The sequence below is a fragment of the Kitasatospora sp. NPDC018058 genome, assembly GCF_044327205.1.
In the GTDB taxonomy this organism is placed as follows: Bacteria; Actinomycetota; Actinomycetes; order Streptomycetales; family Streptomycetaceae; genus Kitasatospora.
Genome location: NZ_JBIRFA010000011.1, coordinates 56,103 through 113,773 on the forward strand (window position 1 = coordinate 56,103; position 57,671 = coordinate 113,773).

At 72.5% G+C, this 57,671-nt stretch carries 45 protein-coding genes (2 of these 45 cut by a window edge); 16 read left to right on the plus strand and 29 right to left on the minus strand.

Going from position 1 to position 57,671, the window contains the following annotated elements; all coding sequences use genetic code 11:
• The 3 genes from ACH4E7_RS17490 to ACH4E7_RS17500 all read right to left on the minus strand — a co-directional run.
• Positions 1-326, minus strand: the 5' portion of a protein-coding gene (locus tag ACH4E7_RS17490; RefSeq protein WP_396249931.1) for an ATP-binding protein. It extends 40 nt beyond the left edge of the window; only the first 326 of its 366 coding nucleotides appear in the window; it begins with the start codon at positions 324-326; its stop codon lies off the left edge, out of view.
• A 216-nt stretch (positions 327-542) separates the two neighbouring features.
• Positions 543-1,700 carry an adenosine deaminase gene (locus ACH4E7_RS17495; RefSeq protein ID WP_396249932.1) on the minus strand — a complete coding sequence of 386 codons (1,158 nt, stop codon included), beginning with the start codon at positions 1,698-1,700 and terminating at the stop codon, positions 543-545.
• Between the two features lie 125 nt (positions 1,701-1,825).
• A complete protein-coding gene (locus ACH4E7_RS17500; RefSeq protein WP_396249933.1) occupies positions 1,826-2,794 on the minus strand; it encodes a LysR family transcriptional regulator in 969 nt (322 codons plus the stop codon).
• A 92-nt stretch (positions 2,795-2,886) separates the two neighbouring features.
• Here ACH4E7_RS17500 and ACH4E7_RS17505 point away from each other — a divergent pair, with 92 nt between their 5' ends.
• Positions 2,887-4,164, plus strand: coding sequence for an MFS transporter (locus ACH4E7_RS17505; protein WP_396249934.1), 1,278 nt, complete (start codon positions 2,887-2,889; stop codon positions 4,162-4,164).
• Between the two features lie 105 nt (positions 4,165-4,269).
• On the opposite strand, the gene ACH4E7_RS17510 is transcribed toward ACH4E7_RS17505, so the two are convergent.
• The 8 genes from ACH4E7_RS17510 to ACH4E7_RS17545 all read right to left on the minus strand — a co-directional run bounded on the left by ACH4E7_RS17510 (position 4,270) and on the right by ACH4E7_RS17545 (position 14,792).
• Positions 4,270-5,547, minus strand: a complete 1,278-nt coding sequence (locus ACH4E7_RS17510; RefSeq protein WP_396249935.1) for a thymidine phosphorylase — start codon at positions 5,545-5,547, stop codon at positions 4,270-4,272.
• A gap of 106 nt (positions 5,548-5,653) precedes the next feature.
• Positions 5,654-6,046, minus strand: a complete 393-nt coding sequence (locus tag ACH4E7_RS17515) for a cytidine deaminase (RefSeq protein WP_355669734.1) — start codon at positions 6,044-6,046, stop codon at positions 5,654-5,656.
• Positions 6,043-7,308, minus strand: coding sequence for an ABC transporter permease (locus tag ACH4E7_RS17520; RefSeq protein ID WP_396249936.1), 1,266 nt, complete (start codon positions 7,306-7,308; stop codon positions 6,043-6,045). Before ACH4E7_RS17520 ends, ACH4E7_RS17515 begins: the two co-directional genes overlap by 4 nt.
• A complete protein-coding gene (locus ACH4E7_RS17525) occupies positions 7,305-8,459 on the minus strand; it encodes an ABC transporter permease (RefSeq protein ID WP_396249937.1) in 1,155 nt (384 codons plus the stop codon). Before ACH4E7_RS17525 ends, ACH4E7_RS17520 begins: the two co-directional genes overlap by 4 nt.
• Positions 8,460-8,462: 3 nt before the next feature.
• Positions 8,463-9,989 carry an ABC transporter ATP-binding protein gene (locus tag ACH4E7_RS17530; RefSeq protein WP_396250062.1) on the minus strand — a complete coding sequence of 509 codons (1,527 nt, stop codon included), beginning with the start codon at positions 9,987-9,989 and terminating at the stop codon, positions 8,463-8,465.
• Between the two features lie 349 nt (positions 9,990-10,338).
• Positions 10,339-11,394 (minus strand): BMP family protein, encoded by a 1,056-nt coding sequence (locus ACH4E7_RS17535; RefSeq protein ID WP_396249938.1) that lies wholly within the window; start codon positions 11,392-11,394, stop codon positions 10,339-10,341.
• Between the two features lie 254 nt (positions 11,395-11,648).
• Entirely contained in the window at positions 11,649-12,935 is a 1,287-nt protein-coding gene (locus tag ACH4E7_RS17540) for an amidohydrolase (RefSeq protein WP_396249939.1), read from the minus strand.
• A 267-nt stretch (positions 12,936-13,202) separates the two neighbouring features.
• Complete coding sequence (locus tag ACH4E7_RS17545) at positions 13,203-14,792, minus strand: methylmalonyl-CoA mutase (RefSeq protein WP_396249940.1); 1,590 nt, start codon at positions 14,790-14,792, stop codon at positions 13,203-13,205.
• A gap of 127 nt (positions 14,793-14,919) precedes the next feature.
• On the opposite strand from ACH4E7_RS17545, the gene ACH4E7_RS17550 reads away from it, so the two are divergent.
• The 7 genes from ACH4E7_RS17550 (at position 14,920) to ACH4E7_RS17580 (ending at position 22,304) form a co-directional block, all read left to right on the plus strand.
• On the plus strand, positions 14,920-15,675 hold the full coding sequence (locus ACH4E7_RS17550) for an SDR family oxidoreductase (RefSeq protein WP_396249941.1): 756 nt from the start codon (positions 14,920-14,922) through the stop codon (positions 15,673-15,675).
• A 70-nt stretch (positions 15,676-15,745) separates the two neighbouring features.
• Entirely contained in the window at positions 15,746-17,404 is a 1,659-nt protein-coding gene (locus ACH4E7_RS17555) for an alpha/beta hydrolase (protein WP_396249942.1), read from the plus strand.
• Between the two features lie 298 nt (positions 17,405-17,702).
• Positions 17,703-18,188 (plus strand): 2-oxo-4-hydroxy-4-carboxy-5-ureidoimidazoline decarboxylase, encoded by a 486-nt coding sequence (locus tag ACH4E7_RS17560; protein WP_396249943.1) that lies wholly within the window; start codon positions 17,703-17,705, stop codon positions 18,186-18,188.
• Positions 18,189-18,859: 671 nt separating this feature from the next.
• Positions 18,860-19,240: a succinate dehydrogenase, cytochrome b556 subunit gene (sdhC, locus tag ACH4E7_RS17565; protein ID WP_396249944.1), complete on the plus strand. Its 381-nt coding sequence runs from the start codon at positions 18,860-18,862 to the stop codon at positions 19,238-19,240.
• Positions 19,241-19,248: 8 nt separating this feature from the next.
• Positions 19,249-19,740 carry a succinate dehydrogenase, hydrophobic membrane anchor protein gene (sdhD, locus tag ACH4E7_RS17570; protein WP_396249945.1) on the plus strand — a complete coding sequence of 164 codons (492 nt, stop codon included), beginning with the start codon at positions 19,249-19,251 and terminating at the stop codon, positions 19,738-19,740.
• 51 nt (positions 19,741-19,791) lie between these two features.
• Positions 19,792-21,534, plus strand: a complete 1,743-nt coding sequence (gene sdhA / locus ACH4E7_RS17575) for a succinate dehydrogenase flavoprotein subunit (protein ID WP_396249946.1) — start codon at positions 19,792-19,794, stop codon at positions 21,532-21,534.
• Complete coding sequence (locus ACH4E7_RS17580; RefSeq protein ID WP_396249947.1) at positions 21,534-22,304, plus strand: succinate dehydrogenase iron-sulfur subunit; 771 nt, start codon at positions 21,534-21,536, stop codon at positions 22,302-22,304. The genes sdhA and ACH4E7_RS17580 overlap by 1 nt, the downstream gene beginning before the upstream one ends.
• 64 nt (positions 22,305-22,368) lie before the next feature.
• Here the strand turns inward: ACH4E7_RS17580 and ACH4E7_RS17585 are convergent, their stop codons facing one another.
• Positions 22,369-23,988 (minus strand): hypothetical protein, encoded by a 1,620-nt coding sequence (locus ACH4E7_RS17585; protein ID WP_396249948.1) that lies wholly within the window; start codon positions 23,986-23,988, stop codon positions 22,369-22,371.
• Between the two features lie 94 nt (positions 23,989-24,082).
• Entirely contained in the window at positions 24,083-24,340 is a 258-nt protein-coding gene (locus ACH4E7_RS17590; RefSeq protein ID WP_396249949.1) for an SCO4848 family membrane protein, read from the minus strand.
• Between the two features lie 145 nt (positions 24,341-24,485).
• Here ACH4E7_RS17590 and ACH4E7_RS17595 point away from each other — a divergent pair, with 145 nt between their 5' ends.
• Positions 24,486-25,706 carry a D-alanyl-D-alanine carboxypeptidase family protein gene (locus tag ACH4E7_RS17595; protein WP_396249950.1) on the plus strand — a complete coding sequence of 407 codons (1,221 nt, stop codon included), beginning with the start codon at positions 24,486-24,488 and terminating at the stop codon, positions 25,704-25,706.
• A 39-nt stretch (positions 25,707-25,745) separates the two neighbouring features.
• On the opposite strand, the gene ACH4E7_RS17600 is transcribed toward ACH4E7_RS17595, so the two are convergent.
• Positions 25,746-26,669 (minus strand): YihY/virulence factor BrkB family protein, encoded by a 924-nt coding sequence (locus ACH4E7_RS17600; protein WP_396249951.1) that lies wholly within the window; start codon positions 26,667-26,669, stop codon positions 25,746-25,748.
• Positions 26,670-26,717: 48 nt separating this feature from the next.
• Entirely contained in the window at positions 26,718-27,716 is a 999-nt protein-coding gene (locus ACH4E7_RS17605; RefSeq protein ID WP_396249952.1) for a glycosyltransferase family 2 protein, read from the minus strand.
• Between the two features lie 135 nt (positions 27,717-27,851).
• Here ACH4E7_RS17605 and ACH4E7_RS17610 point away from each other — a divergent pair, with 135 nt between their 5' ends.
• Both ACH4E7_RS17610 and ACH4E7_RS17615 read left to right on the plus strand, forming a co-directional pair.
• Entirely contained in the window at positions 27,852-31,424 is a 3,573-nt protein-coding gene (locus tag ACH4E7_RS17610) for a CDP-glycerol glycerophosphotransferase family protein (RefSeq protein ID WP_396249953.1), read from the plus strand.
• 280 nt (positions 31,425-31,704) lie between these two features.
• Complete coding sequence (locus ACH4E7_RS17615) at positions 31,705-34,215, plus strand: CDP-glycerol glycerophosphotransferase family protein (protein WP_396249954.1); 2,511 nt, start codon at positions 31,705-31,707, stop codon at positions 34,213-34,215.
• Positions 34,216-34,266: 51 nt separating this feature from the next.
• On the opposite strand, the gene ACH4E7_RS17620 is transcribed toward ACH4E7_RS17615, so the two are convergent.
• The 6 genes from ACH4E7_RS17620 to ACH4E7_RS17645 form a co-directional block, all read right to left on the minus strand.
• Positions 34,267-34,821 (minus strand): 2'-5' RNA ligase family protein, encoded by a 555-nt coding sequence (locus tag ACH4E7_RS17620; protein WP_396249955.1) that lies wholly within the window; start codon positions 34,819-34,821, stop codon positions 34,267-34,269.
• On the minus strand, positions 34,818-35,858 hold the full coding sequence (gene trpS, locus ACH4E7_RS17625) for a tryptophan--tRNA ligase (RefSeq protein ID WP_396249956.1): 1,041 nt from the start codon (positions 35,856-35,858) through the stop codon (positions 34,818-34,820). Before trpS ends, ACH4E7_RS17620 begins: the two co-directional genes overlap by 4 nt.
• Positions 35,859-35,888: 30 nt before the next feature.
• Positions 35,889-37,214, minus strand: coding sequence for a hemolysin family protein (locus ACH4E7_RS17630; protein ID WP_396249957.1), 1,326 nt, complete (start codon positions 37,212-37,214; stop codon positions 35,889-35,891).
• A gap of 112 nt (positions 37,215-37,326) precedes the next feature.
• Positions 37,327-38,319: a malate dehydrogenase gene (locus ACH4E7_RS17635; RefSeq protein WP_355669711.1), complete on the minus strand. Its 993-nt coding sequence runs from the start codon at positions 38,317-38,319 to the stop codon at positions 37,327-37,329.
• A 200-nt stretch (positions 38,320-38,519) separates the two neighbouring features.
• Positions 38,520-38,945, minus strand: a complete 426-nt coding sequence (locus ACH4E7_RS17640) for a DUF3017 domain-containing protein (protein WP_355669710.1) — start codon at positions 38,943-38,945, stop codon at positions 38,520-38,522.
• A gap of 19 nt (positions 38,946-38,964) precedes the next feature.
• The gene (locus ACH4E7_RS17645; RefSeq protein ID WP_396249958.1) at positions 38,965-39,819 is read right to left on the minus strand and encodes a bifunctional methylenetetrahydrofolate dehydrogenase/methenyltetrahydrofolate cyclohydrolase; all 855 of its coding nucleotides are present in this window, start codon (positions 39,817-39,819) and stop codon (positions 38,965-38,967) included.
• Positions 39,820-40,297: 478 nt separating this feature from the next.
• On the opposite strand from ACH4E7_RS17645, the gene ACH4E7_RS17650 reads away from it, so the two are divergent.
• Complete coding sequence (locus ACH4E7_RS17650; protein WP_396249959.1) at positions 40,298-40,906, plus strand: hypothetical protein; 609 nt, start codon at positions 40,298-40,300, stop codon at positions 40,904-40,906.
• 89 nt (positions 40,907-40,995) lie between these two features.
• On the opposite strand, the gene purH is transcribed toward ACH4E7_RS17650, so the two are convergent.
• Positions 40,996-42,573, minus strand: a complete 1,578-nt coding sequence (purH, locus tag ACH4E7_RS17655) for a bifunctional phosphoribosylaminoimidazolecarboxamide formyltransferase/IMP cyclohydrolase (RefSeq protein WP_396249960.1) — start codon at positions 42,571-42,573, stop codon at positions 40,996-40,998.
• Positions 42,570-43,229, minus strand: coding sequence for a phosphoribosylglycinamide formyltransferase (gene purN, locus ACH4E7_RS17660; RefSeq protein WP_396249961.1), 660 nt, complete (start codon positions 43,227-43,229; stop codon positions 42,570-42,572). The genes purH and purN overlap by 4 nt, the downstream gene beginning before the upstream one ends.
• A 379-nt stretch (positions 43,230-43,608) precedes the next feature.
• Here purN and ACH4E7_RS17665 point away from each other — a divergent pair, with 379 nt between their 5' ends.
• Positions 43,609-44,244: a hypothetical protein gene (locus tag ACH4E7_RS17665; protein WP_396249962.1), complete on the plus strand. Its 636-nt coding sequence runs from the start codon at positions 43,609-43,611 to the stop codon at positions 44,242-44,244.
• 9 nt (positions 44,245-44,253) lie between these two features.
• On the opposite strand, the gene ACH4E7_RS17670 is transcribed toward ACH4E7_RS17665, so the two are convergent.
• Positions 44,254-45,624: a DUF6350 family protein gene (locus ACH4E7_RS17670; protein WP_396249963.1), complete on the minus strand. Its 1,371-nt coding sequence runs from the start codon at positions 45,622-45,624 to the stop codon at positions 44,254-44,256.
• Positions 45,625-45,756: 132 nt separating this feature from the next.
• On the opposite strand from ACH4E7_RS17670, the gene ACH4E7_RS17675 reads away from it, so the two are divergent.
• A complete protein-coding gene (locus ACH4E7_RS17675; RefSeq protein WP_396249964.1) occupies positions 45,757-47,922 on the plus strand; it encodes a hypothetical protein in 2,166 nt (721 codons plus the stop codon).
• 72 nt (positions 47,923-47,994) lie between these two features.
• On the opposite strand, the gene sucD is transcribed toward ACH4E7_RS17675, so the two are convergent.
• The 5 genes from sucD to ACH4E7_RS17700 all read right to left on the minus strand — a co-directional run bounded on the left by sucD (position 47,995) and on the right by ACH4E7_RS17700 (position 54,935).
• Positions 47,995-48,885 (minus strand): succinate--CoA ligase subunit alpha, encoded by an 891-nt coding sequence (sucD, locus tag ACH4E7_RS17680; protein ID WP_396249965.1) that lies wholly within the window; start codon positions 48,883-48,885, stop codon positions 47,995-47,997.
• Positions 48,886-48,904: 19 nt separating this feature from the next.
• Positions 48,905-50,077, minus strand: a complete 1,173-nt coding sequence (gene sucC, locus ACH4E7_RS17685) for an ADP-forming succinate--CoA ligase subunit beta (RefSeq protein ID WP_355669701.1) — start codon at positions 50,075-50,077, stop codon at positions 48,905-48,907.
• A gap of 290 nt (positions 50,078-50,367) precedes the next feature.
• Positions 50,368-51,546, minus strand: a complete 1,179-nt coding sequence (locus ACH4E7_RS17690) for a VWA domain-containing protein (RefSeq protein WP_396249966.1) — start codon at positions 51,544-51,546, stop codon at positions 50,368-50,370.
• An 18-nt stretch (positions 51,547-51,564) separates the two neighbouring features.
• Positions 51,565-53,856, minus strand: coding sequence for a DUF5682 family protein (locus tag ACH4E7_RS17695; protein ID WP_396249967.1), 2,292 nt, complete (start codon positions 53,854-53,856; stop codon positions 51,565-51,567).
• Positions 53,853-54,935, minus strand: a complete 1,083-nt coding sequence (locus ACH4E7_RS17700; protein ID WP_396249968.1) for an AAA family ATPase — start codon at positions 54,933-54,935, stop codon at positions 53,853-53,855. The genes ACH4E7_RS17695 and ACH4E7_RS17700 overlap by 4 nt, the downstream gene beginning before the upstream one ends.
• Positions 54,936-55,124: 189 nt before the next feature.
• Here ACH4E7_RS17700 and ACH4E7_RS17705 point away from each other — a divergent pair, with 189 nt between their 5' ends.
• The gene (locus ACH4E7_RS17705) at positions 55,125-56,417 is read left to right on the plus strand and encodes an SWIM zinc finger family protein (RefSeq protein WP_396249969.1); all 1,293 of its coding nucleotides are present in this window, start codon (positions 55,125-55,127) and stop codon (positions 56,415-56,417) included.
• 67 nt (positions 56,418-56,484) lie between these two features.
• A protein-coding gene (locus tag ACH4E7_RS17710; RefSeq protein WP_396249970.1) for a DUF5691 domain-containing protein crosses the window boundary here: on the plus strand, positions 56,485-57,671 show its 5' portion. It continues 427 nt past the right edge of the window; the window shows 1,187 of its 1,614 coding nt (coding positions 1-1,187); it begins with the start codon at positions 56,485-56,487; its stop codon lies beyond the right edge, outside the window.

Sequence of the window (57,671 nt, forward strand, 5' to 3'; positions counted from 1 at the left end):
CCGACGGGGGTCTTGTCCAGGCCGGGGACGGCCGGGAGGGCGCCGCGCTGCTGGGTGACACCGGCGATCGGGCCGGCGTCGGCGGGCACGGCCTGACCGACGGTCGGGGCCAGGGTGCCCAGCGTGCCGGCGACCTTGTCGCCGCCGGGCAGCTTGGCGGCGGTGTCGGTGACCGCGCCGGTCACCGCGGGGTTCGACACCGCGCCGGTGGGCAGCCCGAGGCCGCCGGTCGCCTGGCCGGCGGCCGCGGAGGCCGTGCCGGCGCCGACCGCCGCGATCGCGATGCCGAGCGCCGCGGTGCCGGCGGCCTTGAGAGCCTGCTTCATGGTTCGTCCCCTTGGGTCGTCGTCGGTGGCCGACATCGCGCGGGGCCGCCGGACGGGCGACCGACGCCATGGCCTGTCGGCAATGACTGGCACACCGTAGTGACAGGGTCGCGCGAGAACCAAAGGGTGTTCACTCACCCGAGTGACTAGTCGGATGAACGCCAACTTCCTTGCCGGGAAGCCGCGTTCATCCGACCGCAGGGACGGGGCGCCGGCTCAGTTGCCGCCGGTACCCGCACTGAACAGCCACTCCGCCTTGAGCTCGGCGTAGCCCGGCTTGATCACGTCGTTGATCATCGCCAGCCGCTCGTCGAAGGGCAGGAACGCGGACTTCATCGCGTTCACCGTGAACCACTCCATGTCGCCCAGGGTGTAGCCGAAGGCGTCCACCAGGTGACCGAACTCCTGGCTCATGCTGGTGCCGCTCATCAGCCGGTTGTCGGTGTTCACGGTGACCCGGAACTTCAGTCGGCTGAGCAGCCCGATCGGGTGCTCGGCGTACGAACTGGCCGCCGCCGTCTGGAGGTTGGAGGTCGGGCACATCTCCAGCGGGATGCGCTTGTCACGCACGTACGCGGCCAGCCGGCCGAGCTCGACGCTGCCGTCCTCGTTCACCGTGATGTCGTCGACGATCCGCACGCCGTGGCCGAGCCGGTCGGCGCCGCAGCACTGCAGGGCCTCCCAGATCGACGGCAGGCCGAAGGCCTCGCCCGCGTGGATGGTGAAGTGGTTGTTCTCGCCCTTGAGGTAGTCGAAGGCGGCCTGGTGGCGGGTGGGGGGGTAGCCGGCCTCGGCGCCCGCGATGTCGAAGCCGACGACGCCCTGCTCCCGGTGGCGGTTGGCCAGTTCGGCGATCTCCTGCGAGCGGGCGGCGTGCCGCATCGCGGTGATCAGGGTGCCGATGCGGATGCGGTGGCCGGCCGCGCGGGCGTTGGCCTCGCCCAGACGGAAGCCCTCCTGGACGGCCTCGACGACCTCGTCCAGGGTCAGGCCGCCCTCCAGGTGCTGCTCGGGGGCGTAGCGGACCTCGGCGTACACGACGCCGTCGGCGGCCAGGTCCTCGGCGCAGTCGGCGGCGACCTTGATCAGGGCGTCACGGGTCTGCATGACGGCGCAGGTGTGCGCGAAGGTCTCCAGGTAGCGGACCAGCGAGCCGGAGTCGGCGGCCTCGCGGAACCACTCGCCGAGCTCCTTGACGTCGGTGGTCGGGAGGCCCTCGTAGCCGGTCGCGGCGGCCAGCTCGACGACGGTCTCCGGACGCAGCCCGCCGTCCAGGTGGTCGTGCAGCAGGACCTTCGGCGCGCGGCGGATCTGGTCGGCGGTGGGGATACGCGGGCCGGTGCCCGCGGTGGTGACGGGGATCTGCTTCTCCATTGCGGAAATATAGCCCCTACGCGCGTAGACCTACCACCGCGAACAGCACCGAATGGTCCAAACCCAGCCCGAAATTCCACCGGCCGGTCCAGCGGATCCGCCAAATCGGTCACGGTTGCGCCAGCTCAGTCGTGGTGCAGCAGCCGCCCGCGCCGGGACAGCACGAAGTCCCGGAACGCCGCCACCGGAGGGGTCAACGGCCGCCCCACCGCCCAGGCCAGGCCGATCGCCCGCCTGGTCCGCGGCGCGGTCACCTCCAGCTCCACCACCCCGGGCCGCGGCACCAGCGCCGGCGGCAGCAGCGCCACCCCCAGCCCGGCCGCCACCAGCCCGCGCAGCGTCTCGGTCTCCTCCCCCTCGAAGGCCAGCCGGGGCGTGAACCCGGCCTCGGCGCAGAAGCCGTCCGTGATCACGCGCAGCCCGTACCCCTGCTCCAGCCCGACGAAGGGCTCATCGGCCACCTCCGCCAGCCGGATCCGGCGGCGGCCGGCCAGCCGGTGGTCGGCCGGGACGACCAGGTGCAGCCGCTGCTCGTCCAGCGAGCGGGCGGTGAACGCCGGGTCGTCCGGCAGCGGCGCGACCAGGCACAGGTCCAACTCCCCCGCCCGCAGCCGCTCCAGCATCGCCATGCCGTAGTCCTGCACCAGCTGGAACCGCACCTGCGGGTGCGCCGCCCGGAAGCCGCGCAGCAGCGCCGGGACGGCATCCGGCCCCATCGTGTGCAGGAAGCCGAAGGCCACCCGCCCCACCGCCGGATCCGCCTCCGCCCGGGCCGCCTCCGCGCCGCGCTCGACCTCCGCCAGCGCCCGCTCCACCGAGGCCAGCAGCAGCCGGCCCGCCCTGGTCAGCCGGACCGTCCGGCCCTGACGGGCCAGCAGGTCCACCCCCAGCTCCTCCTCCAGCCGGGCCACCGCGCGCGACAGCGTCGGCTGCGGCACCCCGAGCAGCGCCGCCGCCTGGGTCACGTGCTCCAGCCGGGCCACCGCGGCGAACTGGGCCAGCCGGGGCGCCAGCAGGACGGCCGGCTCGTCCGGCCCCAACTCGGCTGCCCGGTACCGCTGCTCCGTGCCGTCCGACACATCCGGCACCGCCATCCCGCCACCACCTCGACTCATACGCCAATGCATCGATCATCCACTCTTCATGCATTGGACGCATCAACCGGGCCGGGCCTACGGTCGACGCCATGCAGCCCTCACATACCAGGGCATCCGCGCCCGCCCCGGATGCCACCGCCGCCACCGTCCCCACCGTGGACGACCGCCACCGCCCCGGCCAGCGCGACTTCCGCCGCGCCAACCTCGCCCTGTTCGCCGCCGGGATCGCGACCTTCGTCCTGCTCTACTCCACCCAGGGCCTGCTGCCGATCCTCTCGGCCGACCTCGACCTCACCCCCGGCAAGGCCAGTTGGACCGCCTCCGCCGCCACTCTCGGCCTCGCCCTCGGGCTGCTCCCGGCCAGTGCGCTGTCCGACCGGTTCGGCCGCACCGCGGTGATGACCGCCTCCACCCTCGCCGCCTCCGCCCTCGCCGTCGCCCTGCCCTTCGCGCCCGGCCTCACCACCCTGGTCGCCCTGCGCGTCCTGCAGGGCGCCGCCCTCGCCGGACTGCCCGCCACCGCGATGGCCTACCTCGCCGAGGAAGTCCACCCCAGCGCGCTGGCCTCCGCGATGGGCCTGTACGTGGCCGGCAACAGCATCGGCGGCATGGGCGGGCGACTGCTCTCCGGCTGGACCGCCGCCGCCCTCGGCTGGCGCTGGGGCCTGGCCGCCTCCGCCGTCCTCGCGCTGCTCGCCGCGCTCGCCTTCCGGCTGCTGATCCCCGCCGCCCGGCACTTCGCCCCGGCCCCGGTGGACGCCCGCGCGCTCGCCCGTACGGTCGGCCGCCACCTGCGCAACCCGCTGCTGGTGCGGCTGTACGCGCTCGGGATGCTGTTCATGGCCGTGTTCGGCGCGGTCTACAACACCGTCGGCTACCGGCTGATCTCCGCACCGTTCCACCTGCCGGAGTCGGTCGCCGCCTCGATCTTCGTGGTCTACCTGGTCGGCACCGGCACCTCCGCCGCGGCCGGCCGCCTCTCCCGCCGCCTGGGCCGTCGCGGCGCGCTCTACGTCTCCATCGGCGTCACCGCCGCCGGCCTGCTGCTCTCCCTCGCCGACTCACTGGCCTGCGCGCTGCTCGGGCTGGTCCTGATCACCGCGGGCTTCTTCGCCGGCCACGCCACCGCCTCCTCCGCCGTCGGCCGCACCGCCACCGAGGGCCGCGCCCAGGCCTCCGCCCTCTACCTGATCGCCTACTACCTCGGCAACAGCCTCGGCGGCACCCTCGGCGCCGACGCCTACCACGCCACCGGCTGGCCCGGCGCCGCCACCGTCGGCCTCACCGCCATGGCCCTCGCCGCCGCCGTCACCCTCTACGCCAGCCGTCAGGCCCAGCTGATGAGGCGAGCGGTCGCGGACGCTTGACGGCCACCGTCGCCACACGAGATCACCGTCGGGCCCTGGACCCTCGGCACCGGCGGTCTGCTCACGTACGCCTGACGTCGCGTACGTGAGCAGACCTCAAGCCCGTCAGGCGATGCGGTCGAGCACGATCGGGTTCGGGGTGAACGCCGTACCGGCCGGGGAGACCTCGATGCCGCCCTCCAGGGCCGCGATGGCGTAGTCGTACCGCTCGGGGGTGTCGGTGTGGAGGGTCAGCAGGGGCTGGCCGGCCACCACGGTGTCACCGGGCTTGGCGTGCATCTCGACGCCGGCGCCGGCCTGCACCGGGTCCTCCTTGCGGGCGCGGCCGGCGCCCAGGCGCCAGGCACACACGCCGACGGCGTACGCGTCGAGCGCGGTGAGCACGCCGGAGGCGGGAGCCGGGATGACGTGCTGCTCGCGGGCGACCGGGAGCGGGGCGTCGACGTCGCCGCCCTGGGCGGCGATCATGCGGCGCCAGTGGTCCATCGCGGAGCCGTCGCGCAGCGCGTCGGCCGGGTCCTTGCCGTGCACGCCGGCCGCGGCGAGCATCTCGCGGGCGAGCGCGAGGGTCAGCTCCACGACGTCGGCCGGGCCGCCGCCCGCCAGCACCTCGACGGACTCACGGACCTCCAGCGCGTTGCCCGCGGTGAGGCCGAGCGGGGTGGACATGTCGGTGAGCAGGGCGACGGTGTTGACCCCCGCGGTGGTGCCCAGGCCGACCATGGTGCGGGCGAGTTCGCGGGCGTCGTCCAGGTTCTTCATGAAGGCCCCGGAGCCGACCTTGACGTCCAGCACCAGCGCGCCGGTGCCCTCGGCGATCTTCTTGGACATGATCGAGGAGGCGATCAGCGGGATGGCCTCGACGGTGCCGGTGACGTCGCGCAGCGCGTACAGCTTCTTGTCGGCGGGCGCGAGGCCGTCGCCGGCCGCGCAGATGACCGCGCCCGCGTCGCGCAGCACGTCCATCATCTCGTCGTTGGAGAGCAGGGCGCGCCAGCCGGGGATGGACTCCAGCTTGTCCAGGGTGCCGCCGGTGTGGCCGAGGCCGCGGCCGGACAGCTGCGGGACGGCCGCGCCGCAGGCGGCGACCAGCGGGGCGAGCGGGAGGGTGATCTTGTCGCCGACGCCGCCGGTGGAGTGCTTGTCACTGGTGGGCAGCGGCAGCGAGGAGAAGTCCATCCGGACGCCGGAGCGGATCATGGCGTCGGTCCAGCGGCTGATCTCGCGCGGCTGCATGCCGTTCAGCAGGATGGCCATGGCCAGCGCGGACATCTGCTCGTCGGCGACCTCACCACGGGTGTAGGCGTCGATGACCCAGTCGATCTGAGCGTCGCTCAGCTCTCCGCGGTCGCGCTTGGTCCTGATGACGGAGATGGCGTCCATGCGTGCTCCCAGTGGGGTTTCTAAAAGCCTGAAAAGCGAAGAGTGCCGCGAGATGACCGGGTTCCGGCCCACTCGCGACACTCTACGCGCGTAACAAATGCAGATGCTAGAGCCGCTCCGGCCCGAACGCGTCGGGCAGGACCTCGCTCATCGGCTTCACGCCCGAGGCCAGGTCGACCAGCAGCTCGGGACCTCCGTGCTCGTACAGCAGCTGGCGGCAGCGCCCGCACGGCATCAGCAGCTCACCGGCGCCGTCGACGCAGGTGAAGGCGACCAGCCGGCCGCCGCCGGAGGCGTGCAGCGCGGACACCAGACCGCACTCGGCGCACAGCCCGAGCCCGTACGAGGCGTTCTCCACGTTGCAGCCGCTGACCACCCGGCCGTCGTCGACCAACGCCGCCGCGCCGACCGGGAACTTGCTGTACGGGGCGTACGCGCGGCCCATCGCCACGCGCGCCGCCTCGCGCAGCCGCTCCCAGTCGATCACGGGGGCGGTCACTTGCCCTGGCCCTTGCGGTAGATCTGACCGTCCGCCTTGGGCATCCGCAGTCGCTGCGAGGCCAGCGAGAGCACCACCAGGGTGATCAGGTACGGCGTGGCGACGATCAGCGGACGCTGGACCTCATCGGTCAGCGCGTACCAGGCACCCATGCCGCCGGCCACCACGAAGGAGATCACCGTCGCGACGTACTTGCGGCGGTACAGCTGCCACAGGGCGAGCAGCGCCATCGCGATCGAGACGATCAGGATCAGCACGTGCACCGACTCCGGGTCGCGCAGCTGGAGGCTGTCGGTGAAGCCGAACAGGCCGGCGCCCATGGCGAGACCGCCGGGCATCCAGTTGCCGAAGATCATCGCCGCGAGGCCGATGAAGCCTCGGCCGAGGGTCTGGCCGTCCTTGTAGAAGTGCGCGGCGACCAGCGAGAGGTACGCACCGCCGAGGCCCGCGAAGGCGCCGGAGGCGATGACCGCCAGGTACTTGTACTTGTAGACGTTGACGCCCAGCGACTCGGCCGCGGTCGGGTTCTCACCGCAGGAGCGCAGCCGCAGGCCGAACACCGTGCGCCAGAGCGCGAAGTAGCTGACCACGACCAGCGCGGCGGCCAGGACCACGACCACCGAGATGTTGGTGACCAGACCGCCGAGCACGCCGGCGATGTCCGAGACGAGGAACCAGTGGTGGTTCTCGATGGTCTTCAGGCCCGAGGACAGCCCCGGAACGGTGATGTACGGCAGCGGATCCGCCGGCGGGGACTGGTTCGCACCGGCACCGGCCGAGATGTAGTCCTTGTAGTAGATCCGGTTGACGTACGCGCAGATGCCGGGGATCAGCAGGTTGATACCGACACCGGAGACGATGTGGTCGACGCCGAAGGTGACGGTGATGACCGCGTGCAGCAGACCGCCGAGCGCGCCGCCGAGCATGCCGGCCAGCAGGCCGACCCACGGGTTGACCAGGTAACCGGCCCAGGCGCCGCAGAAGGTGCCGGCGACCATCATGCCTTCGAGGCCGATGTTGACCACGCCGGCCCGCTCGGACCAGAGACCGCCCAGACCGGCCATGCCGATCGGCACGGCGGCACCGAGCGCCGCGGTGATCTGACCGGAGGAGGTCAGCGAGTGGTTGCCGGTGGCCATGCCCACGGCGGAGAACAGGACCAGGGCGCCCGCGATCAGCAGCAGGACCACCGGCCAGGACAGCTTGCGGTTCTTCGCGGGCGCGCCCGACGCCTTCGGACGGGCAGCAGTCGCCGTGCTCACGCGGACACCTCCTTCTTCTCAGTGGCCGCGAGCTGGGCGGCGAGCTGGGCGCCGACCTTCTGCTGCTGGCGCTTCAGGCCGTAGCGGCGCACCAGCTCGTACGCGACGACGACGCAGATGACGATGGTGCCCTGCATGACCGCGACGATCTCGAACGGGAACCCGCCCTGCAGCGGCAGCTGCGAGCCGGTGGAGTCCAGGAACGCGAAGAGCAGCGCGGCGAAGGCCATGCCGATCGGGCTGTTGCGGCCGAGCAGGGCGATCGCGATGCCGAGGAAGCCGAGGCCGCTCTGGAAGCTCTGCCCGTAGTAGTACGAGTTCTGCAGCAGCTCGGGCAGGCCGATCAGACCGGCGATCGCGCCGGAGACCGCCATCGAGATGATCACCATGCGCTTGACGTTCACACCGGACGCGGTCGCGGCGGACTCCGAGCGGCCGGTGGCGCGCAGGTCGAAGCCGAAGCGGGTGCGGGTCAGGGTGAACTGGAACAGCACACCGACCAGGGCGGCGACGAAGATGAAGCCCCAGAGGTCTCCACCGGCGGTGGGGATGCTGAAGAAGTGGCTGGAGTCCGAGACCGGGTCGGTCTGGATCGAGTTGCTGGTGCCGCTCGCCTTCGGGGCGAAGATGCCGGGGACGAGCAGCAGGCCGACGATGGCGACCGAGATCGAGTTCAGCATGATGGTCGAGATGACCTCGCTGACACCGCGGTAGACCTTCAGCAGACCGGCGACGCTCGCGTACAGGCCGCCGACCAGCATGGCGACGACCAGCAGCAGCGGGATCTGGATGATCGCCGGCAGGTCGATCTGGGAGCCGACGAAGGCCGCGAACAGCGCCGCGATCCGGTACTGGCCCTCGACGCCGATGTTGAACAGGTTCATCCGGAACCCGAAGGCGGCGGCCGCGGCGGCCAGGTAGTAGGTGGTGGCCCGGTTGAGGATCAGCACCTGGCCGTCCGACTTGGTGGCGTACGTGATCATCACGTTCCACGCGTCGAACGGGTTCTTGCCCGAGGTCGCCAGCAGGACGGAGCAGATCGCGACGGACAGCACGACCGCGAGCACCGGCGCCGCCAGTGCGAGCACGATCCGCTCACCGCTGATCCGCTGCGCCAGGCTGCGCTTGGCGGCGGGGTTGGGACTGGTCATGGGTTACTCCCCCGCCTGCTGGTCGTCGGCGGTGTCGGTGTGCGGGTGCTCGGCCGCGGCCTCGGTACCCTCGGCCGCGATGGCCTGCGCCTCGGCGACGGCCTCCGGCTCGGACTCGATGTGGCCGGCGGCGGCACCCGTCATCGCGGTGCCGAGGTCCTCGGCGGTGACGGTGGCCGGGTCGGCGTCGGCGACCAGGCGGCCGCGGTAGATGACCCGGATGGTGTCGGAGAGGCCGATCAGCTCGTCCAGGTCGGCGGAGATCAGCAGGACCGCCAGACCCTCCCGCTGCGCGGACCGGATGTGCTCCCAGATCTGCGCCTGCGCGCCGACGTCCACACCGCGGGTCGGGTGGGCGGCGATCAGCAGCTTGGGCTGGTGGCTCATCTCACGGCCGATGATCAGCTTCTGCTGGTTGCCACCGGAGAGCGAGGCCGCAGTGACCTCGATGCCGGGGGTGCGGACGTCGTACTGCTCGACGATCCGCCAGGTGTCCTCGCGGGCGGCGGTCGGCTTGAGCAGGAGTCCGCTGGAGTTGGGCTCCTCGGTGACGTGGCCGAGGATGCGGTTCTCCCAGAGCGGGGCCTCCAGCAGCAGGCCGTGCTTGTGGCGGTCCTCGGGGATGTAGCCGATGCCGGCCTCGCGGCGGGCCCGGGTGAGGGTGCCGGAGAGGTCCTTGCCGTCCAGGGTGACGGTGCCACCGTCCAGCGGCAGCATGCCCATGATGGCCTCGACCAGTTCGGCCTGGCCGTTGCCCTCGACACCGGCGATGCCGAGGATCTCGCCCTTGTGGATGCGCAGCGAGATGTCGTCCAGGACGACGCGCTCGATGCCCTCGGCGTCGGTCTTGGCGATCCGCAGGCTCTGGACGTCGAGCATCTCGGTCGTGGTGACGGTCGACTCGCGGCTCTCCGGGGAGGGCAGCTCGGCGCCGACCATCATCTCGGCGAGCTGACGGGCCGTGACGGCCTTCGGGTCGGCGTCGCCGACCGTGGTGCCGCGCCGGATGACGCTGATCGCGTCGGCCACCGCGAGCACCTCGTGCAGCTTGTGCGAGATGAAGATGACGGTGACGCCCTCGGACTTGAGCTCGCGCAGGTTGTCGAACAGCGCGTCGACCTCCTGCGGGACCAGCACGGCCGTGGGCTCGTCGAGGATCAGGATCTTGGCGCCGCGGTACAGCACCTTGAGGATCTCGACGCGCTGGCGGTCGGCGACGCCGAGGTCCTCGACCAGGGCGTCCGGGCGCACGCCCAGGCCGTACTGGTCGGAGATCTCCTTGATCTTCGCCTTCGCCTTGGCGCCGATGCCGTGGAACTGCTCGCCGCCGAGGACGACGTTCTCCAGCACCGTGAGGTTGTCGGCGAGCATGAAGTGCTGGTGCACCATGCCGATGCCGCGGGCGATGGCGTCGCCCGGGGTGTGGAACTCGCACAGCTCGCCGTTGATCGCGATGGTGCCCTCGTCCGGCTTCTGCATGCCGTAGAGGATCTTCATCAGCGTCGACTTGCCGGCGCCGTTCTCGCCCATCAGGGCGTGCACAGTGCCGGTGTGGACGGTGAGGTTGATGTCGTGGTTGGCCACGACGCCGGGGAAGCGCTTGGTGATGCCGCGCAGTTCGACGGCCGGTGCCGCCGTCCCCGCGCTGGGGGTGCCGTCCTTGCGCAGGGGGACGGGGTCGGATGCGGTGATGGCGATCTCCTGGTGGTCTGGAGGCGCGTCATTGCGCGGGGAGGGCCAAAAGGGGGGAAACGTGAAGACGGAACGGGGCCCGGGGGTACGCGTTGAGCGCACCCTGCCGGGCCCCTCCCGTGAATGTGTCGATCATCGCGCCACCGGGCAGGCGGCAGGCGCATGACGCGTCCGAGACGCGCGGGCCTTACTGGGCCGGCGTGGTCGGGATGGTGGTGGCGCCGCTCGTGATGGCGTCCGAGGCGGCCTTCAGCTTGTCCTGGATGTCGTCGATCTTGCCACCGGTGGTGGCGAGCGAGACACCGTTGGCCTTCAGGTCGAACAGCTTGACGCCGGTGAAGGGCGAGCCCTTCTTGACCGAGTCGATGTACGAGTAGACCGCGGTGTCGACGTTCTTGACCATCGAGGTCATGATGCTGTTCTTGAACTTCGACAGGGCCGGCTGGCTGGCCTGGTCGGAGTCGACACCGATGGCGAGCTTGCCCGCGTTGGCGACGGCCTCGATGGCACCGTTACCGGAGGAACCGGCGGCGGAGTAGATGACGTCCGCGCCCTTGTCGAGCTGGCCCTGCGCGGCCTCCTTGCCCTTGTCGGGCGAGTTGAAGCCGGAGAAGTCCGGGGGGGTGGTCAGGTAGGTGGTCTCGATCTGGATGTTCGGGTCGACGGACTTGGCACCCGCCTTGTAGCCGGCCTCGAACTTCTTGATCAGCTCGGACTGCACACCACCGATGAAACCGATGTGGTGGCCCTTCGACTTGTTCGCGGCGGCGACGCCGGCGAGGTACGAACCCTCCTGCTCGGCGAAGACCAGCGAGGTGACGTTGGACGGCTGGTCCTTGTCGTTCGAGTCGATGATCGCGAACTTGACGTTCGGGTTGTCCTTGGCGACCTTGTCGACCGCCTGCTGGTAGACGAAACCGACGGCGATGATGGTCTTGTAGCCACCGTCGATCAGGTTCTTGAGGCGGGTCTCCTTGTCGGCCTCGGCCTCACCGGTCTTGGCCTCGGCCTCGGTGACGGAGACGCCCAGGTCCGCCTTGGCCTTGTCCAGACCGCGGGCGGCGGAGTCGTTGAAGGACTGGTCGCCACGGCCGCCGATGTCGTAGGCCATACCGACCTTGAGACCGTCGGACGAACCGGAGGAGGCGTTGGTGTCAGTGCTCTTTGCGCCGCAAGCGGCGAGCGAGGCCATGCCCAGGGAACCCGAGAGCACAACCGCGGCGAGCTTCATTGAACGGCGCAAGGGAGTATCTCCTTCTCACACGCACCCGTTTAGCGTGGTCGGACGCCACCGTAACGCGCGTAGAACACGGTTGTATTACGGGGTGCCGGAGCATTCGGGTTGTTATCAAACCGTGGTCTGAAGGCCTTCCGAAGGCTCCTTTCCCGTGCACGGACGGCGATCCGGGATTGGTCCGACCCAGTTTACGGAACCCAATCGGAACTCCGAGTCTCGACAACGCGATCACGCGCCGACCACGACTCGCCGGTGAACGGTCAGTCCCGGTCCTCCTCCAGGGCCAGCGCCGCGAACAGCTCCACACCGACGCCGATCGCCCGCTCGTCCACGTCGAAGCGGCCCTGGTGCAGGTCGCGGACCGTGGTGTCGCCGGGGGCGCGGACGCCGAGCCGGGCCAGCGCGCCCGGGGCGTGCTCCAGGTACCAGGAGAAGTCCTCGCCGCCGAGGCTCTGTTCGGTGCTCTCCACCACCTGGGCGCCGCTCAGTCCGTCGACGGGCCCGTGACCCTCGCCCCCGTGACCGAAGCGGGCGGTCATCGCGGCGTCCAGCCGGGCGACCGAGACCGCCTCGTTGACCACCGGCGGCACCCCGCGGTGGTAGTCCAGCGTCCACTTGGCCCGGTAGGTCTCGGCCAGCTTGGCGATCAGCTCGTGCAGCAGGTCCGGCGCCTCGCGCCAGCCGTCCAGCTCCAGGCAGCGGACGGTGCCCTCCAGTTCGGCGTGCTGCGGGATGACGTTGGGCGCGGAGCCGGAGGCGATCCGGCCCCAGACCAGGCTGACGCCCCAGCGCGGGTCCATCCGGCGGGCCAGCGCGGCCGGGAGCTCGGCGGCCATCCTGGCGACCGCGGTCACCAGGTCGGTGGTCAGGTGCGGGCGCGCGGTGTGACCGCCGGGCCCGTCCAGGTGCAGCACCAGGCGGTCGCAGGCCGAGGTGATCGCCCCGGTGCGCAGGGCGATCCGGCCGACCTCCACCTTCGGGTCGCAGTGCACCGCGAAGATCCGGCCGACGCCGTCCATCCCGCCGGCGCTGATGACGTCCAGCGCACCGCCGGGCATCACCTCCTCGGCGGGCTGGAACACCAGTCGGACCGGGCGGCGCAGCTCACCGGTGCGGGCGGCCTCGGCCAGCACCAGGCCGGTGCCGAGCACCACCGAGGTGTGCACGTCGTGGCCGCAGGCGTGGGCCCGGCCGGGGACGGTCGAGCGGTAGGGGACGTCGGTCTTGGCGTCGTCGATCGGCAGCGCGTCGATGTCCGCGCGGAAGGCCAGGAACTCGGTGCCCGGGACGGTGCCGGCCGGGACGATGTCCACCAGCAGGCCGGTGCCGCCGGGCAGCACCCGCGGGTCCAGGCCCGCCCGCACCAGCCGGTCGCGCAGCAGGTCGGTGGTGCGGAACTCCTGGCGGCCCAGCTCCGGGTGCCGGTGCAGATCCCGGCGGAAGGCGACCAGCTCGGGCTCCAGCCTCCTGACCCGGCCGCGCAGTTCGGCGGCGGGGCGTGCGGCGGCGAGGGTAGCGCCCGACTGAGCGGGCTCAGGACGGTTCATCTCCCCAAGAGTAGGCCCGTTGGGGGGATTTGGCCCGACTTCCGGAAAATTAGTCCCCGGATGGGCGCATACCGGCCGGACAGGTGGGTATGACATCTCGTTTCAGCCGCCTTCCCCGGGTTGCTTGCCCTGTGCAACGATCACCCGAGCCGGTGGTCACGGCCACCACCGGCTTGACGGACTCCGTGCATTGACGACGGCTCAGCGTGCCGGTCCGGACCCACCGATCAGACGCACCGGAGACGCACCGGTCAGACGCACCGGATGTCAGAAGCGCTCCACCGGAGCGTAGGTGCCCCACACCCCGCGCAGCGCGTCGCAGACCTCGCCGACGGTGGCCCGGGCGGCCAGCGCCTCCTTCATCGGGTAGAGCACGTTGTCCGACCCCTCGGCGGTGCGGCGCAGCGCGTCCAGCGCCCGGGTGACGGCGGTCGAGGACCGGTCGGCCCGGAGCCGGGCCAGCCGCTCGGCCTGCTGCCGCTCGATCGCCGGGTCCACCCGCAGCGGCTGGTACGGCTCCTCCTCGTCCAGCCGGAAGCGGTTGACGCCGACCACGGTCCGCTCGCCGGAGTCGGTCTCCTGCTGGAGGCGGTAGGCGGTGCGCTCGATCTCGCCCTTCTGGAAGCCCTGTTCGATCGCGGCCACCGCGCCGCCCCGCTCCTCGACCCGGGCCATCAGGGCCAGCGCGGCGGCTTCCACGCCGTCGGTCAGCGACTCGACGGCGTAGGAGCCGGCGAAGGGGTCGACGGTGGCCGTCACATCGGTCTCGTGGGCGAGCACCTGCTGGGTGCGCAGGGCGAGCCGGGCGGCCTTCTCGGTGGGCAGCGCGATCGCCTCGTCGAAACTGTTGGTGTGCAGCGACTGGGTGCCGCCGAGCACCGCGGCCAGCGCCTGCACCGAGACCCGGACCAGGTTCACCTCGGGCTGCTGGGCGGTGAGCTGCACCCCGGCGGTCTGGGTGTGGAAGCGCAGCATCTGCGAGCGCGGGTTCCTCGCGCCGAACTCCTCGCGCATGATCCTGGCCCAGATCCGGCGCGCGGCCCGGAACTTGGCCACCTCCTCCAGCAGCGTGGTGCGGGCCACGAAGAAGAAGGAGAGCCGGGGCGCGAAGTCGTCCACGGCCATCCCGGCGGCGAGCGCGGTCCGGACGTAGGCGATGCCGTTGGCCAGGGTGAAGGCGATCTCCTGCGCCGGGTCGGCCCCGGCCTCGGCCATGTGGTAGCCGGAGATGGAGATGGTGTTCCAGCGCGGGATCTCGGCCCGGCAGTACCGGAACACGTCCGCGATCAGCCGCAGCGAGGGCTGCGGCGGGAAGATGTAGGTGCCGCGGGCGATGTACTCCTTCAGCACGTCGTTCTGGACCGTTCCGGTGAGCGCGGACGGCGCCACCCCCTGGGCCTCGCCGACCAGCTGGTAGAGCAGGAGGAGCAGGGCGGCGGGCGCGTTGATGGTCATCGAGGTGGACACCCCGCCGAGCGGGATGCCGTCGAAGAGCACCGCCATGTCGTCGACGCCGTCCACCGCCACGCCCACCTTGCCGACCTCCCCGGCGGCGAGCGGCGCGTCCGAGTCGTAGCCCATCTGGGTGGGCAGGTCGAAGGCCACCGAGAGGCCGGTGCCGCCGCCCGCGATCAGCTGCCGGTAGCGGGCGTTGGACTCGACGGCGGTGCCGAAGCCCGCGTACTGGCGCATCGTCCACGGCCGGCCGGTGTACATCGTCGGGTGGACGCCCCGGGTGTAGGGGTACTCCCCCGGTCGGCCCAACCGGGTGTCCGGGTCCCAGCCGGCCAGCGCGTCGGGGCCGTACAGGGGTTTGATCGGGAGGCCGGACTCGGTACGGCGCGGCTCGGCTGCCATGGGTCCCTCCACGGGTTCGGCGGGGGCACAGGTCGGTCCTCGAAATGTAGAGCGCGACCGGGCGGCGGGGCCGCAGACGCGGTTGAGATGATCGGGAGAACGACCGATGAGCCCCCAGGGAGTGGCAATGACCGAGCAGAAGGTGGCCGTGGTCACCGGTGCCAGCAGCGGAATCGGCGCGGCGACCGCCCGCCGGCTGGCCGCCGAGGGCTTCGACGTGGTGCTGACCGCCCGCCGGACGGAGCGGATCGAGGCGCTGGCCAAGGAGATCGGCGGCCGGGGCGGTTCAGCCAGGGCGGTCACCCTGGACGTCACCGACCGGGCCGCCGTGGACGCCTTCGCGGCCGAGGTCGGCCGGGTGGACGTCCTGGTGAACAACGCCGGCGGCGCGATCGGCGCCGAGACGGTCGAGCACGGCGACCCGGCCGACTGGCGGGCCATGTACGAGGTGAACGTGCTCGGCGTGCTGCACATGACGCAGGCGCTGCTGCCCGCGCTGCGCGCCACCGGCGACGGCACGGTGCTGGTGCTCTCCTCGACCGCCGCGCTGGCCGCGTACGAGGGCGGCGGCGGCTACGTCGCGGCCAAGCACGCGGCGCACACCATCGCGGCGACGCTGCGGCTGGAGCTGTGCGGGGAGCCGATCCGGGTGATCGAGATCGCGCCCGGCATGGTGAAGTCCGAGGGCTTCGCGGTCACCCGTTTCCGCGGCGACGAGGAGAAGGCCGCCGCCGTGTACGCGGGCGTGGCCGAGCCGCTGACCTCCGAGGACATCGCGGACACCGTGGCGTGGACGGTCACCCGGCCCTCGCACGTGAACGTCGACCTGCTGGTGGTCCGCCCCCGGGCGCAGGCCGCCAACCACAAGGTCCACCGCGGCTGACCGACGGCGGGCGGGCGGACCGGCAGGGGTCAAGATCGAATACGTCACCCCAGGGTGGTACACACGTGCGATGAAGACCTTCCGGGCCGCCCGCCCACGTGTCCTGCTGACCGCGCTGGCGGCAGGCACCCTGCTGCTCACCTCCGCCTGCGACGACACCGCACGGCCGTCCCGGGACCAGGCCGCCGGCACCACCGGCGCCACCGCGAGCCGGTCGGCCTCCCCGGCGTCCAAGCCCAGCGGCGAGGCGGACCCGACACTGAAGCCCTTCTACGGTCAGAAGATCAGCTGGTCCGACTGCCCGGCACTCCCCAAGGATGAGGAGGGGGCCAAGGCCGCGGAGGCCAAGGCCGACGTCTCCGGGATGAAGTGCGGCAAGCTGCACGTCCCGCTCGACTACACCAACCCCGGCGCCGACGCGATCGACCTCGCGCTGGTCAAGTACCCCGCCGGCAACCAGGACCAGCGGATCGGCTCGCTGATGGTCAACCCGGGCGGCCCCGGCGGGTCCGGCGTCGAGATGGTCAAGTACGGCGCCAAGGACTTCGCCGGCGCCCTGCACGACCGCTTCGACGTGATCGGCTTCGACCCGCGCGGCACCGGCGACAGCTCGCCCGTCCTCTGCCTGGACGACAAGCAGCGCGACGCCCAGAACCAGGTGGACTCCCCGCTGGACCCGGCCGCCCGCCGGACCGCCGAGGAGAAGCAGAACACCGAGTACATCGCCGCCTGCAAGGCCAAGTCCGGCAAGCTGCTGCCCTTCGTCGGGACCCGCAACACCGCCCGCGACCTGGACGTGCTGCGCGCGGCGGTCGGCGACAAGAAGCTCGACTACCTCGGCGTCTCCTACGGCACCTACCTGGGCTCGCTCTACGCCGAGGAGTTCCCGCAGAACACCGGCCGGCTGGTGCTGGACGGCGCGGTCGACCCGGCCGCCGACGACCTGGACTCCGCGATCAAGCAGCGGATCGGCTTCGAGACCTCCTTCGAGCACTTCGCCGCCGACTGCGTCGAGAACCACGCCGACGAGTGCCCGCTCGGCACCGACAAGGGCCAGGCCGCCAAGAAGGCCGCCGACTTCCTGGACGGCCTGATCGACAACCCGCTGCCCACCAAGGACGGCCGCAAGGTCGGCCGCGACCTGGCCTGGAACGGCGTCACCGCGGCCCTCTACGGCGACCAGAACGAGGACTGGAAGTACCTGCGGGTCGGCCTCGGCATGGCGATGACCATGAAGCGCGGCGACATCCTGCTCGCCTTCTCGGACAGCTACCTGGAGCGGGACGAGAACGGCCACTACTCCCCGATGGAGTCCGCCCACACCGCGATCAGCTGCGCCGACGGCTCCGCCCCGGCACCCTCGCCCGAGCGGGCCCAGGCCGCGGTCAAGGAGCTCCAGGAGAAGGCCCCGCTGCTGACCAAGGGCGTCACCGCCGAGGACTTCACGGACGCGGCCTGCGCGGGCTGGCCGTACCAGTCCCCCGAGAAGCCGCACACCATCCGGGCCGAGGGCGCCGCGCCGATCCTGGTGATCGGCACCACCAGCGACCCGGCCACCCCGTACGCCGCGGCCGAGTCGCTGGCCAAGGGCTTCGCCAAGGCCACCCTGCTCACCCGGGTGGGCGAGGGCCACGGCGCCTTCGGCAAGGGGAACACCTGCATCGACCGGGCCCTGGAGGCTTACCTGACCGAGGGGACCATGCCGACCGAAGGGACCCGCTGCTCCTGAGCCCACGGCGGTGAACCGGCAGGCGACGGCGGGGAGGACGATGACGCGAAGGTGTCAACGTCACAACTTGATAGCTCGTCCGGATGAATTCCGCGCGCGCCCTCCCCAACTGATGACGGCTCAACTACCTTTGAGTCGCTGCCTGACCGGCGCCGCGCGCCCCCCCGCAGCCTCCATACTTCACCTGCTTCACCACCCCACTCCACCGGCACCTTCCCGCCCTCACGAGGAGGACCCGCTGGCCAGCGACATCCCGCCACAGCGGCTCGACGCCAGCACCGAGCCGACCCTCCTCGGGTTGCACCGCTTCAACGAGGCCGACGCCGGCGCCGCCGAGGAGGCGCTGCTGGCCTGCTGCGGCAGCCACCGCTGGGCGCTCAGGCTCACCGCACACCGGCCCTACCCCGACATAGAGTCACTGCTGGCCGCCGCCAGCGAGGCCTCCTACGACCTGCGTCCGGCCGACCTGGCCGAGGCACTGGCCGACGAGAGCTGGATGCCGCAGCCGCTGCTCGGCATGCGGGCCCCCGGCAGCCAGGCCGCGCACACCGCGCTGCGGGCGGCGCACGCCGCGTACGAGGCCCGGTTCGGCCACGTGTTCGTGGTCTGCCTGGACGGCGTCGACCCGGAGGAGATGCTCGACACCGTGCTCTCCTCGATCCGCACCCGGCTGGCCAACGACCGGGACGAGGAACGGCTGATCTCGGCGGACGAGCTCCGGCGGATCGCCCTCACCCGACTGGAGCACCTGGTCGCCACCCATTCGGAGGCCGGGGCGCGGTAGGGCCTGCCGGCCCGACCCGGGCGAGCACCGCACGCCGAGCCGACACGGCCGTACCCGATTCATTCGTGAGGGTGAATCCGATCACCGGGTCCGCTCCCTCGGGCGTGGGCGTGTCCTCCCGGTTCGACCGGCGCCCGGTGCGGATCGGCACCTGCCCCCACCGCCCGGCCCGGTAGCCGAGCGGCCCGCGGCACACCCCGCCCTTGGGGGCGGCGGCCCGAGCCGCGGTCAGGTCGGCCCCCGCGTACGGGTGGCCGGGCGTCGGAGAGGCCGCGGCCCGGCCCGGTGTCGCCGCGACCGGGCGTCATCAGGGTCACCGCGCAACCGGGCCCGAGGTCCGCGTCGGCCACCACGGCCGCCCGCGGCGGGCAGCGGCAGACCGGCCAGGGCGGCGGCGGACGGGCGGCGCGAAGTGGCACGGACGTCTCGGCAGGATGTCGGCGGGCGGGGGTTCGTCACCGTAGTGCAGCCACACAGTAACCCAGCGTCACCAAAGTGGGGTTGGTTCCCGCGCCACTAGGCCAGAAGTGCCTGATTGATCACACATGGGGGCCCCGGAGGCGGTTCCCGACAAGGCGTCGATAGGATGCTGGCGGCCGGTGGACCGACCCGGCCGGGCTGACCGACACCGAAGCCGGCCGAGCCCCCAATCGCTTCCGGAGGGTTTTTCCGTGCCGGCTGGAACGCTGTACCGCGGCCGGGAAGGCATGTGGAGCTGGGTGGCTCATCGAGTCACCGGCGTCCTCATCTTCTTCTTCCTGTTCGCCCATGTCCTGGACACCGCCCTGGTGCGAGTGTCACCCGAGGCGTACGACACCGTCATTCAGACGTACAAGACTCCTCTTGTGAACCTGATGGAGTACGGCCTGGTGGCCGCCATCCTGTTCCACGCCCTCAACGGCCTGCGCGTCGTCGCCGTGGACTTCTGGGCCAAGGGCCCGAAGTACCAGAAGCAGATGCTCTGGACCGTGGTCGGAGTCTGGGTCGTCCTGATGGCCTGCTCGTTCTACGGGATCCTGCAGCACACGCTGATCTCCTGGTTCGGGAAGTGATCTGAGACATGTCCACGGAAATCTCCGACGCCGTCGTCGTCCCCTCGAAGCAGGCGCACACCGGCAAGGGCCTCGGCACCGGCAACCCGGCCGAAGCCTTCGTCATCGAGCCGCCCCGCAAGCGGACCGCGAAGACTCCGCGCCGCACCCGCACCAACTTCGAGATGCTGGCCTGGCTCTTCATGCGCCTGTCCGGTGTCGTCCTGGTCGCCCTGATCCTCGGCCACCTGATCATCATGCTGCTGCTCGACGGCGGCGTCTCCAAGATCGGGTTCGCCTTCGTCGCCGGCCGCTGGGCCTCGCCGTTCTGGCAGGGCTGGGACCTCCTGATGCTCTGGCTCGCCATGCTGCACGGCGCCAACGGCATGCGTCAGGTCATCAACGACTACGCCGAGAAGGACTCGACCCGGCTCTGGCTCAAGGGGCTCATGGGTACCGCCACGGTCTTCACCGTGCTGCTCGGCACCCTGGTGATCTTCACCTTCGACCCCAACATCTGAGCCGCGAGCACCATCGACCATCGGCAGAGGCCAGAGGCGAGTTAACCCCCCATGCAGATTCACCAGTACGACACCGTCATCGTCGGCGCCGGCGGCGCCGGCATGCGCGCGGCCATCGAGTCGACGCAGCGCAGCCGCACCGCCGTCCTGACCAAGCTCTACCCGACCCGGTCCCACACCGGCGCGGCCCAGGGCGGCATGTGCGCCGCCCTCGCCAACGTCGAGGAGGACAACTGGGAGTGGCACACCTTCGACACGGTCAAGGGTGGTGACTACCTGGTCGACCAGGACGCCGCCGAGATCATGTGCAAGGAGGCCATCGACGCCGTCCTCGACCTGGAGAAGATGGGTCTGCCCTTCTCCCGCACCGAGCAGGGCCGGATCGACCAGCGCCGCTTCGGCGGTCACTCCCGCAACCACGGCGAGGCCCCGGTCCGCCGCTCGTGCTACGCGGCCGACCGCACCGGCCACATGATCCTCCAGACGCTGTTCCAGAACTGCGTCAAGCACGGTGTCGAGTTCTTCAACGAGTACTACGTCCTCGACCTGCTGATCAACGAGGGCAAGACGGCCGGTGTCGTCGCCTACGAGCTGGCCACCGGCGAGATCCACGTCTTCCAGGCCAAGTCGGTCGTGTTCGCCTCCGGCGGCACCGGCAAGATGTTCAAGGTCTCCTCGAACGCCCACACCCTCACCGGTGACGGCCAGGCGGTGGCCTACCGCCGCGGCCTGCCGCTGGAGGACATGGAGTTCTTCCAGTTCCACCCGACCGGCATCTGGCGCATGGGCATCCTGCTCACCGAGGGCGCCCGCGGTGAGGGCGGCATCCTGCGCAACAAGGACGGCGAGCGCTTCATGGAGCGCTACGCCCCGGTCATGAAGGACCTCGCGTCCCGTGACGTCTGCTCCCGCGCGATCTACACCGAGATCCGCGAAGGCCGCGGCTGCGGTCCGGACGGCGACCACGTCTACCTGGACCTGACCCACCTGCCGCCGGAGCAGCTGGACGCCAAGCTCCCGGACATCACCGAGTTCGCGCGCACCTACCTCGGCATCGAGCCCTACACGGACCCGATCCCGATCCAGCCCACCGCGCACTACGCCATGGGCGGCATCCCGACCAACGTCGAGGGTGAGGTCCTGCGCAACAACACGGACGTCGTTCCGGGCCTGTACGCGGCCGGCGAGGTCGCCTGCGTGTCCGTCCACGGCGCCAACCGCCTGGGCACCAACTCGCTGCTGGACATCAACGTGTTCGGCCGTCGCGCGGGCATCGCCGCCGCCGACTACGCCAACGCGAACGAGTTCGTCCCGCTGCCGGAGAACCCGGAAGAGCTGGTCCAGGGCATGGTCGACAAGCTGCGCGAGTCGACCGGCACCGAGTCCGTGGGGCAGATCCGCACGGCTCTGCAGGAGACCATGGACGCCAACGCGATGGTGTACCGCACCGGCGCCACCCTGAAGCAGGCGGTCGAGGACATCGCCGCGCTGAAGGAGCGCTACAAGCACATCTCCATCCAGGACAAGGGCTTCCGTTACAACACGGACCTGCTGGAGGCCATCGAGCTGGGCAACCTGCTCGACCTGGCCGAGGTGCTGGCCGTCTCCGCGCTGGCCCGCGAGGAGTCCCGCGGCGGTCACTACCGCGAGGACTTCCCGACCCGTGACGACGTGAAGTTCATGCAGCACACCATGGCGTACCAGGAGGTCGCCGCCGACGGCAGCACCTCCATCCGCCTCGACTACAAGCCGGTCGTCCAGACCCGCTACCAGCCGATGGAGCGTAAGTACTGATGAGCACTCCGACTGTGGAGCACTCGGCCGCTCTGGACGCGGTCGAGGCCGGTGGCACCCAGCTGATCACCGTCACCTTCCGGATCCGCCGGTTCAACCCGGAGGAGCACCCGGACCCGGTGTGGGTCGACTACCAGCTGACGATGGACCCGAAGGAGCGCGTCCTGGACGCGCTCAACAAGATCAAGTGGGAGCAGGACGGCACCCTCACCTACCGCCGTTCCTGCGCGCACGGCATCTGCGGCTCCGACGCCATGCGGATCAACGGCCGCAACCGGCTGGCGTGCAAGACCCTGATCAAGGACGTCAACCCGGAGAAGCCGATCACGATCGAGGCCATCAAGGGCCTGACGGTCCTCAAGGACCTGGTCGTGGACATGGACCCGTTCTTCCAGGCGTACAAGGACGTCATGCCGTTCCTCATCACCAAGGGGAACGAGCCGACCCGCGAGCGCCTGCAGTCCGCCGAGGAGCGCGAGCGCTTCGACGACACCACCAAGTGCATCCTGTGCGCCGCGTGCACGTCGTCCTGCCCGGTGTTCTGGAACGACGGCCAGTACTTCGGCCCGGCCGCCATCGTCAACGCGCACCGCTTCATCTTCGACTCGCGCGACGAGGGTGCCGAGCAGCGCCTGGAGATCCTCAACGACCGTGAGGGCGTGTGGCGTTGCCGCACCACCTTCAACTGCTCCGAGGCCTGCCCGCGTGGCATCGAGGTCACCAAGGCGATCCAGGAAGTGAAGCGGGCGCTGGTCACCCGCCGCTTCTGATCCCCGCCTGACGCACCGAGGCCCCCGTCCGATCCTCCGATCGGACGGGGGCCTTCGTCGTTGTCTAGCGCAGCGCGCCGAGGTCGTTGGGGTCGCCCCAGCCGCTGTACATCACCAGGTGCCGGTCGGCCGAGACGGCCCACAGGTCCGGCTTGCCGTCGCCGTCCGCGTCGCCCGAGCTGCCGAGCGTCGGGAAGGCGGCGGTGGTGAAACCGGGGGCGACGACGTTCGCCTTCGGGTCCGCGAGGGCGGAGAAGTCGAAGGTGCCGTCGGCCTTCTTCGGGATCGGGTACGCGTGCAGCTCACCGGTGGCCCGGTCTCGCCCCCACAGGACCAGGTTGCCGGCGGCGTCCGGGCCCGGGGCGATCAGGTCGTAGCCGCTCCAGGCACCGGAGGTCGTGAGCTTGCGGACCTTCTGGAAGCCGAAGGTGAAGTCGCCGCCGGCGTGCAGCCAGAGGTTGCCGCCTTCGAGGGTCACCAGCGACGGGGTGAAGCCGCCGGTCACCGGGCCCAGAGCGACGAGCTGGTCCACCTTCGACCAGTCGGAGGCATAGTCGGCGGGGCACGCCGCGGAAGCCCCGGCGTCGTTCACACAGCGGGTCGAGCGCTGGGCGCCCGTCCAGCCCTGGGTGAACGAACCGTAGTCGAAGTTCCGGTACTGGTAGAGCCAGCCGTCGCCCGGTTTGTGGACGAAGAGGTCGTCCGAGGACGGCGCGTGCTGGTTCGACCAGCCCCGGTGGGCCACCTGGAAAGGCGCCCAACTGCCGTCGTGCGGCGCATGGGCGCCCGCGATCACCGAACTGGGCGTGGTGTCGGAAGCGTTGGCGCTGATGTACTGCAGGTTGCCTCGGGCGTCGGGCAGCAGGATGTCCGCGACGCCGTCCCCGTCGACGTCGCCGAGGGTCTTCGGCGGGTTCGGGTTCGAGGGGGCGTAGAAGCTGTAGGACACCCCACCGACGTTGCCCGCGTTGTCGATCACCTGGATGTTGAGGTTGTTGCTACCCCAGTTCAGGACCTTGAGATCGAGCGTCACCGTACCGTCGTCCTCGGGCGTGACGGCATCCGGCGAGCTGCAGCCGCCCACCCCGAGGTAGTCGAATCCGTACCGGACGCAGGCGACGCCGGAGGCCTCCCCGCCGGCCGGGGCCGGGTCGGCGGTCTTGACGACGAAGGTCCCCTTCTGACCCGCGTACTTGGTCGCGGTGCCACCGGAGCCGCTGGCCGGGAAGTCGGGCGAGGAGACCGTGGCGGTCGGAGAAGTGGTGTCCATCGTGAAGTGGCAGTCCGCCGACGGGGCGGAGGCCTGCTGCCCCTGCAGGGCCCAGGCGTGCCAGGCGTAGCTGTGCCCGTCCAACAGACCGGGAACCGCGACCTGGGCCTGCTGGCCGGACGTCTGGGCCTCGCGGGTGAACACCGGGTCCTCGGTGCCCGCGGTCACGTCCCAGACGCTGAACCGGGCGCCGGTGCCGGTGACCTTGGCGTTGATCGTCGGGCCGTTGACGGACCGGCCGATCCAGGTCGGATCGCCGGTCGAGTCGCAGGCTGCGGTGTTGTAGTCGATGCCCTGACCGGTGCCGAGGACGGCCGGTGCGGTGTCGGCCACGGCCGCCGTCGGGGCGAGCAGTCCGGCGGCCACTGCCACCACGGTGACCCCGCCGAGTCTGCGGGCACGCGAAAGTGTCATGGAGATTCCCCACCCCTTGTGATCAGCGCGTCCGGTACGCGCGTGAGAGCGGTGAGGATCTTGCCAGTGGGGACTGACCGCGGCAATGGGGATTTCAGTCCACGGCGGGGCTGCGCCGGGTGGCGCGCAGGCCGCGCACGCCGATGGTGCCGACGGCGATGCCGAGGAGGAAGGAGGTGACGGCGAGCAGGAGGTGGATCCAGAAGAAGGCGGTGGGCTGGGAGTGGTCGCCGTTGACGAAGGCCTGGCCGCCGGAGTCCTTCCACAGGTTCTTGACGAAGGTCGTCCAGATGATCATCGACCAGACGCCGAAGGCGGTCAGGAACCAGGAGGTACGGCGGCTGAGCTTCATGCGGGGTCCTCGGCGGCGGTGGGGAAGGCGGTGTGCAGCACCCCCAGTATGCGCGGGCCGCCGATCGGCGTACGGCGGGCCCCTCAGACGGAGGAGCGGTGCAGCGTGGCGAACGGCGGCGACGCCGAGTGGGTACGGTCTGCGGGTGACTGCACGCCTTCGAAAGCTCGCGCACCGGCTCGTCGCCGCCACCGCCGTCCTCCCCGCGCTGCTCGCCGCCCCGGGGGCGGTCGCGGCCCCGGCCGAGCCGGCCCCGTCGGCCGTGGTCGGGGGCGGCCGGCTCGGCCAGTCCGGGGTCCAGGTCTCGCCGTTGGCCGGCGCGCCGGCACTCCCGGGGGATCTGACCGGTCAGTCCTGGATAGTCTCCGACGCCGCCACCGGGGACGTGCTGGCGTCGTACAACCCCCATCTGCGGCTGCCACCGGCCAGCACCCTGAAGATCCTCTTCGCCGACACCGTGCTGCCCAAGTTCGACCGCAACGCGGTGCACAGGGTCGCGGACGAGGAGATCCAGGGGATCGGGCCCGGCAGCAGCCTGGTGGGGATCAAGGAAAACCTCGACTACCGCGTCGAGGACCTGTGGCGCGGGGTGTTCCTCAGTTCGGGCAACGACGCCGTGCACGTCCTCGCGCACATGAACGGCGGCATCCAGCGGACCGTCACCGAGATGCAGGCGCGCGCGGACGCCCTCCAGGCGCGGGACACCACGGTGGTCTCCCCGGACGGCTACGACATGGACGGCCAGGTCTCCTCGGCCTACGACCTGACGCTGTTCGCCCGGGCCGGGCTGCGCAACCCCGACTTCCGGACGTACTGCGCGACCCGGTCCGCGATGTTCCCGGGCGCGGTGGACCGCACCACCGGCCAGCGCGGCAGCTTCGGGATCGCCAACACCGACCGGCTGCTGGGCAAGTACCCCGGCCTGATCGGCGTGAAGAACGGCACCACCACCAACGCCGGCTCGACCTTCGTGGGCGCCGCCGAGCGGAACGGCCGCACGCTGCTGGTGACGGTGATGCACCCCGCGTCGTACCAGAAGGTCTACGACGAGACGGCCGAACTGCTGGACTGGGGCTTCTCGGCGGCCGACAAGGTCCAGCCGGTGGGCCGGCTGGTGGACGAGCTGCCGGCCGGCGACGCCGAGCCGACCGGCCAGGCGGGCGAGGCCTCCGGACTGCCCGAGCCGCCGCCGCACTCGTCGCCGTCCACCCCGGCGGCGTCGGCCGCATCGGTCCCATCGGCCGCATCGGCCTCATCGGGTGACGGGACCGACTGGATCAGCGCCGGCGGCTGGCTCGCGGTCGTCGCGGTCGGGGCCGTGGTGGGCGCATGGGCCCTGACGGTGCTGCGGCGCCGGACGGTCTAGCCCTCGAACGGCTGAGGATCGCCCTGCCCCGGCCCGGCCTCACGCGGAAGGTCGGCCCGCTTCCATCTCGTCCGCCGCCGCCAGCAGCGCCCGGCCGTGCGCCCTGGTCCGCTCCCGGGCGGCCTCCGGGTCGGCCGTCGCCGTCCAGGCCACGCAGTACATCAGCAGTCGGCAGACGACGTTGATCCACAGCAGCAGCGCCACCGGTGTGGCGAAGGCCCCGTACAGGCTCCGCCCGGCGACCGAGCCGAGGTAGGAGGCCAGCAGCAGCTTCAGCAGTTCGAAGCCGACCGCGCCGATCAGCGCGCCACGCAGCAGGTCCCGGCGGCGCTGACCGGTGATCCCGGGGAAGGGCGCCAGCAGGTAGGCGAAGAAGAGGGTGTCGCACCCTATGGAGATCAGCGCGCCGACCCCGGTCAGCAGGTAGCCGTTGCCGAGGCCGATCTCGTCGGCGATCCGCCCGGCGAGCGTCGTCCCGGCGGCGGAGGCGGCCAGCGAGAACAGCGACACCAGCCCGAGGCCGCCCAGCACCGCGACGTCCCGCGCCTTGCGCAGCACCGGGTTGCCCTTCTCCTCGGGCAGCTGCCACAGGTCCCGGATCGAGGTGCGCATGGTGTCCACCCAGCCGAGGCCGGAGATCAGCAGCAGCGCACCGCTGACCAGTCCGACCGTGCCCGCGTTGGCCACCAGGGACGGCAGGTTGAGCGCGTCCGAGATGCCGGGCAGCTGGTCGGAGATGCGCTGCTGCAGGTCGTTCACCTGGCGGTCGTCGAGCGTCGCGGCGGCGATCGCCAGGCCCACCGTGAGCAGTGGGAAGAGGGCGAGGAAGCCGAAGAAGGTGACGGCCCCGGCCAACCGGTTGCCGCGGGCGGCGGCGAAGTACTCGTACACCCGGTACGGGCGGCTGCGCAGCACCCGGGTCACCAGGGGGCCGATGACCGGAAGGCGGGTCAGGAATTCCACCCGACCGGTTATACCGGCCCGTCCCCCGAACGGCCGTCAGGAACAGTCCTAGCGCTTGACGAGTCGGCGGGCCTTGGCGAGGGCGCGGACGGCCTGGTAGGCGCCGTAGCGGCCGTGGCTGAGCAGTTCGGTGCGCACGCCCTCCACGCCGGCCGGCGGGCGGTAGCCGGCCGGACGCAGCCGGGCGCAGTGCGCGGCGGCGCGGCGGAAGTACTCGCGGCGGTCGCCGGCCGGGACCCGGCCGGGCTTGGCGACCACGGTGTTGAGGTGGTGCAGCATCTTGCCGTAGACGACCGGGCGCCAGCGGTCCAGGTCGGGGCGGCGGTCGAGGAAGGCGAAGACCAGGTCGTACTGGGCGAACACGTCGAAGTGCTTGCGGCTGGCGGTGGCCAGGATGTTGCCGCCCTCCTGGCGCTGGCGGTAGTGCACGCCGACCCGGTCGAGCAGGGTGATGCTGGCGGCGGCGAGCAGCGCCGGGTACGTCCAGGGGGTGTCCTCGTAGTAGCCGGCCGGGAAGACCAGCTGCTGCTCGGTGATGAAGGCGCGGCGGTAGGCCTTGTTCCAGACGACCTGGAGCAGGTCGAGCAGGTCGGGGCGGGCGGCGAGGTCGAAGACGTCCGGGGAGGCGGCGCCGAAGACGTGGCCGGAGGCCGCCCGGGTGATCCGGCCGTCGGCGTAGGTGCGGGCGTAGTCGTAGACCAGGATGTCCGGGTCCCCGGTGGCGGCGAGCCGGTCGTCGACGGCCTTCAGCAGGCCGGGGGTGAGGGTGTCGTCGCTGTCGAGGAAGACCACGTAGTCGCCGGTGGCGACCTCCAGGCCGGCGTTGCGGGCCCGGCCGAGGCCGACGTTCTCCGGCAGGTGCAGCACCCGCACCCGGGGGTCGGCGGCGGCCGCCTCGTCCAGCATGGCGCCGCAGCCGTCCGGGGAGCGGTCGTCCACCGCGATCAGTTCGACGTCGGGGCCGCCCTGACCGAGGACCGAGTCGAGACACTCGGCGAGGTAGTCCTGGACCTGGTATACGGGGACGATCAGGCTGAAGCGGGGCACGGGGCCCAGCGTAGTGGCCCGGGGAGGGCCCTCGAGCCCGGAGGTAGGATCGGGGCGCACGTACGCACCGATTCAAAGTGCGGCCAGGCCCCCACCGGGCTGCCACGCTCCTCCCGAGAAAGGCCTGCGTAGCCGATGGCTCCCCGCCTCTCCATCGTCGTTCCGATCTACAACGTCGAGCGCTATCTCGTCGAATGCCTCGACTCGATCGCCGCCCAGACCTTCACGGACTTCGAGTGCGTCATGGTCGACGACGGTTCGAAGGACGACAGCGCGGCCCTCGCCGAGGCGTACGCGGCCAAGGACTCCCGGTTCCGGCTGGTCCGCCAGGTGAACAAGGGCCTCGGCGCGGCCCGCAACACCGGCATCCGGCACATCGACCCGGACGCCGAGTTCCTGTGCTTCGTGGACAGCGACGACTCGATGCCGCCCAGCGCGTACGAGTTGATGATCAACACGCTGGACGAGACCGGCTCGGACTTCTGCACCGGCAACGTGCTGCGCTTCCGCGCGGTGGGCTACTACCAGTCCGGCGGGCACGTGAAGCCGTTCAAGACGACCAAGCTCAAGACCCACATCACCGAGATCCCGGCGCTGGTCACCGACCGCACCGCGTGGAACAAGGTGTACCGCCGCTCGTTCTTCGACGCTGCCGGGCTGCTCTACCCCGAGGGCATCCTGTACGAGGACGCGCCGGTCAGCGTCCCGCATCACTACCTGGCCAAGAGCGTGGACGTGCTCTCCGAGCCGATCTACCACTGGCGCGAGCGCGAGGTCGGCGAGATGTCGATCACGCAGATGCGCACCAACCCCAAGGGCCTGGTCGACCGCGTCACCTCGGTCGAGCTGGTCCGCGGCTGGCTGAAGAAGCAGACCGATCCGCGCTTCGCCCAGTACCTGCGCTCCTACGACGAGAACACCCTCGTCGAGGAGATCCCGATGTTCTTCTGGTCCGTCGTGGACGGCGACAAGGAGTACCGGGACGCCTACATCCAGCACGTCAGCCGGCTGCTCCGGGCGATCGGCCCCGAGCAGGTCCGCAAGCTGCGCGCGCCGCTGCGGCTGAAGTACCACCTGACCCTGCAGGGCCGGATCGACGAGTTCGTCGAGCAGATCAAGTACGAGGGCGAGAGCAACGGCGGTGTCCAGGCCCGCGGTCTGCTGCGTCCGTACGCCGACTACCCGTTCCTGCGCGGCGGGCGCAAGAGCGTGCCGGCCGGCGTGCTCAAGCTGGACAATTCGCTGGTCATGCGCAGCCGGCTGTACGAGAGCGCCTGGGTGGGTGGGAAGCTGCAGCTGACCGGGTACGCGTACCCGGAGCAGCTGGGCGCGACGTCCAAGCACGACATGGTCCGCACGCTGGTGCTGCGCGAGGCCAAGGGCCGCCGGGTCATCGCGGTGCCGATGAAGAGCCAGTACAGCCCCGAGGCCACCGCGAGCTGCAGCCACGACCTGTACAGCTGCGACTGGTCCGGCTTCACCGTCGCCCTGGACCCGAAGAAGCTCAAGCACCGCGGCCAGTGGAAGGACGGCCACTGGCGCGTCCTGGTCGCCGGCGCGGGCAAGGGCGGGGTGTACAAGGGCCGGGTCTCGGCCGGCTGGAGCGACACCGCGGAGTACATCCCGGCGCACTGGGTCGAGCCGGACGTGCGGATCGTGCCGTGGGTCCGGGACAGCTTCGTCTACCTGCACGTGGAGACCGTCAAGGCCCGGGTGACCGGCCTGGCCGCGCACGGCGGCCGGGTGGAGGTCTCCGGCGCCGCCCGCTCCGGGGTGAGCTTCGCCGGGGCCCGGCTGCAGCTCACCCACCTCGAGTCCGACCGCGAGCTGTCCTTCCCGCTGGAGCTGGGCGCGCCGGTCGGCACGCTGCAGCCGTTCACGGCCTCCTTCCCGATCGCGGAGCTGACCGCCGTCCGCGAGGCCTGGGCCGAGCTGGACCCGGTGGCCGCCGAGCGCAGCCGCGACCGCTGGGACGCCGCCCTGCTGCTGGCCGACGGCAGCACCGTCCGGCTGGCCTGGGACGACCGCAACGCGCCGGAGCGGCTGCACCTGCCGCTGGACCCGCAGTCCTCGGGCAAGCCGCGCCGGGCCCTCTACTCCAAGCCCTCCCCGGGCGGCCACCTGCAGTTCTGCGACCAGCTGCTGCAGCCGCTGGTGGACGAGGTGGCCTCGCGCGGCGCCGACGGCTTCCTGCTCAGCGGTTCCTTCCCGCTGCCCGGCGCCCACCGCTGGGAGCTGGTGGTCCGGCACCACTGGCGCGAGGAGGAGCACGTCTACCCGGTGGAGATCTCGGACGGCCGGTTCCGCACGGCGCTGCCCGCCGTGCCGACCGCCTCCTTCGCCGGGCGGGTGCCGCTCGCCGCCGGTACCTGGAGCGTCTTCTTCCGCCCGGTCGGCGTGCCGGCGGGCGACCTGCCGGACTCCGCGGCGATGGTCACCCCGGACTGCTTCGGCACGCTGCCGCTCGTGGTGGAATCCCGCGGCAAGCGGATCGGGCTGGAGCGCCGCTACCACGACGGCCTGTCGCTGGAGTCGCACGCGACGCTGCTGCCCGAGGAGCGGGCCGGCTACCGCCAGCGCCTGCTGCGCACGGACCACTACCCGACCGCCCGCCATCTGCCGATCCGTGACACGGTGCTGTACAACGCCGGGCACGGCAGCGTGTACGCGGACTCGCCGAAGGCGATCCACCAGGAGCTGGTCCGCCGCGGCCTGCCGCTGGAGCACCTGTGGGGCAGCGACGACCTGCAGGCCGACCTGCCGCAGTCGGCGACCCCGATCCGGCTCTGGAGCCCGGAGTGGTTCGAGGCGCTGGCGACCGCCAAGTACATCGTCACCGGCACCCACCTGCCCGACTTCTTCGTCCGCCGCCCCGGCCAGGTGGTCCTGCAGACCTGGCAGGGCACCCCGCTGAAGCAGGTCGGCTTCGATTTCGAGAAGGTCTGGTTCACCGACTCCAACTACCTCAAGGGCCTGATCCGCGAGATTCCGAACTGGAGCCTCCTGGTGGCCGGCAACACCTGGTCGGCGCCGGTGCTGAAGCGCGCGTTCGATTTCAAGGGCGAGATCCTGGAAAGCGGTTCGCCCCGGAATGACCTTCTGTTCGCGGCCGACCGGGAGAAGACGGCCGAACAGGTTCGCGAACGGCTCGGCCTGCCCGAGGGCAAGCAGGTCGTGCTGTACGCGCCGACCTGGCGCGAGGACCGGCGCCGGCCGAACGGCGGCTACCAGATCGACCTGCGGATCGACCTGGCGGCGGCCAGGGCCGCGCTCGGTGACGACCAGGTGCTGCTGGTGCGCCGGCACAACATGATGTGCGGCCAGATCCCGGGCGCCGGCAACGGCTACATCTGGGACGTGGGCAGCTACCCCGACATGGCGGAGCTGCTGCTGATCGCCGACGTGCTGGTGACCGACTACTCGGCGAGCGTGTTCGACTTCGCCACCACCGGCAAGCCGATGCTCTTCTTCACCCACGACCTGGAGCACTACCGGGACAACCTGCGCGGCTTCAGCCTGAACTTCGAGGCCGAGGCGCCCGGTCCGCTGCTGGCCACCTCCGAGGAGCTGGTCGCCGCGCTGGGCCGGGTGGACGAGGTCGCGGCCGAGTACGCCGACAAGGCGGCCGCGTTCCGTGAGGCGTACTGCGACCTGGACGACGGCAAGGCATCCGTCCGGGTGGTCGACGCGATGCTCCGCAAGGAGTAGTCACCGGCATCCTCCGAGGCGCCCGGCGCGAATCGCGCCGGGCGCCTCGGCGCTGCCTGGGAATTTCCTGAGAACTACCTCGCCCTTTACGTCCATTTTGCACTCGAACTTACGTTTAACTGATGAACTTCAAAGGAAATTCTCCGAACTGTACAGTTGACCACGGGCGTCTTCCGGGTATGGGATATCAATTCGGCCCCGGACCGGTTCGCCATCGGCTCGCGGCCCCTCCCGGTCACCGCCATGCCCGGGCCCCCGTCCCCGAAGGGCTCCCCGCACCATGCCTGCGCTCACCCGGTTCGTCCTGCCGCACGCCGCCCCCCGCGTGCCCGCCGGCCGGCCCGCCGTCGACGAGGACGTGGTGTTCGGCCTGCTCCGGGCCCGCTGGCACGGCCGCGGCCTGGAGCTCACCGGCTTCGCCCGCCCGCTGAACCTGGACACCGGCCGCCCCGGCTCGGCCTGGACCTGGCTGACCCTGCGCCACGAGGACGAGAGCCGGCCGCCGGTCCACCTGCGCTCCAGACCCCGGAGGATGCCCGAGGTCACCGACGACAGCGCCCAGCCCGAGTACAACCACGACTGGTCCGGCTTCACCGCCCTGATCGAGCCCGACCGACTGCGCCCCGACGGCCACTGGCTGCTCGGCGACTGGCAGATCGAGACCACCCTCATCACCCACCCCCGCCCCACCCGGCTGCGCCGCCAGTACGGCGCCCTCGCCCCGCACTGGTGCGGCTCCGGCGAGTACCCCCCGGCCCGCTGGGTGGACCACGGCGTCCGCCTCCAGCCCCATTTCGAGGACGACCGGCTGCGGCTGCGGCTGGAGCGCCCGGGCGTGCGGATCAACCGCGCCGCGCCCGGCGCCGACGGCATCGAACTGGGCGGCACCGCCGACCACTGCCCCTCCGGCACCGTGCTGCGGCTGCGGCACCGGCAGAGCGACACGGTGCTCGAACAGCCGGTGGCCCGCACCGGCAACGCCTTCACCGTCCACCTGCCGTACCGGCCGTTCACCGCCGTCGGGCGCGGCCGGGGCGAGCTGGAGCACTGGGACGCCGAACTACTGCGGCCCGACGGCAGCACCGAGCGGCCCTGCCTGGACGAGCGCGGTGGCCCGGTGTCCGGCCAGTACCCGCTGCCGGACGCCCCGGACCGGATGCTCTACCTCAAGCACCTCGCCGACGGCCGGCTCCAGGTCTGCGTCCAGCCGGCGGCCGGGATGGTCGACCGGATCGCGGTCCACTTCGGCGGCTTCGTACTGACCGGCCACTGCCCCGACCCGGCCGCCGACCGGCTGGAGCTGGTGCTGCGGCACACCGGCAGCGCCGGCGAGGTCCGCACCCCGGTCGAGCCCGAACCGGGCGGCCGTTTCCGGGTCCGGGTGCCCGCCACCCGCACCGGCTCGGACGGCGCCGTGCTGCCGCTGCGCAAGGGCATCTGGGAGGCCGCGCTGGAGCCGGCCGACCGCTCCGGTCCGGCCCGGCCGCTGCTCGCCGCCCCCGCCGCGCTGCCCGCACTGCCCGCCACCGCCGCGGTCGGCGGCAAGCAGGTGCTGCTGCAGCGCCGCTGGCACGACACCCTGATGGTGGACTCCACCCCGGTGCTCGACCCCACCGAGCGCAGCGCCTGGACGCAGCAGCGGCTGCGCACCGAGCGCTATCCGGCCGCCCGCCGCGAGCCGCTGCGCGAGGCGGTGCTGTACGACGTCTTCGGCGGCCGCGGCTACGCCGACTCCCCGCGCGCGGTGCACGCCGAACTCGCCCGCCGCGGCGAGCCGTTGGAGCACCTGTGGGTGGTCGACGACGCCCAGGCCGAGCTGCCGCCCGGGGTCTGCCCGGTGCGGATCTGGAGCCCGGAGTGGTACCGCGCGCTGGCCACCTGCCGGTACCTGGTCGGCAACACCCACTTCCCGGACTTCCTGGAGCGCCGCGAGGGCCAGGTCGTGGTGCAGACCTGGCACGGCTCGCTGCTGAAGCGGATCGCCCACGACGTCGACAACCCCTGGCTGGCCGACCACGGCTACCTGGAGGCGCTCGACCGGGAGACCCCGCAGTGGAGCCTGCTGCTCTCCCCCAGCCCGTTCGCCACCCCGATCCTGCGGCGCGCCTTCCGCTACGGCGGCGAGGTGCTGGAGTCCGGCTACCCGCGCGGCGACGTACTGGCCCAGGCCGACCCGCGCACCGCGGCGGCCGTCCGGCGTCGGCTCGGCGTGCCGGCGGGCAAGCGGATCGTGCTGTACGCGCCGACCTGGCGCGAGGACCAGCAGCGCGGCGACGGCGAGGGCTTCCGGCTCGACCTGCGGCTGGACCTCGACCACGCCCGCCGGCTGCTCGGCGAGGACCACGTGCTGCTGGTCCGCCCGCACTCCCACGTGCGCGACCCGCTGCCGGGCGCCGGCGACGGCTTCCTGTACGACTGCGGGGACTACCCCGACCCGCAGGAGCTGCTGCTGGTCGCGGACGTCCTGGTGACCGACTACTCGTCGATCATGTTCGACTTCGCGATCACCGGCCGCCCGGTGTACTTCTTCACCTACGACCTGGAGCACTACCGCGGCACCCTGCGCGGCTTCTACTTCGACTTCGAGCCGAACGCCCCCGGCCCGCTGGTGCCGACCTCGGCCGAACTGCTCGGCGCGCTGCGCGAACTCGCCGACAGCGGCGCTGAGTTGCCGCCCGGGTACGCGGAGCGCTACCGGCGCTTCCGGGCCGAGCACTGCGCGCTGGACGACGGCGGCGCGGCCCGCCGGGTGGTCGACCGGATGCTCGAGCTCGGCCGCACCGAGCGGTAGTCGCACCGGGCGGCGGCCGCACCGCGCGGTGGTCGCCGTCGGCCGGCCGGTTCAGGAGAAGGAGTAGCCCCGCCAGGGCCGCCAGACCTCGTCCGCGTCGAAGCGGGAGAGCGAGAAGCCCGGGACGGTGAAGGACGCCCGGAAGCCGCGCGCCTGCTCGTACGCCCGGTCCAGCACGTCGTCCGGCAGTCCGTGCGCGACCGTCACGTGCGGGTGGTACGGGAAGGCCAGCTCACGGGCCAGCGGGCCGGAGCGGACGTCCGCCTCCAGCAGCCGGCACTCCTGCGCGCCCTCCTCGACCCGGACGAACACCACCGGGGAGACCGGGCGGAAGGTGCCGCCGCCGCGCAGCAGCATCCGGAACGGCCGGTGCGCGGCCGCCACCGCGGCGAGGTGCTCCTCGATCTTCGGCAGCAGCTCGGCCGGCACCTCGGTCGGCGGCAGCAGGGTGACGTGCGTCGGTATCGAACGGGCCTGCGGGTCGCCGTGGCCCGCCCGGGTGTCCTGGATCCGCGCCCCGTACGGGTCCGGGACGCTCACGGACACGCCGATGGTGACGACCTCCGGGAGGTCGCCACCATCGGGCAGGTGGGTGAGGGGCGTCACCGCTTGGCGGCCGGGAGGAAGCCGATCCGGTCGTACACCGTCGCCAGCGTCTCGGAGGCCACCGCGCGGGCCTTCTCGGCACCGACCGCCAGCACCCGGTCCAGCTCGGCCGGGTCGTCCAGGAAGGTGCTGGTGCGCTCCTGGAAGGGGGCGACCCACTCGGTGAACAGCTCGGCCAGCTCGGTCTTCAGGGCGCCGTACATCTTGCCCTCGAAGTGCGCCACCAGCTGCTCGACCGACTGGCCGCTGAGCGCGGAGTGGATGCTCAGCAGGTTGGAGACGCCCGGCTTCTGCTCCTCGTCGTAGGAGACGACGGTGCCGGTGTCGGTCACGGCGCTCTTGAACTTCTTGGCGCTGGCCTTCGGGTCGTCCAGCAGGCTGACCAAGCCCTTGGGCGAGGAGGCCGACTTGCTCATCTTGATGGCCGGGTCCTGGAGGTCCATGATCTTCGCCGTCTCCTTGAGGATGTACGGCTTCGGGATCGTGAACGTCGGGCTGTAGCGCGAGTTGAAGCGCTCCGCGATGTCGCGGGTGATCTCCACGTGCTGGCGCTGGTCCTCGCCGACCGGGACGGCGTCCGCCTGGTAGAGCAGGATGTCCGCGATCTGCAGGATCGGGTAGGTGAACAGGCCGACGGTGGTGCTGTCGGCGCCGTACCGGGAGGACTTGTCCTTGAACTGGGTCATCCGGGAGGCCTCGCCGAAGCCGGTGAGGCAGTTCATCACCCACGCGAGCTGCGCGTGCTCGGGCACGTGCGACTGGACGAACAGGGTGCAGTGCTCCGGGTCCAGGCCGGCGCCGAGCAGCTGGGCGGCGGAGATCCGGGTGTTCTGGCGCAGAGTCGCCGGGTCCTGCGGCACGGTGATCGCGTGCAGGTCGACGACCATGTAGAAGGCGTCGTTCTCCTTCTGCAGGTCGACCCACTGACGCACCGCGCCCAGGTAGTTGCCGAGGTGGAACGAGCCGGAGGTGGGCTGGATGCCGGAGAGCACCCGGGGACGGTCCTTGACCGGACCAGTGACCGCTGCGTTGACCATGCGGGCCATTGTTCCAGTTCCACCGGTCGCTCAGGAAACGTCCGCCCCCGGAGGTTCGACCGGTGTGACGGCACTCACCCTCACCCGCGCGATCCGCCGGCCCTCCACCTTCGCCACCGTCAGCAGCACCGCTCCCCCGCCGTCGAGCGGGATGCGGGCCTGGTCACCACCCCTGGGCAACCGGCCGAGCGAGGCGACCAGGCAGCCGGCCACCGTCTCGTAGGGGCCCTCGGGGAGGGACACACCGGTCTCCTCCTCGAAGTCACCCAGGTTGAGCAGGCCGTCCAGTTCCATGCCGCCGCCGGCCAGCCGGCGGGTGGTGGTGGTCTCCGGCCGGTCGTACTCGTCCCGGATCTCGCCGATCACCTCCTCGACCAGGTCCTCCAGGGTGACGATCCCGGCGGTGCCGCCGTACTCGTCCACCACGATGGCCAGGTGGTGGCCCTCCCGGCGCATCTCGCCCATCGCCTCCAGCACCAGCTTGGTGCCGGGCAGCAGCTTGACCGGGCGGGCCAGGTCGCGGACCTTGACGGCCTGCTCGCCGCGGGCGCCGTACAGGTCGCGGACGTGGACGAAGCCGACCACGACGTCGGCGCTGCCCTCGACCACCGGGTAGCGGGAGTGCGGCGAGGTCTCGGCCTGGTGCCGCACGGCGGCCAGCGGGCGCTCGGCGTCCAGGAAGGTCACCTCGGTGCGCGGGACCATCACCTCGCGCAGCTGGCGCTCCCCGGCGGCGAACACATCGGCGATCAACGCCCGTTCATCGCTGCCCAGTTCGGTGTTGGCGGCGACCAGGCCGCGCAGTTCCTCGGAGCTCATCGAGCCGCGTCCGGCCGCCGGGTCGCCGCCGAGCAGGCGGACCATCAGATTGGTGGAGTGGCCGAGCAGCCAGATCACCGGCCGCAGCACCACCGACATCACGTCCACCACGGGGGCGGCGACCACCGCGATGGACTCGGCGCGCTGCAGGCCGATCCGCTTGGGGGTGAGCTCGCCCAGCACCAGCGAGACGTAACTGATCACCAGGGTGAGGCCGACCAGGGCGAGCGCGTCGGCCACCCCCTGGGACAGCCCGGCGTCGACGAACAGCGGGGCCACCTTGCCGGCCAGGGTGTCCGCGCCGAAGGCGGCGGACAGGAAGCCCATGCAGGTCACGCCGACCTGGACGGCGGCCAGGAAGCGGTTGGGGTCGGCGGCCAGGTGCGCGGCCCGGGCCGAGCGCCGGGTGCCGTGCGCCTCCAGCGTCCGGATCTGGCCCTCGCGCAGCGAGATCAGCGAGATCTCGGCGACGTTGAACAGCCCGCCCAGCAGGATGAAGACGAGGACGAGCGCGGCGTCCCCGAGGGTTTCGTTCACAGCGGGCCAGTGTAGGTGGCCGCCGTGTACGGGACCCCGAACACGGCGGCGGCCCGCCGTCCCCCGGTTCCGGGAGAGGGCGGGCCGTCCGGACGGACCGTGCGGGCGGGGCTCAGATGAGGCCCAGCTCCTGGACCGCGTCGCGCTCCTCGGTCAGCTCCTTGACCGAGGCGTCGATGCGGGCGCGGGAGAAGTCGGAGATCTCCAGGCCCTGGACGATCTCGAACTTGCCGTCCTTGGTGGTGACCGGGAAGGAGGAGATCAGGCCGGCCGGGACGTCGTAGGAGCCGTCGGAGACGACACCCATGGAGGTCCAGTCACCCTCGGCGGTGCCGTTGACCCAGGTGTACACGTGGTCGATGGCGGCGTTGGCGGCCGAGGCGGCCGAGGAGGCACCGCGGGCGTCGATGATGGCGGCACCACGCTTGGCGACGGTCGGGATGAAGTCGTTCTCCAGCCAGGCCAGGTCGCTGCCGACGGCCTCGAAGGCCGGCTTGCCGGCGATCTCGGCCTGGAAGACGTCCGGGTACTGGGTGGCGGAGTGGTTGCCCCAGATGGTGACGCGCTTGATGTCGGAGACCAGGGCGCCGGTCTTGGCGGACAGCTGGCCGACCGCGCGGTTGTGGTCCAGACGGGTCATCGCGGTGAAGCGCTCCGCCGGGACGTCCGGGGCGTTGCGCTGGGCGATCAGGGCGTTGGTGTTGGCCGGGTTGCCGACGACCAGGACCTTGATGTCGTCCGCGGCGTGGTCGTTGATGGCCTTGCCCTGCGGGCCGAAGATGCCGCCGTTGGCCTGCAGCAGGTCGCCGCGCTCCATGCCGGCGGTGCGCGGACGGGCGCCGACCAGCAGCGCGACGTTGGCGCCGTCGAAGGCCTCGTTCGGGTTGTCGGTGATCTTGATGTCGCGCAGCAGCGGGAAGGCGCAGTCGACGAGCTCCATGGCGGTGCCCTCGGCGGCCTTGAGGCCCTGCGGGATCTCCAGGAGGCGGAGGTTCACCGGCACGTCGGCACCGAGCAGGTGGCCCGAGGCGATGCGGAAGAGCAGCGCGTAGCCGATCTGGCCGGCCGCTCCGGTGATGGTGACGTTGACGGGGGTGCGGGTCATTTCTACCTTCTCCAGCAAATCGCCAGGTGCCCCAGGCACACCGGCACTGGAGCCAGGGATGATCTCTCGACGTCGAGAGACCGGCGTCAGGTTATCGCAAAGGGAAGCGTACGCCGCGTGTGCGGACGTGGCTGATGCGTCACAGACGCATTGCGGCCCCGCCCGGGGAATCCCGGACGGGGCCGCGGCGCGAAGGCGGCTCAGTGCTTGGGCCGACCGATCAACTGGCCGATGTTGTCGAGCAGCGGGAACTCCAGCCACGGGTTCGGCTGCGCCACCAGGGTCAGCAGCACGATCGAGGCACCCAGGAAGGTCAGCACGATCACGTCGGTGAAGCGGCTGCGCACCGCCAGCATCCCGACCTCGGGCAGCACCAGCCGCAGCACCGCGCCGAGCAGCACCCCGGCGCCGAGGATCAGCAGCCCGTACTTGAAGCCGTCCTTGAAGTCGGCGAACCAGGTGACCGCGAGGCCGGCACCGACCACCGACAGGACCAGTGTTATCGGCCACTGCCGGACCGGCAGGGCGTGGTCGCGCCCGAGGGCCGGGGCCGCGCCCTCGGGCGGCAGGGTGCCGGTGGTCTTGACCGGCCTGCGCCGGGTCCGCGCCGGTCGCGGTTCAGTCATGCTCGCCGTCCCTCGGGGGTCAGACGCCGGCGCGGCGCTCGGCCGCCTCGACGATGTTGTTGAGCAGCATCGCGCGGGTCATCGGGCCCACGCCGCCGGGGTTCGGGGAGATCCAGCCGGCCACCTCGGCCACACCCGGGTGGACGTCGCCGACGATCTTGCCCTCGCTGCGGCTGACGCCCACGTCCAGCACCGCCGCGCCCGGCTTGACGTCCTCCGGCTTGACCAGGTGCGGGACACCGGCGGCGGCCACGATGATGTCGGCCTTGCGCAGGTGGGCGCCGAGGTCGCGGGTGCCGGTGTGGCACAGGGTCACGGTGGCGTTCTCGCTGCGGCGGGTCAGCAGCAGGCCGATCGAGCGGCCGACGGTGATGCCGCGGCCGACCACGACCACCTCGGCGCCGTTGATCTCGACGTCGTGGCGGCGCAGCAGCTCGACGATGCCCAGCGGGGTGCACGGCAGCGGGCCGTCGATGCCCAGGGCGAGCCGGCCCAGCGACGTCGGGTGCAGGCCGTCGGCGTCCTTGTCCGGGTCCATCAGCTCCAGGACCGGGTTCTGGTCCAGGCCCTTGGGCAGCGGCAGCTGGACGATGTAGCCGGTGCAGGACGGGTCGGCGTTGAGCTCGCGGACGACGTTCTCGACGTCCTCCTGGGTGGCGGTGGCGGGCAGCTCGCGCTGGATCGAGGCGATGCCGACCTCGGCGCAGTCCTTGTGCTTCCCGTTGACGTACCAGCGGCTGCCCGGGTCGTCGCCGACCAGGACGGTGCCGAGGCCGGGCGTGACGCCCTTCGCCTTGAGGGCCGCCACGCGGGCGGCGAGTTCGGACTTGATCGCGGCCGCGGTGGCCTTGCCATCGAGAATCTGGGCAGTCATGACACCATTCTCCCGGATCGCGACCGGCGTCCGCACCGGGCCCGCTCCGTCGGCCGGACGGGTACGGAAGGTCCGCACCACATTGCGGTTGCGCCACAGTCTTGGCCCGGCACCCGGAACCGGCTGGACACGGTACTGCCGTCCGGTTGACGATATGCGGGCATTCCCTGCCGCGATCCGGCCCGGTGACGGGCCGACGGATCCCGCGGCGGGGCGTACCCGGGGGAAAGAGCCAGTGATCCGACCACAGCAGACCGAGCAGCCCGACCACCACGGCGCCGTCCTCGCCGTGCCGTGCCCGTCCCGGCCCTCGCTCGCCCGTTCCTCATCGCACTGCTGAGCCGGCCGCGCCCGTCACCGCTGCCGGGCTGTCGCTGTGCTCCGATACCGTCCCGTTCTGTCGCCGACCCGACTCGCCGGCCGCAACCGGGTCCTCCGCCGTACCGTCCCCGCGTCCCGTAACTGCCCGGAGGCATCCATGAGTTACCCGCCCGACCCGAACAACCCGTACGGCCAGCCGCCGGCCGCGCCCGGCTACGGCTACCCCCAGCAGGCCCCGCAGGCCCCGCCGGTCCCGGGTTACGGCTACCCGCCGGCCGCGCCGGGCTACGGCTACGCGCCGGCCGTGCCGCAGTCCATGCCGGGCCTGGTGATGACCACCCGGGTGCTGCTGTTCATCATCGGCGGTGTGCAGGTGATCCTCGCGGGGTTCTGCCTGATCGCGGCCGCGGCCACCAAGGACGTCGTCACCAAGACCTCGTCGACCAGCGATGACTTCATCAGCTCGATCGGCAACGCCGCGGCCGGCATCCTGCTGGTCGTCGGCGTCGTGTGGGCGCTCGCCGCCACGCTGTCCATCACGCTGGGCGCGAAGTTCGGCAAGGGCGGCAACGGCGTCCGGATCACCACCATCGTCTACGGCTCGATCGCCTCGATCTTCGGCCTGCTCGACCTGATCGGCGGGATCTCGTCGAAGGTCACGGTGAACATCATCATCGGGCTGATCTGGATCGCGATCTGCGTCATCTGGATCACCGCCATGTGCGTCCGGGACGGCGTCAACTGGTTCAACCGGCCGCGGTACTGACCGAACGGCACGGCTTACGGCGAAGCGGCCCGGCTCCCTCCTCGGAGGAAGCCGGGCCGCTTCGTGTCAGCCCTCCACCGGCCGGCGGCTCAGTGGAAGAAGTGGCGTGCGCCGGTGAAGTACATCGTCACGCCCGCCGTGGCGGCCGCCTCGATGACCTGCTCGTCGCGGATCGAACCGCCCGGCTGGACGATCGCCTTGACGCCCGCGGCGATCAGGATCTCCGGGCCGTCCGGGAACGGGAAGAAGGCGTCCGAGGCCGCGTACGAGCCCTTGGCCCGCTCGCCGGCCCGCTCGACCGCGAGCTTGCAGGAGTCGACCCGGTTGACCTGGCCCATGCCGACGCCGACCGAGGCGCCGTCCTTGGCCAGCAGGATCGCATTGGACTTGACGGCCCGGCAGGCCCGCCAGGCGAAGGCCAGCTCGGCCAGCTCGGCCGCGGAGAGCGCCTCGCCGGTGGCCAGCGTCCAGTTCGCCGGGTCGTCGCCCTCGGCCTGCACCCGGTCGGCGTCCTGGAGCAGCACGCCGCCGGAGATCGGGCGGACCTCCTGGCGGTTGGCCGGCGCCTCGGGGGCGACCAGCACCCGCAGGTTCTTCTTGCGGGCCAGCACCTCGACGGCGCCCTCCTCGTAGCCGGGGGCCACGACGACCTCGGTGAAGATCGGGGCGATCTGCTCGGCCAGCTCGACGGTGACCGGGCGGTTGACCGCAATCACGCCGCCGTACGCGGAGACCGGGTCGCACTCGTGCGCCTTGCGGTGCGCCTCGACGACGTCGGCGCCGGTCGCGATGCCGCACGGGTTGGCGTGCTTGATGATCGCGACGGCCGGCTCGGCGTGGTCGTACGCGGCGCGGCGGGCGGCGTCGGTGTCGACGTAGTTGTTGTACGACATCTCCTTGCCGTGCAGCTGCTGCGCGCCGGCCAGGCCGCCCGTGCCGTCGCTGTACAGCGCGGCGCCCTGGTGCGGGTTCTCTCCGTAGCGCAGCACGTTCTGCCGCTCCCACGTGGCGCCCAGGAACTCGGGGAAACGCTCGTCGCTGGGGGCGTAGCCGGCCTCGAACCAGGAGGCGACGGCCACGTCGTAGGCGGCGGTGTGGGCGAACGCGGCACCGGCCAGGCGCTTGCGGGTGGCCAGGTCGAAGCCGCCCTCCCGAACGGCCGTCAGCACGTCGCCGTAGCGGGCCGGGTCGACCACGACGGCCACCGAGGGGTGGTTCTTGGCGGCGGCGCGGACCATGCTCGGGCCGCCGATGTCGATCTGCTCGACGCACTCGTCCGGGGTGGCGCCGGAGGCGACGGTGGCCTTGAACGGGTAGAGGTTCACCACGACCAGGTCGAAGGGCTCGACACCGAGCTCGGCCAGCTGCGCGCGGTGCGACTCCAGGCGCAGGTCGGCGAGCACGCCGGCGTGCACGCGGGGGTGCAGCGTCTTCACGCGCCCGTCCAGGCACTCCGGGAAGCCGGTCAGCTCGGAGACCTCGGTCACCGGGACACCGGCGGCGGCGATCCGGCCGGCGGTGGAGCCGGTGGAGACGATGGCGACCCCGGCGGCGTGCAGGCCCTGGGCCAGCTCCTCCAGACCGGTCTTGTCGTACACGCTGATCAGCGCGCGACGGATCGGACGGATGTTCTCGGAGACAGGGGGGGTGGTGGAGCTGGCACTCATGCCGGGATCCATACCTTTCGGTCCTCGATGCGGTGACCTTCGCGGGCCAGCCGGCCCACGACGTCGACGAGCAGCTTGCGCTCGACAGTCTTGATGCGCTCGTGCAGCGCTTCGCCGCCATCGGCGTGGTCGGCGTCGAGGACCTCGACGACGCCCTGCGCGATGATCGGCCCGGTGTCCACCCCGGCGTCGACCAGGTGGACGGTGCAGCCGGTGACCTTCACCCCGTACGCGAGCGCGTCGGTGACGCCGTGGGCGCCGGGGAAGGAGGGCAGCAGTGCGGGGTGGGTGTTGACGATCCGTCCGCCGAAGGCCGCGATGAACTCGGGGCCGAGGATCTTCATGAAGCCCGCCGTGACCACCAGGTCCGGCTGGTGGGCGGCGACGGAGGCGGTCAGCGCGCGGTCCCAGTCGGCGCGGTCCGGGAAGTCCTTCACCCGGTGGACGAAGGTCGGCAGGCCGGCCTTCTCGGCCCGCTCCAGGCCGACGATCCCGTCCCGGTCCGCGCCCACCGCGATGATCTCCGCGCCGTAGGCCGGGTCGGCGACGGCGTCGATCAGCGACTGCAGATTGGTGCCGGAGCCGGAGACCAGCACCACCAGGCGGGCCGGTCCGGGCGTACGGGGCGGGAAGAGCTGGGCGGGGGCGGCGGCCACTGCGCGATTCTCCGTAGGTCGGGCGCCGTCCGCTGGTACATCCACCGGCGGTGGGGCCACTACGAACGGCAGGTCGAGCGAAAGGGAACACCAGGAGAACCCGCCGCGACGCGGGCCCCGGGGAACCTATGTGAGCTGCTGACCGTCACCACGATAACGGCTGGTCGGACGGCCTCCGCACCCTCCCGGCGGCGCTACGCGCGTAGTTGAGACAGGGATCTCCTCAGGTCGCACACCGGGGTCGCGCGTGCCCGCCCCGGCTCGGGGTACGGGCCCCCGGCGGGCCCCCGAACGGCTGCGGGATCATGGGGGGCGCGGAAGACCGCTCCGACGCGAGACCCTCCGAACGAGCCCCGACCGAGAAGGAATGGCTGAACCCATGAGCAGCGGCGACGACAACGGCGAGCACAACCCCTTCGCGCCGCCGCCGGCGGACGCCCCGGACCAGCCGTGGCAGCCGCGCGGCTCCTGGCCCGGCCAGGGCCAGGAGGGCAACGGCGGCCAGGAGGGCGGCGACCGCCCGCAGCTCCCGCCGCCGTGGGGCCAGGGCATCGGCGACGGCCGCCCCGGCCAGCGCCCTCCGGCGCCGCAGCCGCCCCGGCTCGACCCGACCGACCCGACCCACCGCCGGGCCCGCAACGCCGCACTGGCCGGGCCGTTCGCGCTCGTCTGCCTGTTCGCGGAGTTCCACTGGATCGCGCTGCTGGTCGGGGTACTCGGGATCTACTGGGGGGTCAGCGCGCTGCGGGCCAAGCAGCCGACGGCCCAGGCCGGCGGCACCCAGGCCGCCGCCGTCCCCGGGGCGCCGACGCCGAACCCGCTCACCCCGGCCGCGCTGGCCGGGATCCTGACCGGGGCGATGACCGTCGCCATGGTCGGCCTGGTGATCGGGCTCGGGGTCTACTACCAGGACTACGCGACCTGCGTCCGGGACTCGCTGACCAGCGTCGGGACCGAGAACTGCGACCGCTACGCGCCGCAGTGGTACGTGGACTTCACCGGGAACGCGGAGTAGCCGTCGGCTTCAGTCGGCGGGGCCCCGGCCGGACAGCCGCAGCACGAGGACGTACGTACGGGCGCGCAGCCGCAGCGCGCTCCGGCGCGCGCACACCGCGAGCCCGGCGTATCCGACCGGGGCGTGCGCCGGGGTCCGGTCGGCCCTCGGGCTGAGCGCCCGGTGCCGTACCAGCAGGGCGCCCGGAACGGCGACCAGCGCCAGCCAGCCGGCCGCCGCCAGACCCGTCCACCACGGCACCGGGCCCAGCCAGGCCATCCGCTCACCCGCCAGCGCACCGCCCGACAGCCAGCCGAGCGCCGCCGCCCCGGCACCCAGCAGCAGCGCGGCCGCCAGGGCCGCCACCACCGTCACGGCGGGCCGCCAGGGGTCACCGTCCTCGTACCGGGAGCACCGGCCCGCCGCCGCGCGGCCCAGCAGGACCGCCGGCACCAGCCCCGCCAGCAGCGGCAGCACCAGCACCGCCAGCCGCCAGCCGCCCGGGCCCTCCTGGGGCAGCAGGGCGAACAGCGGGAACTCCGGCACCGGGCCGAGCTCCGTACCGCCCGGCGACACCAGCGTCCCGGTGCCAACCTTGAAGCCCGGGCCGAGCGCGTACGCCGCGCCCCAGAGCACCGCGTTCGGCAGCAGCACCACGGTGAGCAGCAGCAACCCGAGCAGAGCGGCCGGCCCGCCCCTGAGCAGCGCCGTCCCGTGCCCGCCGCCGGCCACCGTGTCCAGCGCCGCCACCGACACCGACACCCCGCCGGCCGCGACCAGCCCGGCCCCGGCCGCGCCGGCCGCCCGCCGCACCGCGGCCGCGACGCCGGTCGGCCGCCAATCCGCAGGGATGCGGTCGAGCAGCGGCAGGACCGTGACGGGCGCGGGCCGCGCCGAGCGGACGCCGACGGCCGTCACCAGTGCGGCGAGCAGACCGACCGCCAGGAGGTCCGGCAGCACCCGGCTGCGGAACGGCCCGGCACCCGCGCAGTTCAGCGCCACCCCGACGGCCACCGCCCAGTAGCCCGCCCACAGCGCCAGCGGGCCGCCCCAGCGCGAACGCAGCCCGCGCCGCGCCGCGACCCCGGCCCCCGCCCGGTACAGCCGCACCGCCGCCAGGGCGCCGAGCAGCAGCGGAGTCACCGTCAGCGGGGCGTCCCTGCTACCGCGCAGCACCGGCCCGCCGTGCCCCAGCAGCCAGAGCACACCCGCCAACCGGGTGACACCCGCCGCGCCCGAGTCGGCGTACGGTGTCACGATCCAGAGCCCGAGCACCGGTACCGTGACCACCGCCAGGCCGACCAGTGCCGTCCGCACCCCCGTCAACAGGTCGGCCAGCACGGGGTATCCGCCCGACTGGCCCGGCGCTTCCAGGATCGGACGGTCCATCAGCTGTGTCATGGGGCTCATGCTGCCAAGGCGACTCGCCATGCCATGCGAAGCGGCAAACCGCCGCCGTGTCCCAGATTATTGGCTTATGCGCCTTTTCAGACCCCGCCCCCAAGCCGCCAACGCCCCGGCCCGGAGCGTCTGATGACCACGCCACCCACCCGCGACCCCGACCCGCTGCGCCGACTGACGCCCCGCGAGGCCCAGGCCCTCGCCCACCTCACCGCGGGCCACGACATCCACCACACCGCCGCCGCCTTCGGCGTCACCCCCATCACCGCGCGCAACCACCTCCACCGCGCCCTGCGGAAGCTCGGCTGCCCCACCGAAGCCGCCGCCATCGCCCTCCTCGGAACCGCGCCCCCCACCGGCACCCGCACGCGAGTGGCCCCCGCGGCCGCGGGAGAACACGGCGGTATGACGACCGCCCCCTCCGCGACCCGGGCCCCGACGACCGGCGAACCCGACGGGAGCGACCGGCACCACCGCTCCCCCGTCATCGACACCGGACGCGGAAAGGAGGGCGGAGGCGGCCCCGGGACGGCCGCACCGGAGGCTCCGCCGGAGCACGCCGGCCGGCGTGGGGCCCCCGCGGCCTCGGAGCCGGCGGCCGGGTCCGCTGCGACCGGGAGGCTGAGCGCAGCCGAGCGGCGGAAGACCCCGACGCCCCACGGCGATCCCCGGCAGCCCGGCAGCCCGGCCCGCGGCCGAGCCACGAGCGGCGAACAGGGCGCCGCCTCACGGCCGAACACACCGACGGCCCCCACCTCGGACGCGGCCGACGATCAGGACCTCACGTCACGGCCCGGCCCGGCGACCGCGCCGCCCCGGGAGCGCAGCACCGGGGCCCATGACCGAGCCGCGAACGCGTCGGAGGACGCGGTCTCGCGGCACAGCCTGCCGACCGCACCCGCCGAGCCCGGAGCCTCGACCCCGCGGGGGAACGCGCCGACGACCCCCGGCTCCCGACGCGACCTGCCGACGACACCCGGCCCGGAGCGCACCGGTGCGGCCCCTGGCCGGGCCGAGACCGACGGCCCGACCTCGCCGCGGCAGAGGCCGACGCCCCTGGCCGAGGCGGCACGCGACGAGCAGCTCCCCGCGGCGCGGCGCGGCCTGCCGACCGCCCCCGCCGACGCCCGGAAGTGCGACGGCACGACCACCGGTCGGAGCACGGGCGCGGAACAGCAGCCCGTACCGCGGCAGGACGCCCTCTCGTTCCCCGGCCGCAGGGAGCGCATCGACATGGCCCTCACCGAAGCCGGGAGCGGGCGGGACCTCTCCGACGAACCCGTCCCGAGCTTCGACGACCTCTACGCGGAGGCGCACACCCGGCTGGTGCAGCAGGTGTTCCTGCTGACCGCGTGCCGGCATCGGGCGGTGCACTGTGTGCGGCGGGCGTTCGGGGATGCGCGGCGGGAGTGGGACGCGGTGGTCGGGTCGGGGGATCCGGAGGGCTGGGTGCGGGTGCGGGCGTGTGAGCCGGCGCTGTCGCCGTGGCACTGGGGCGGGCCGCAGTGGGCGCACGCGTGGTCGCCGCCGCACCGGCGGAGCACGGTGCGGCCGGCGGACGAGGCGCAGGCGGTGCTACCGGACCACGACCGGCTGACCGACCGGGACCAGGCGCTGCTGAAGGCCCTGCGGCGGCTGCCGCGGCCGCAGCGGCGAGCGCTGGTGCTGCACGACGGACTGGGGCTGCCCGCGGCGGCGATCGCGGTGGAGGTGGAGTCGACCCGGGCGGCGGCCGAGGGACGGGTATGGGCGGCGCGGTCGGCGCTGGCGCAGTGGGTGCCGGAGCTGGTGGGGCCGGATCCGGCGGCGCCGGGGTTCGCGGACGGGCTGAGCGGGCTGCTGCACCGGGCGGCGGTACGGGGTTGCCCGGAGCCGCACCGTTCGCCGGTGCCGGTGCTGCGGGCGCGGCACCGGTTGTGGACGGCGAGCCGGACGGGCGCGGCGGCGCTGCTGACGGTGGCGGTGGGCGGGGCGACGCTGGCGACCCTGGCGGGGCTGCGCCCGGCGGCGCTGTTCCAGCCGTCGGACCCGCCGCCCCCCGCGGTGTGCGTACCGGTCGTGGACGCGAAGGTGAAGCCGTCGGGTGTGCCGCTGCTGCCGGGCGGGGCGCCGAACGGCATCAGCAGCCTGTGGTGCAGCCCGGCGCCGGGCCTGGAGGCGGTGGTGGTGGGCCGGCAGGCGGTGGCGCGCTGGGAGCTGCCGGCCACGACCGGGGTCCAGGCCCCGCCTCCGCGGCAGGGACCGGCGGCCTGCCCGCTGTGGTCCCCACGGCCCTGCACCACCGGCCCGAGGCACTGAAACGCCAGGCACCGAAACGGCGAGCGCCCCCGCCCGGGAAGGGCGGGGGCGCTCACTGCGCGAAGGCGGGGATCAGGCCGTGGCGGCGATGATCTCGCGGGCCAGGCGGGCGGTCTCGGACGGCGTCTTGCCGACCTTGACACCGGCGGCCTCGAGGGCCTCCTTCTTCGCCTGGGCGGTGCCCGAGGAGCCGGAGACGATGGCGCCGGCGTGGCCCATGGTCTTGCCCTCGGGGGCGGTGAAGCCCGCGACGTAGCCGACGACCGGCTTGGTGACGTGCTCGGCGATGTAGGCCGCGGCACGCTCCTCGGCGTCGCCACCGATCTCACCGATCATGACGATGACCTCGGTCTCCGGGTCCTCCTGGAACGCCTTGAGGGCGTCGATGTGGGTGGTGCCGATGACCGGGTCACCGCCGATGCCCACGGCCGAGGAGAAGCCGATGTCGCGCAGCTCGTACATGAGCTGGTAGGTCAGGGTGCCGGACTTCGAGACCAGACCGATCTTGCCGGAGCTGGTGATGTCGGCCGGGATGATGCCGGCGTTCGACTGTCCGGGGCTGATCAGGCCCGGGCAGTTCGGGCCGATGATCCGGGTCTTGTTGCCCTTCGAACCGGCGTACGCCCAGAAGGCGGCGGTGTCGTGCACCGGGACGCCCTCGGTGATGACGACGGCCAGGCCGATCTCGGCGTCGATGGCCTCGACGACGGCGTCCTTGGTGAACTTCGGCGGCACGAAGATGACGGTGACGTCGGCACCGGTCTTCTCCATCGCCTCGGCGACGGAGCCGAAGACGGGCACCTCGGTGCCGTCGACGTCGACCGTGGTGCCGGCCTTGCGCGGGTTGACACCGCCGACGATCTGGGTGCCGGAGGCGAGCATGCGGCGGGTGTGCTTCATGCCCTCGGAGCCGGTCATGCCCTGAACGATGACCTTGCTGTCCTTGGTAAGGAAGATAGCCATGGTGTAAAAGTCCCCTTCCTTACTTGTTGGCCAGCTCGGCGGCGCGGTCGGCCGCACCGTCCATGGTGTCCACGCGCTGGACCAGCGGGTGGTTGGCGTCGTCGAGGATCTTGCGACCCAGCTCCGCGTTGTTGCCGTCCAGGCGGACGACCAGCGGCTTGGTGACGTTCTCGCCCTTGCTCTTCAGGAGCTCCAGGGCCTGCACGATGCCGTTGGCGACCGCGTCACAGGCGGTGATGCCACCGAAGACGTTGACGAAGACCGACTTGACGTCGGGGTCGCCCAGGATGATCTCCAGGCCGTTCGCCATGACCTCGGCCGAGGCGCCGCCACCGATGTCGAGGAAGTTGGCGGGCTTGACGCCGCCGTGCTTCTCACCGGCGTAGGCGACCACGTCGAGGGTGCTCATGACGAGGCCCGCGCCGTTGCCGATGATGCCGACCTGGCCGTCGAGCTTGACGTAGTTCAGGCCCTTGGCCTTGGCGGCGGCCTCCAGCGGGTTGGCCGCGGCCTTGTCCTCCAGCGCCTCGTGCTCGGGCTGGCGGAACTCGGCGTTCTCGTCCAGGGAGACCTTGCCGTCGAGCGCGATGATCTTGCCGTCACCGGACTTGATCAGCGGGTTGACCTCGACGAGGAGGGCGTCCTCGGCGATGAAGACCTTCCACAGCTTCTGCAGGACCTCGGCGACCTGGTCGGCGACCTCGGCCGGGAACTTCGCCGCGGCGACGATCTCGGCGGCCTTCTCCGGGGTGCAGCCCTCGTTGGCGTCGACCGGGATCTTGGCGAGCGCGTCGGGGTTCTCCTCGGCGACGACCTCGATCTCCACGCCGCCCTCGACGCTGGCCATGGCCAGGAAGGTGCGGTTGGTGCGGTCCAGCAGGAACGAGACGTAGTACTCGTCCTTGATGTCGGCGGTCTGGGCGAGCATCACCTTGTGGACGGTGTGGCCCTTGATGTCCATGCCGAGGATCTGCTCGGCCTTGGCGACGGCGTCCGCCGGGTCGGCGGCGAGCTTGACGCCACCGGCCTTGCCTCGGCCGCCCACCTTCACCTGAGCCTTGACGACGGCGCGGCCGCCGAAGCGCTCCGCGATGGCGGCAGCGTCTGCGGCGGTCTCGATGACATCGCCGTCAAGCACGGGCACACCGTGCTTGGCGAAGAGGTCCCTCGCCTGGTACTCGAACAGGTCCACGTGTTTGTCCTTGTTCGTGGTCGCGGATTGTGTCTCTACGAGCGTGCCACGGCAGGATCTTCGCTGCGGGTCGTCGGGGCGGTGCGGGTACGCAGAGGTACGGCCTTGCGGCCCACACAGCCACGGGCGCACACGTCAATCAACACGCGCGTCACGTCCGTCTGGCAGGTTATCCCCGAGGGACGGGCCTGTTCCGCCCGGGGCCTGTCCGTCTTGGGTGAGAACCGTCACAGATCAGCCCGGACGCCCCGTCCACCGATCGGGTGAGTTCACCCGCCTGAGTGAGACCGTCACACCCCCTGGTCCGCGCCCTTGACCAGGTGCTGCGGGATGGGGCGCTTCTCGATCGCCGCCGCCATGATCTCGGGGAAGGCGTCCGGGGTGCAGGCGAAGGCCGGGGCGCCGAGGGCGGCCAGCGCGGCGGCGTGGGCGTGGTCGTAGGCCGGGGCGCCTTCGTCGGAGAGCGCGAGCAGGGCGATGAACTGGACGCCGGCCGCCTTCATCGCGGCGACCCGCCTGAGCATGCCGTCCCGGATGCCGCCCTCGTACAGGTCGCTGATCAGCACCACGACGGTCTCGGAGGGCCGGGTGATCCTCGACTGGCAGTAGGCGAGCGCGCGGTTGATGTCGGTGCCGCCGCCGAGCTGGGTGGCGAACAGGACGTCCACCGGGTCGGTGAGCTGCTCGGTGAGGTCGACCACCGAGGTGTCGAAGACGACCAGCCGGGTGTCCAGGGTGCGCATCGAGGAGAGCACCGCGCCGAAGACCGCCGAGTGCACGACCGAGGGCGCCATCGAGCCGGACTGGTCGACGCAGAGGATGACGTCCTTCTTCACCGCGCGCTGGGCGCGGGCGTAGCCGACCAGTCGCTCGGGGACGACGGTCCCGTGCTCGGGCAGGTAGTTCTTCAGGTTGGCCCGGATCGTCCGGTCCCAGTCGATGTCCCGGTGGCGGGGCCGGTTCACCTTGGCGCTGCGGTCCAGGGCGCCGCCCAGGGTGGCCCTGGTCCGGTCGGCGAGCCGGCGCTCCAGGTCGGCGACCACCTTGCCGACCACGGCCCGGGCGGTCTCCCGGGTGGTCTCGGGCAGCGCGTGCTTGAGCGACAGCAGGGTGCCGACCAGGTGCACGTCCGGTTCGACGGCCTCCAGCATCTCCGGCTCCAGCAGCAGCCGGTCCAGGCCGAGCCGGGTGATCGCGTCCTGCTGCATCAGCTGGACGACGGTGGACGGGAAGTACTCGCGGATGTCGCCCAGCCAGCGGGCCACCTGCGGGGCCGAGCCGCCGAGCCCGGCGCTGCGGCGTCCGCCGCGCGGAGGCCGGCCGGCCTCCGCGGGGGCGCCCCGGTACAGCGCGGCGAGGGCGCCGTCCATCGCGGCGTCGCGGCCGCGCAGGGTGCAGCCGGTGCCGTCGGCCTCGCCGCCGAGCACCAGGCGCCAGCGGCGCAGCCGTTCGTCGGTCGTGGTCGCCATCGGGTCCTCCTCCTTCGGTCAGGTGTTGCGGCCGGTGGCCTGGCGCGGGATCGTCGGGCGGACGCCGAGCAGCAGGGCCACCACCGGGACGGCGGCGTCGGCGCGGGCCCGGTCGAGTTCCCCGGCCGTCTCCGGCGCCGCCGGGGCCGCGCCGAGCGGGCCGGCCGCGACCCGGCCGCCGATGGTGGTGCGCACGCCCGCCTCCAGTCCGGCGAAGGTGCGGCGCAGCAACGGCAGGACGTCGGTGAACACCTCGGCGCTGACACCGGTGAGCCACTCGTCGAGCAGGGCGAGCAGTCGGGGGTCGTGCAGCAGCAGGGCGCCGCCGCCGGTGAGGAAGCCCTCCACCCAACCGGCCGCGTCCGCGGGGGCGCTGGCGACGGACAGCACCAGCCGCAGTCGGCGGCCGGCCTCCTCGGAGTCGAGCCGGCCGTCGTCGAGCAGCAGCCGGACGGCACGGCCGCGCAGCAGGCCGGGGGCGCCGGTGGCCGGTCCGCCGGTGGGTTCGCGGCGGGCCAGCGACTGCAGGGCGGCGGCCCAGCGGTCGGCCAGGCCGTCCGGGGCCGCGGTGTCACCGGAGTCGATCAGGGCGATCGCGCCGTGGACCTCGTCGATCCGGGCGCGCATCGCCGCCGCGCTCTCCGCGTCCAGGCCGACGCAGGCGGGCGGCAGTCCGACGCAGACCCGTTCGGCCAGGCCCGCCGCGGCCTCGGCGAGCGCGCCGTGGTCGGTGCCGCGCACATCGCCGTAGCGCAGCGCGCGGACCAGCGCCGGCAGCGCGCCGGCGAGGTGGGCGACGTCGGTGTCCAGGGCCGCGCAGTCGGCGAGCACCCGCATTACGGCGGGCAGCGCGCCGGACAGCCCGGCCAGCAGGCAGGTCTCCACCAGGCCGGTCAGCTCGGCGAGTTCGACGGCGGCGCGGGCGGTGCCGACCGCCTTGTCGGCAGCGGCCTCCTCGACCGTGGTGCCCCACTGGGCGGCCTCGGCGATCCGGACCGCGAACTCGGGCTGCCAGCACAGCCGCCAGCTCTCCCGGAAGGTGCCGGTGGAGGCGACCGAGGAGCGGGCGGGCACACCCCACTCGACGCCCAGCAGCCGCAGCCGGTGCAGCAGTCGGGAGCGGGCGGCGTCGGTGTCCTTGCGCAGGTCCAGGTCGAGGTCCTTGGGCGTGGCCTCGGGCTTGAGCCGCAGTGAGCGCTGCAGCCGGGCGAGGTCGCGCTGCAGCGGCACCGCCGGTGCGGCGTCCGGGACTTCGCCGAGCTCGTCGCCGACCACCAGGCGGTCCCGGACGAGTTCCAGCGCGACGTCCGAGCCCTCGCAGAGCACCGCGCGGACGGCGTCCAGGGTCTCGGTCAGCCCGGCGAGCGGGCGGCCGCGCAGCACCGCGAGGGTCTCGGCGAGCCGGACCGCCTCGATGACGTGCGCGGAGGAGACCGGGTGGTCCTCGGCGCGCAGCAGTTCGGCGGCCCGGGTGAGCCAGCGCGGCACCGGGTCGCCCTCAGTGGTGAACAGGTGGTGGTACCAGCCGGGTGACTGGATGCCCGCGCCGTAGCCGGTGGCCTGGGAGAGCCTGCGGTGCGTCCACGGGATCCAGGTGATGTCCGCCTTCACCTTCTTCGGCAGTTCCGCGAGCAGCGCCCGGTCGTGGGCGACGGTGGGCGTCTCCGCCAGCGCGGGGGCGTGGAAGGCCCCGCACACCACGGCGATCCGGCGGTGCCCGGCGCGGCGGGCGGCGCGGATCCGCTGGCGCATGTACGCCTCGCGCAGCAGGTCCCGGCGGGACTCGCCGAGACCCTCGGCACGGAGCGCGCCCATCGCCTCGGCGACGGCGGCGAAGGGCGCCAGCGCGTCGGCGCCGGGGGCGCGGTGCTCGACCACGTCCTCCCACCAGCGCTCGGGGTCGTCGTGCCCGGCGGCCTCGGCGAGCAGGGCCATCGGGTCGGCGGGCGGCTCGGCGACGTCGTCGGCCGCGTCCTCGGCGGTGGGCGCGAAGCCGTACCCGGCGGGCAGGTCGATGAAGCGGACCGGCAGGTCGTGCTCCACGCCGTACCGGATCGCCACCCACTCCGGGGAGAACTCGGCGTACGGCCAGAAGGCGGCCCGGGCCGGGTCGTCCACCGCGTGGGCGAGCAGGGCGACCGGCGGGACGAGGTCCTTCTCGGCGGCGAGGTGGACGATGCCGTCGGCCTCCGGCGGGCCCTCGATCAGCACCGCGTCCGGCTGCCACGTCGCCAGCGCGGCGGCCACCGCCCGGGCCGAGCCGGGGCCGTGGTGCCGGATGCCCAGCAGGGCGACCTCGACCTCACTCATGCGCCCACCTCGCGGGCCGCGCGGTAGAAGTCCTTCCAGCCGTCGCGCTCGCGCACCACCCCTTCGACGTACTCGCGCCACACCGCCTGGTCCGCCACCGGGTCGCGGACGACGGCGCCGAGGATGCCGGCCGTCACGTCCCCGGCGCGCAGCACGCCGTCGCCGAAGTGGGTGGCCAGGGCAAGGCCGTTGGTCACCACCGAGATCGCCTCGGCGGTGGAGAGGGTGCCGCTCGGGGTCTTCACCTTGGTCCGGCCGTCCACGGTGATCCCGGCCCGCAGCTCGCGGAAGACGGTGACCACCCGCCTGATCTCCTCGGCGCCGCCGGGCAGTTCGGGCAGTTCGAGGGAGCGGCCGAGCTGGTCGACCCGGCGGGTGACGATGTCGACCTCCTCCTCCAGCGAGCCCGGCAGCGGCAGCACCACGGTGTTGAAGCGGCGGCGCAGCGCGCTGGACAGCTCGTTGACGCCGCGGTCGCGGTCGTTGGCGGTGGCGATCACGTTGAAGCCGCGGACGGCCTGGGTCTCGGTGCCCAACTCCGGCACAGGGAGCGTCTTCTCCGACAGGATGGTGATCAGACTGTCCTGCACGTCGGCCGGGATGCGGGTCAGCTCCTCGACCCGGGCGATCTTGCCGTCGGCCATCGCCCGCATCAGCGGCGAGGGCACCAGGGCGTCCCGGTTGGGGCCGTGGGTGAGCAGCTGGGCGTAGTTCCAGCCGTATCGGACGGCCTCCTCGGGGGTGCCGGCGGTGCCCTGCACCAGCAGCGTGGAGTCGCCGCTGATCGCCGCGGCCAGGTGCTCGGACACCCAGGTCTTGGCGGTGCCGGGCACGCCGAGCAGCAGCAGCGCGCGGTCCGTCGCCAGGGTGGTGACGGCGACCTCCACGATCCGGCGCGGGCCGATGTACTTGGGGGTGATCGCGGTGCCGTCGGGCAGGTCTCCGCCGAGCAGGTAGGTCGCCACGGCCCACGGCGAGAGCTTCCAGCGCTCGGGGCGCGGACGGTCGTCCTGCGCGGCCAGCGCGGCCAGTTCACCGGCGAAGGCGTCCTCGGCGTGCTGCCGCAGAACGTCGGTCATGGAGACTCCTTCGGGTCGGCCGCCGGGCACACGGGTGGCCCGGCGACGGGGTGATCGGGGGGAGCCAGGTCGGCGTCACGGCCTGTGGGAACCACCCTGCAACGCGCCACTGACAACGGCCGACGACGAGCGGGCGGGCACCGGACGGACAGTCAGCCGCTGTCAGTGCCGCCGCCTACCGTCGGTCGCATGGAGGAACGCTGGAGCACCGAACACGTCCTGTCCCTGGCACCTGACGCCGCGTCGCGGAAGGCCGCGGGCAAGCTCTCCTCGTCCGCGCCCTGGTCCGGGACGGGCACCGACGGCGCCGCGCTCTGGGGCGAGTACCAGGGCAGCGGTCGGACGCCGTACCGCACCGTGATCGAACTCGCCACACCCGCCTACCAGTGCAGCTGCCCCAGCCGGAAGTTCCCGTGCAAGCACGCGCTCGGGCTCCTCCTGCTGTGGAGCGGCGCCCCCGAGGCCGTCCCGGCCGGCGAACCCGCCGACTGGGCGGCCGACTGGCTCAAGAGCCGCCAGGAGCGCGCCGAGAAGCGAGCGGCACCCCCGGCCGACCCGGAGGCCGCCCGCCGCCGGGCCGAGCGGCGCGGCGCCCGGGTCGCGTCCGGCGCGGCCGAGCTGCGGCTGCGACTGGCCGACCGGGTCCGGCACGGCCTGGCCGACCAGTCCACCGCCGGGCCCTGGGAGGAGGTCGCCGCCCGGATGGTCGACGCGCAGGCCCCCGGACTGGCCACCCGGGTACGGGAGTTGGACGCCCTGCCGCAGGAGCGGATGCTGGAGGAGTACGCGATGCTGCACCTGCTGGCCACCGCCGCCACCCGGATCGACGAGCTGCCGCCCGAGCTGGCCGCGACCGTCCGCGCCCGGGTCGGCTACACCCTGGACACCGCCGAGGTGCTGGCCGGGCCCACCGTCCGCGACCGCTGGCTGGTGCTCGGCAGCCGGGACGCATCCGACGAACGGCTCACCACCCGCCGGGTCTGGCTGCGCGGCGTCAAGACCGGCCGCCACGCCCTGCTGCTCGCCTTCGGCCGTCCCGGCCAGGCCCCCGACCTCGCCCTGCCCACCGGCCACCTGCTGGAGGCCGAGCTGGCCTACCACCCCGGCGCCCGCCCGCTGCGCGCCGCCCTGGGCACCCGCTACGGCGCGCCCGGGCCCGGCCCGGCCGGCGCGCCCGCCGGGCTCACCGTCGCCGAGGCGGTGGCCGGGTACGGCACCGCGGTGGCCGATGACCCGTGGCTGGACAGCTGGCCGACGCTGCTGGCCGAGGTCGTCCCGGTCCGCACCCCGGACGGCTGGCACCTGACGGACGGCCACCACACCGTCCCCGTCCGCGCCTCGGCCGTCCCGGAGGCGGCGCTGTGGCGGCTGGCCGCGGTCTCCACCGGCCGCCCGCTGACGGTCTTCGGCGAGTACGGCCACCAGGGCTTCGCCCCGGTCACGGCCTGGACCGCCGAGCACCGCCCGGTCGGCCTCACTTAGGCGTGTCGTGCGGATCCCTGCCGGGCCCGCCCAGATCCACGAGACACGCCTCACCTAGGAGCACCGAATGACGATCACCCAGGACCCTTGGGAAACCCTGCGGACCAGCGCCCTGCTCGGCACCGACCGTCGCCCGGTGCCGGCCACCGCCCTGCCGCTCGCCGACGCCGTGGACCCGGGCGACCCGGCCACCGCCCTGCTGGAGCTGGCCGCGCTGGCCACCGTCCGCCGCCGGGCCGGCGCGCTGCCCGTGCCGGCCGTCGAACCGCCCGGCCCGCCCGCGCCCGAGGACACCCGCCCCGAGCTGCCCGAGGCCGCCGCCCGCCGGCTGGCCGTCCTGCTCGCCGGGCGCGGCGCCGGCAGCGGCGGCACCCTGGCCAACCTGGCCGAGCTGCTGCCGCAGTGGCTGGCCACCGCCCGCGCCCAGGGCCTGCGGCCGCCCGCCGCGCTGATACCCGGGCTGCTCGACGCCGCCCGGGCGCGCAGCGAACTGCGCTCCGACGCCGTCGCGTTGGCCGGTCCGCCGGGCCGCTGGCTGGCCGAGCAGAACCCCGACTGGCGGTTCGTACTGCGCACCACCCCGCCCGAACCGGCCGGGCGGCCGGACGACCCCACCGACCACCGGCTCTGGCACGAGGGCCTGTTCGCCGAGCGGGTCACCCACCTCACCCTGCTGCGCCGCAGCGACCCGGCCGCCGGGCTGGAGCTGCTGCGGAGCACCTGGTCCACCGAGCGCGCCGAGGACCGGCTGCTCTTCCTGGACGCCCTGCAGGACGGCCTCTCCCAAGCCGACGAACCGTTCCTGGAGACCGCCCTCGGCGACCGCAGCAAGAACGTCCGGGCCACCGCCGCGGAACTGCTCTCCACCCTGCCCGGCTCCGCGCTCGCGCTCCGGATGGCCGAGCGGGCCCGGGCCGCCGTCCGCCTCGCCGACAGCGGCACCCATCTGCTGGTCACCCCGCCCGTCGAGTGCGACGAGCGGATGCAGCGCGACGGCGTCGCCCCCAAGTCCCCCACCGGGCGCGGCGAACGGGCCTGGTGGTTCGGCGAGGTGGTGGCGGCCGCGCCGCTCGCGACCTGGTCGCGGAGCACCGGCCTGACGCCCGAGCAGCTGCTCGCCCTGCGGGTCGGCGACAGCGTGGACGAGACCAGCAGCAGCTGGGCCGACGACCTGCGCGAGGCCTGGGCCCGCGCCGCCGTCCGCCAGCACGACGCCGACTGGGCCCGGGCACTGCTCGGCCCGGCCCCGGTACC

Bases quoted from the DNA above. Each gene is read 5' to 3' on its own strand.
- ACH4E7_RS17495 (WP_396249932.1), bottom strand. From the start codon at position 1,700: ATGGAGAAGCAGATCCCCGTCACCACCGCGGGCACCGGCCCGCGTATC.
- ACH4E7_RS17500 (WP_396249933.1), bottom strand. From the start codon at position 2,794: ATGGCGGTGCCGGATGTGTCGGACGGCACGGAGCAGCGGTACCGGGCA.
- ACH4E7_RS17505 (WP_396249934.1), top strand. From the start codon at position 2,887: ATGCAGCCCTCACATACCAGGGCATCCGCGCCCGCCCCGGATGCCACC.
- ACH4E7_RS17510 (WP_396249935.1), bottom strand. From the start codon at position 5,547: ATGGACGCCATCTCCGTCATCAGGACCAAGCGCGACCGCGGAGAGCTG.
- ACH4E7_RS17525 (WP_396249937.1), bottom strand. From the start codon at position 8,459: ATGACCAGTCCCAACCCCGCCGCCAAGCGCAGCCTGGCGCAGCGGATC.
- ACH4E7_RS17530 (WP_396250062.1), bottom strand. From the start codon at position 9,989: ATGGGCGAGAACGGCGCCGGCAAGTCGACGCTGATGAAGATCCTCTAC.
- ACH4E7_RS17540 (WP_396249939.1), bottom strand. From the start codon at position 12,935: ATGAACCGTCCTGAGCCCGCTCAGTCGGGCGCTACCCTCGCCGCCGCA.
- ACH4E7_RS17545 (WP_396249940.1), bottom strand. From the start codon at position 14,792: ATGGCAGCCGAGCCGCGCCGTACCGAGTCCGGCCTCCCGATCAAACCC.
- ACH4E7_RS17550 (WP_396249941.1), top strand. From the start codon at position 14,920: ATGACCGAGCAGAAGGTGGCCGTGGTCACCGGTGCCAGCAGCGGAATC.
- ACH4E7_RS17555 (WP_396249942.1), top strand. From the start codon at position 15,746: ATGAAGACCTTCCGGGCCGCCCGCCCACGTGTCCTGCTGACCGCGCTG.
- sdhD (WP_396249945.1), top strand. From the start codon at position 19,249: ATGTCCACGGAAATCTCCGACGCCGTCGTCGTCCCCTCGAAGCAGGCG.
- sdhA (WP_396249946.1), top strand. From the start codon at position 19,792: ATGCAGATTCACCAGTACGACACCGTCATCGTCGGCGCCGGCGGCGCC.
- ACH4E7_RS17580 (WP_396249947.1), top strand. From the start codon at position 21,534: ATGAGCACTCCGACTGTGGAGCACTCGGCCGCTCTGGACGCGGTCGAG.
- ACH4E7_RS17585 (WP_396249948.1), bottom strand. From the start codon at position 23,988: ATGACACTTTCGCGTGCCCGCAGACTCGGCGGGGTCACCGTGGTGGCA.
- ACH4E7_RS17590 (WP_396249949.1), bottom strand. From the start codon at position 24,340: ATGAAGCTCAGCCGCCGTACCTCCTGGTTCCTGACCGCCTTCGGCGTC.
- ACH4E7_RS17610 (WP_396249953.1), top strand. From the start codon at position 27,852: ATGGCTCCCCGCCTCTCCATCGTCGTTCCGATCTACAACGTCGAGCGC.
- ACH4E7_RS17615 (WP_396249954.1), top strand. From the start codon at position 31,705: ATGCCTGCGCTCACCCGGTTCGTCCTGCCGCACGCCGCCCCCCGCGTG.
- trpS (WP_396249956.1), bottom strand. From the start codon at position 35,858: ATGGTCAACGCAGCGGTCACTGGTCCGGTCAAGGACCGTCCCCGGGTG.
- ACH4E7_RS17635 (WP_355669711.1), bottom strand. From the start codon at position 38,319: ATGACCCGCACCCCCGTCAACGTCACCATCACCGGAGCGGCCGGCCAG.
- ACH4E7_RS17640 (WP_355669710.1), bottom strand. From the start codon at position 38,945: ATGACTGAACCGCGACCGGCGCGGACCCGGCGCAGGCCGGTCAAGACC.
- ACH4E7_RS17645 (WP_396249958.1), bottom strand. From the start codon at position 39,819: ATGACTGCCCAGATTCTCGATGGCAAGGCCACCGCGGCCGCGATCAAG.
- ACH4E7_RS17650 (WP_396249959.1), top strand. From the start codon at position 40,298: ATGAGTTACCCGCCCGACCCGAACAACCCGTACGGCCAGCCGCCGGCC.
- purH (WP_396249960.1), bottom strand. From the start codon at position 42,573: ATGAGTGCCAGCTCCACCACCCCCCCTGTCTCCGAGAACATCCGTCCG.
- ACH4E7_RS17665 (WP_396249962.1), top strand. From the start codon at position 43,609: ATGAGCAGCGGCGACGACAACGGCGAGCACAACCCCTTCGCGCCGCCG.
- ACH4E7_RS17670 (WP_396249963.1), bottom strand. From the start codon at position 45,624: ATGACACAGCTGATGGACCGTCCGATCCTGGAAGCGCCGGGCCAGTCG.
- ACH4E7_RS17675 (WP_396249964.1), top strand. From the start codon at position 45,757: ATGACCACGCCACCCACCCGCGACCCCGACCCGCTGCGCCGACTGACG.
- sucD (WP_396249965.1), bottom strand. From the start codon at position 48,885: ATGGCTATCTTCCTTACCAAGGACAGCAAGGTCATCGTTCAGGGCATG.
- ACH4E7_RS17690 (WP_396249966.1), bottom strand. From the start codon at position 51,546: ATGGCGACCACGACCGACGAACGGCTGCGCCGCTGGCGCCTGGTGCTC.
- ACH4E7_RS17695 (WP_396249967.1), bottom strand. From the start codon at position 53,856: ATGAGTGAGGTCGAGGTCGCCCTGCTGGGCATCCGGCACCACGGCCCC.
- ACH4E7_RS17700 (WP_396249968.1), bottom strand. From the start codon at position 54,935: ATGACCGACGTTCTGCGGCAGCACGCCGAGGACGCCTTCGCCGGTGAA.
- ACH4E7_RS17705 (WP_396249969.1), top strand. From the start codon at position 55,125: ATGGAGGAACGCTGGAGCACCGAACACGTCCTGTCCCTGGCACCTGAC.